The sequence below is a fragment of the Roseinatronobacter domitianus genome, from assembly GCF_023336755.1.
In the GTDB taxonomy this organism is placed as follows: domain Bacteria; phylum Pseudomonadota; class Alphaproteobacteria; order Rhodobacterales; family Rhodobacteraceae; genus Roseinatronobacter; species Roseinatronobacter domitianus.
This window is the reverse complement of the sequence record NZ_JALZWP010000011.1, coordinates 55,777-108,129: the sequence shown is the minus strand read 5'-3', so window position 1 is coordinate 108,129 and position 52,353 is coordinate 55,777. Positions and strand designations below refer to the sequence as shown.

54 protein-coding genes, 3 tRNA genes and 1 pseudogene (1 of these 58 only partly in view) are annotated in these 52,353 nt (G+C 61.2%); 36 read left to right on the top strand and 22 right to left on the bottom strand.

Translation table 11 applies throughout. The features are described 5' to 3' along the window. Nucleotides 1-369 precede the first annotated feature (369 nt). Nucleotides 370-446, bottom strand: a tRNA-Ile gene (locus M3N55_RS12025). 50 nt (nucleotides 447-496) lie between these two features. Further along, nucleotides 497-1,378, bottom strand: coding sequence for an MBL fold metallo-hydrolase (locus M3N55_RS12020; protein WP_249059349.1), 882 nt, complete (start codon nucleotides 1,376-1,378; stop codon nucleotides 497-499). Nucleotides 1,379-1,513: 135 nt separating this feature from the next. On the opposite strand from M3N55_RS12020, the gene purM reads away from it, so the two are divergent. Together purM and purN are read left to right on the top strand one after the other, a co-directional pair. Further along, nucleotides 1,514-2,560, top strand: coding sequence for a phosphoribosylformylglycinamidine cyclo-ligase (gene purM, locus M3N55_RS12015; RefSeq protein WP_249059347.1), 1,047 nt, complete (start codon nucleotides 1,514-1,516; stop codon nucleotides 2,558-2,560). Continuing rightward, nucleotides 2,557-3,144: a phosphoribosylglycinamide formyltransferase gene (gene purN, locus M3N55_RS12010; protein ID WP_249059345.1), complete on the top strand. Its 588-nt coding sequence runs from the start codon at nucleotides 2,557-2,559 to the stop codon at nucleotides 3,142-3,144. The genes purM and purN overlap by 4 nt, the downstream gene beginning before the upstream one ends. Here purN and M3N55_RS12005 read toward each other — a convergent pair. Beyond that, a complete protein-coding gene (locus tag M3N55_RS12005; protein WP_249059342.1) occupies nucleotides 3,131-3,700 on the bottom strand; it encodes a DUF2799 domain-containing protein in 570 nt (189 codons plus the stop codon). The genes purN and M3N55_RS12005 overlap by 14 nt on opposite strands. Then, a complete protein-coding gene (gene rlmB, locus M3N55_RS12000) occupies nucleotides 3,697-4,485 on the bottom strand; it encodes a 23S rRNA (guanosine(2251)-2'-O)-methyltransferase RlmB (RefSeq protein ID WP_249059339.1) in 789 nt (262 codons plus the stop codon). Before rlmB ends, M3N55_RS12005 begins: the two co-directional genes overlap by 4 nt. A gap of 145 nt (nucleotides 4,486-4,630) precedes the next feature. Here rlmB and M3N55_RS11995 point away from each other — a divergent pair. Together M3N55_RS11995 and M3N55_RS11990 are read left to right on the top strand one after the other, a co-directional pair. Then, a tRNA-Tyr gene (locus M3N55_RS11995) sits at nucleotides 4,631-4,714 on the top strand. Nucleotides 4,715-5,101: 387 nt separating this feature from the next. After that, nucleotides 5,102-6,469, top strand: a pseudogene (locus M3N55_RS11990) (IS1182 family transposase). A 278-nt stretch (nucleotides 6,470-6,747) separates the two neighbouring features. On the opposite strand, the gene M3N55_RS11985 reads toward M3N55_RS11990, so the two are convergent. Next, a tRNA-Leu gene (locus tag M3N55_RS11985) sits at nucleotides 6,748-6,832 on the bottom strand. Nucleotides 6,833-7,090: 258 nt separating this feature from the next. After that, entirely contained in the window at nucleotides 7,091-8,389 is a 1,299-nt protein-coding gene (locus M3N55_RS11980; protein ID WP_249059337.1) for a divergent polysaccharide deacetylase family protein, read from the bottom strand. A 149-nt stretch (nucleotides 8,390-8,538) separates the two neighbouring features. Between M3N55_RS11980 and M3N55_RS11975 the strand changes: the two genes are divergently transcribed. The 6 genes from M3N55_RS11975 to lexA are packed head-to-tail and all read left to right on the top strand — an operon-like array spanning nucleotide 8,539 to nucleotide 13,355. Next, nucleotides 8,539-9,120, top strand: a complete 582-nt coding sequence (locus tag M3N55_RS11975; RefSeq protein WP_249059336.1) for an anthranilate synthase component II — start codon at nucleotides 8,539-8,541, stop codon at nucleotides 9,118-9,120. Further along, nucleotides 9,117-10,139, top strand: a complete 1,023-nt coding sequence (gene trpD / locus M3N55_RS11970) for an anthranilate phosphoribosyltransferase (protein WP_249059333.1) — start codon at nucleotides 9,117-9,119, stop codon at nucleotides 10,137-10,139. The genes M3N55_RS11975 and trpD overlap by 4 nt, the downstream gene beginning before the upstream one ends. 15 nt (nucleotides 10,140-10,154) lie before the next feature. After that, the gene (gene trpC, locus M3N55_RS11965) at nucleotides 10,155-10,961 is read left to right on the top strand and encodes an indole-3-glycerol phosphate synthase TrpC (RefSeq protein WP_249059331.1); all 807 of its coding nucleotides are present in this window, start codon (nucleotides 10,155-10,157) and stop codon (nucleotides 10,959-10,961) included. A 1-nt stretch (nucleotide 10,962) separates the two neighbouring features. After that, nucleotides 10,963-11,442 (top strand): cyclic pyranopterin monophosphate synthase MoaC, encoded by a 480-nt coding sequence (moaC, locus tag M3N55_RS11960; RefSeq protein WP_249059329.1) that lies wholly within the window; start codon nucleotides 10,963-10,965, stop codon nucleotides 11,440-11,442. After that, nucleotides 11,439-12,617, top strand: coding sequence for a molybdopterin molybdotransferase MoeA (locus M3N55_RS11955; protein WP_249059326.1), 1,179 nt, complete (start codon nucleotides 11,439-11,441; stop codon nucleotides 12,615-12,617). Before moaC ends, M3N55_RS11955 begins: the two co-directional genes overlap by 4 nt. A gap of 51 nt (nucleotides 12,618-12,668) precedes the next feature. Then, the gene (gene lexA, locus M3N55_RS11950) at nucleotides 12,669-13,355 is read left to right on the top strand and encodes a transcriptional repressor LexA (protein ID WP_249059324.1); all 687 of its coding nucleotides are present in this window, start codon (nucleotides 12,669-12,671) and stop codon (nucleotides 13,353-13,355) included. Nucleotides 13,356-13,546: 191 nt separating this feature from the next. Here the strand turns inward: lexA and M3N55_RS11945 are convergent, their stop codons facing one another. Further along, the gene (locus M3N55_RS11945; RefSeq protein WP_249059322.1) at nucleotides 13,547-15,154 is read right to left on the bottom strand and encodes a peptide chain release factor 3; all 1,608 of its coding nucleotides are present in this window, start codon (nucleotides 15,152-15,154) and stop codon (nucleotides 13,547-13,549) included. Nucleotides 15,155-15,191: 37 nt separating this feature from the next. Beyond that, on the bottom strand, nucleotides 15,192-15,509 hold the full coding sequence (locus M3N55_RS11940; protein WP_249059319.1) for a TraR/DksA family transcriptional regulator: 318 nt from the start codon (nucleotides 15,507-15,509) through the stop codon (nucleotides 15,192-15,194). 108 nt (nucleotides 15,510-15,617) lie between these two features. On the opposite strand from M3N55_RS11940, the gene hisF reads away from it, so the two are divergent. The 3 genes from hisF to M3N55_RS11925 all read left to right on the top strand — a co-directional run bounded on the left by hisF (nucleotide 15,618) and on the right by M3N55_RS11925 (nucleotide 17,662). Next, on the top strand, nucleotides 15,618-16,379 hold the full coding sequence (gene hisF / locus M3N55_RS11935) for an imidazole glycerol phosphate synthase subunit HisF (RefSeq protein ID WP_249059375.1): 762 nt from the start codon (nucleotides 15,618-15,620) through the stop codon (nucleotides 16,377-16,379). Next, on the top strand, nucleotides 16,376-16,690 hold the full coding sequence (locus M3N55_RS11930; protein WP_249059318.1) for a phosphoribosyl-ATP diphosphatase: 315 nt from the start codon (nucleotides 16,376-16,378) through the stop codon (nucleotides 16,688-16,690). Before hisF ends, M3N55_RS11930 begins: the two co-directional genes overlap by 4 nt. 66 nt (nucleotides 16,691-16,756) lie before the next feature. After that, nucleotides 16,757-17,662, top strand: coding sequence for an EamA family transporter (locus tag M3N55_RS11925; protein WP_249059316.1), 906 nt, complete (start codon nucleotides 16,757-16,759; stop codon nucleotides 17,660-17,662). Between the two features lie 4 nt (nucleotides 17,663-17,666). Here the strand turns inward: M3N55_RS11925 and M3N55_RS11920 are convergent, their stop codons facing one another. The 3 genes from M3N55_RS11920 to tldD form a co-directional block, all read right to left on the bottom strand. After that, the gene (locus tag M3N55_RS11920; protein ID WP_249059315.1) at nucleotides 17,667-17,978 is read right to left on the bottom strand and encodes a P-II family nitrogen regulator; all 312 of its coding nucleotides are present in this window, start codon (nucleotides 17,976-17,978) and stop codon (nucleotides 17,667-17,669) included. A gap of 1 nt (nucleotide 17,979) precedes the next feature. Continuing rightward, nucleotides 17,980-18,945, bottom strand: a complete 966-nt coding sequence (locus M3N55_RS11915; RefSeq protein ID WP_249059314.1) for a sodium-dependent bicarbonate transport family permease — start codon at nucleotides 18,943-18,945, stop codon at nucleotides 17,980-17,982. A gap of 116 nt (nucleotides 18,946-19,061) precedes the next feature. Next, nucleotides 19,062-20,483: a metalloprotease TldD gene (gene tldD, locus M3N55_RS11910; RefSeq protein WP_249059313.1), complete on the bottom strand. Its 1,422-nt coding sequence runs from the start codon at nucleotides 20,481-20,483 to the stop codon at nucleotides 19,062-19,064. Between the two features lie 233 nt (nucleotides 20,484-20,716). On the opposite strand from tldD, the gene coxB reads away from it, so the two are divergent. The 10 genes from coxB to M3N55_RS11860 all read left to right on the top strand — a co-directional run bounded on the left by coxB (nucleotide 20,717) and on the right by M3N55_RS11860 (nucleotide 29,771). After that, nucleotides 20,717-21,598, top strand: coding sequence for a cytochrome c oxidase subunit II (coxB, locus tag M3N55_RS11905; protein ID WP_283163955.1), 882 nt, complete (start codon nucleotides 20,717-20,719; stop codon nucleotides 21,596-21,598). Nucleotides 21,599-21,631: 33 nt separating this feature from the next. Then, on the top strand, nucleotides 21,632-22,606 hold the full coding sequence (locus M3N55_RS11900; protein ID WP_249059304.1) for a heme o synthase: 975 nt from the start codon (nucleotides 21,632-21,634) through the stop codon (nucleotides 22,604-22,606). Beyond that, on the top strand, nucleotides 22,606-22,806 hold the full coding sequence (locus M3N55_RS11895; protein ID WP_249059302.1) for a hypothetical protein: 201 nt from the start codon (nucleotides 22,606-22,608) through the stop codon (nucleotides 22,804-22,806). The genes M3N55_RS11900 and M3N55_RS11895 overlap by 1 nt, the downstream gene beginning before the upstream one ends. Then, nucleotides 22,806-23,384 (top strand): cytochrome c oxidase assembly protein, encoded by a 579-nt coding sequence (locus M3N55_RS11890; protein ID WP_249059298.1) that lies wholly within the window; start codon nucleotides 22,806-22,808, stop codon nucleotides 23,382-23,384. Before M3N55_RS11895 ends, M3N55_RS11890 begins: the two co-directional genes overlap by 1 nt. Before the next feature lie 46 nt (nucleotides 23,385-23,430). Beyond that, nucleotides 23,431-24,234, top strand: a complete 804-nt coding sequence (locus M3N55_RS11885; RefSeq protein ID WP_249059297.1) for a cytochrome c oxidase subunit 3 — start codon at nucleotides 23,431-23,433, stop codon at nucleotides 24,232-24,234. A 78-nt stretch (nucleotides 24,235-24,312) separates the two neighbouring features. Further along, the gene (locus M3N55_RS11880; protein WP_249059296.1) at nucleotides 24,313-24,996 is read left to right on the top strand and encodes an SURF1 family protein; all 684 of its coding nucleotides are present in this window, start codon (nucleotides 24,313-24,315) and stop codon (nucleotides 24,994-24,996) included. Nucleotides 24,997-25,010: 14 nt separating this feature from the next. Then, nucleotides 25,011-26,399 carry a threonine synthase gene (thrC, locus tag M3N55_RS11875; protein ID WP_249059293.1) on the top strand — a complete coding sequence of 463 codons (1,389 nt, stop codon included), beginning with the start codon at nucleotides 25,011-25,013 and terminating at the stop codon, nucleotides 26,397-26,399. After that, nucleotides 26,396-27,658 carry a M16 family metallopeptidase gene (locus M3N55_RS11870; protein ID WP_249059290.1) on the top strand — a complete coding sequence of 421 codons (1,263 nt, stop codon included), beginning with the start codon at nucleotides 26,396-26,398 and terminating at the stop codon, nucleotides 27,656-27,658. The genes thrC and M3N55_RS11870 overlap by 4 nt, the downstream gene beginning before the upstream one ends. Next, nucleotides 27,658-28,245: a GNAT family N-acetyltransferase gene (locus tag M3N55_RS11865; protein WP_249059289.1), complete on the top strand. Its 588-nt coding sequence runs from the start codon at nucleotides 27,658-27,660 to the stop codon at nucleotides 28,243-28,245. The genes M3N55_RS11870 and M3N55_RS11865 overlap by 1 nt, the downstream gene beginning before the upstream one ends. Nucleotides 28,246-28,343: 98 nt before the next feature. Further along, entirely contained in the window at nucleotides 28,344-29,771 is a 1,428-nt protein-coding gene (locus M3N55_RS11860) for an FAD-binding oxidoreductase (RefSeq protein ID WP_428982646.1), read from the top strand. A gap of 13 nt (nucleotides 29,772-29,784) precedes the next feature. Here M3N55_RS11860 and M3N55_RS11855 read toward each other — a convergent pair whose 3' ends face one another. The 4 genes from M3N55_RS11855 to greA all read right to left on the bottom strand — a co-directional run bounded on the left by M3N55_RS11855 (nucleotide 29,785) and on the right by greA (nucleotide 32,365). Next, the gene (locus tag M3N55_RS11855; protein ID WP_249059286.1) at nucleotides 29,785-30,117 is read right to left on the bottom strand and encodes an AzlD domain-containing protein; all 333 of its coding nucleotides are present in this window, start codon (nucleotides 30,115-30,117) and stop codon (nucleotides 29,785-29,787) included. After that, a complete protein-coding gene (locus M3N55_RS11850) occupies nucleotides 30,114-30,818 on the bottom strand; it encodes an AzlC family ABC transporter permease (protein WP_249059283.1) in 705 nt (234 codons plus the stop codon). The genes M3N55_RS11855 and M3N55_RS11850 overlap by 4 nt, the downstream gene beginning before the upstream one ends. A gap of 74 nt (nucleotides 30,819-30,892) precedes the next feature. After that, nucleotides 30,893-31,891: a hypothetical protein gene (locus M3N55_RS11845; protein ID WP_249059282.1), complete on the bottom strand. Its 999-nt coding sequence runs from the start codon at nucleotides 31,889-31,891 to the stop codon at nucleotides 30,893-30,895. A 3-nt stretch (nucleotides 31,892-31,894) separates the two neighbouring features. Continuing rightward, nucleotides 31,895-32,365 carry a transcription elongation factor GreA gene (gene greA / locus M3N55_RS11840; protein ID WP_249059278.1) on the bottom strand — a complete coding sequence of 157 codons (471 nt, stop codon included), beginning with the start codon at nucleotides 32,363-32,365 and terminating at the stop codon, nucleotides 31,895-31,897. Between the two features lie 261 nt (nucleotides 32,366-32,626). Between greA and M3N55_RS11835 the strand changes: the two genes are divergently transcribed. The 3 genes from M3N55_RS11835 to M3N55_RS11825 all read left to right on the top strand — a co-directional run bounded on the left by M3N55_RS11835 (nucleotide 32,627) and on the right by M3N55_RS11825 (nucleotide 36,909). Then, complete coding sequence (locus M3N55_RS11835) at nucleotides 32,627-34,276, top strand: electron transfer flavoprotein-ubiquinone oxidoreductase (protein ID WP_249059277.1); 1,650 nt, start codon at nucleotides 32,627-32,629, stop codon at nucleotides 34,274-34,276. Between the two features lie 129 nt (nucleotides 34,277-34,405). After that, nucleotides 34,406-36,076 carry a tetratricopeptide repeat protein gene (locus M3N55_RS11830; protein ID WP_249059275.1) on the top strand — a complete coding sequence of 557 codons (1,671 nt, stop codon included), beginning with the start codon at nucleotides 34,406-34,408 and terminating at the stop codon, nucleotides 36,074-36,076. Further along, complete coding sequence (locus M3N55_RS11825) at nucleotides 36,073-36,909, top strand: 4-(cytidine 5'-diphospho)-2-C-methyl-D-erythritol kinase (protein WP_249059272.1); 837 nt, start codon at nucleotides 36,073-36,075, stop codon at nucleotides 36,907-36,909. The genes M3N55_RS11830 and M3N55_RS11825 overlap by 4 nt, the downstream gene beginning before the upstream one ends. On the opposite strand, the gene ruvB is transcribed toward M3N55_RS11825, so the two are convergent. From ruvB to ruvC, 3 genes are read right to left on the bottom strand one after another with little or no spacing between them, the layout of a single operon-like run. Next, nucleotides 36,906-37,943 carry a Holliday junction branch migration DNA helicase RuvB gene (ruvB, locus tag M3N55_RS11820; protein WP_249059270.1) on the bottom strand — a complete coding sequence of 346 codons (1,038 nt, stop codon included), beginning with the start codon at nucleotides 37,941-37,943 and terminating at the stop codon, nucleotides 36,906-36,908. The genes M3N55_RS11825 and ruvB overlap by 4 nt on opposite strands. Before the next feature lie 4 nt (nucleotides 37,944-37,947). After that, the gene (ruvA, locus tag M3N55_RS11815) at nucleotides 37,948-38,616 is read right to left on the bottom strand and encodes a Holliday junction branch migration protein RuvA (RefSeq protein ID WP_249059269.1); all 669 of its coding nucleotides are present in this window, start codon (nucleotides 38,614-38,616) and stop codon (nucleotides 37,948-37,950) included. Beyond that, nucleotides 38,613-39,110: a crossover junction endodeoxyribonuclease RuvC gene (gene ruvC / locus M3N55_RS11810; protein ID WP_249059370.1), complete on the bottom strand. Its 498-nt coding sequence runs from the start codon at nucleotides 39,108-39,110 to the stop codon at nucleotides 38,613-38,615. The genes ruvA and ruvC overlap by 4 nt, the downstream gene beginning before the upstream one ends. Before the next feature lie 211 nt (nucleotides 39,111-39,321). Between ruvC and M3N55_RS11805 the strand changes: the two genes are divergently transcribed. Beyond that, complete coding sequence (locus tag M3N55_RS11805) at nucleotides 39,322-39,537, top strand: DUF1127 domain-containing protein (RefSeq protein WP_249059266.1); 216 nt, start codon at nucleotides 39,322-39,324, stop codon at nucleotides 39,535-39,537. A gap of 51 nt (nucleotides 39,538-39,588) precedes the next feature. Here M3N55_RS11805 and M3N55_RS11800 read toward each other — a convergent pair whose 3' ends face one another. Beyond that, on the bottom strand, nucleotides 39,589-39,981 hold the full coding sequence (locus M3N55_RS11800; protein WP_249059264.1) for a DUF1178 family protein: 393 nt from the start codon (nucleotides 39,979-39,981) through the stop codon (nucleotides 39,589-39,591). Nucleotides 39,982-40,091: 110 nt separating this feature from the next. Here M3N55_RS11800 and M3N55_RS11795 point away from each other — a divergent pair, with 110 nt between their 5' ends. Genes M3N55_RS11795 through ptsP form a run of 4 tightly spaced genes read left to right on the top strand, consistent with a single transcriptional unit; the run spans nucleotide 40,092 to nucleotide 45,318 of the window. Then, complete coding sequence (locus tag M3N55_RS11795; protein WP_249059262.1) at nucleotides 40,092-40,604, top strand: glutathione peroxidase; 513 nt, start codon at nucleotides 40,092-40,094, stop codon at nucleotides 40,602-40,604. Further along, nucleotides 40,601-41,752, top strand: a complete 1,152-nt coding sequence (locus tag M3N55_RS11790; protein ID WP_249059261.1) for an acetoin utilization protein AcuC — start codon at nucleotides 40,601-40,603, stop codon at nucleotides 41,750-41,752. The genes M3N55_RS11795 and M3N55_RS11790 overlap by 4 nt, the downstream gene beginning before the upstream one ends. A 36-nt stretch (nucleotides 41,753-41,788) precedes the next feature. Then, nucleotides 41,789-43,045: an aspartate kinase gene (locus M3N55_RS11785; RefSeq protein WP_249059258.1), complete on the top strand. Its 1,257-nt coding sequence runs from the start codon at nucleotides 41,789-41,791 to the stop codon at nucleotides 43,043-43,045. A 26-nt stretch (nucleotides 43,046-43,071) separates the two neighbouring features. Further along, entirely contained in the window at nucleotides 43,072-45,318 is a 2,247-nt protein-coding gene (gene ptsP, locus M3N55_RS11780; protein WP_249059257.1) for a phosphoenolpyruvate--protein phosphotransferase, read from the top strand. Here ptsP and M3N55_RS11775 read toward each other — a convergent pair. Further along, nucleotides 45,294-45,800 carry a GNAT family N-acetyltransferase gene (locus M3N55_RS11775; protein ID WP_249059254.1) on the bottom strand — a complete coding sequence of 169 codons (507 nt, stop codon included), beginning with the start codon at nucleotides 45,798-45,800 and terminating at the stop codon, nucleotides 45,294-45,296. The genes ptsP and M3N55_RS11775 overlap by 25 nt on opposite strands. 73 nt (nucleotides 45,801-45,873) lie before the next feature. On the opposite strand from M3N55_RS11775, the gene M3N55_RS11770 reads away from it, so the two are divergent. The 4 genes from M3N55_RS11770 (at nucleotide 45,874) to M3N55_RS11755 (ending at nucleotide 48,702) form a co-directional block, all read left to right on the top strand. Beyond that, nucleotides 45,874-46,479 carry a flavin reductase family protein gene (locus M3N55_RS11770; RefSeq protein WP_249059252.1) on the top strand — a complete coding sequence of 202 codons (606 nt, stop codon included), beginning with the start codon at nucleotides 45,874-45,876 and terminating at the stop codon, nucleotides 46,477-46,479. Nucleotides 46,480-46,534: 55 nt separating this feature from the next. Beyond that, nucleotides 46,535-47,185, top strand: a complete 651-nt coding sequence (msrA, locus tag M3N55_RS11765) for a peptide-methionine (S)-S-oxide reductase MsrA (protein ID WP_249059250.1) — start codon at nucleotides 46,535-46,537, stop codon at nucleotides 47,183-47,185. A gap of 164 nt (nucleotides 47,186-47,349) precedes the next feature. Further along, entirely contained in the window at nucleotides 47,350-48,219 is an 870-nt protein-coding gene (locus M3N55_RS11760; protein WP_249059248.1) for a 50S ribosomal protein L11 methyltransferase, read from the top strand. Nucleotides 48,220-48,306: 87 nt separating this feature from the next. Then, the gene (locus M3N55_RS11755; protein ID WP_249059246.1) at nucleotides 48,307-48,702 is read left to right on the top strand and encodes a hypothetical protein; all 396 of its coding nucleotides are present in this window, start codon (nucleotides 48,307-48,309) and stop codon (nucleotides 48,700-48,702) included. 66 nt (nucleotides 48,703-48,768) lie between these two features. Here M3N55_RS11755 and M3N55_RS11750 read toward each other — a convergent pair whose 3' ends face one another. Together M3N55_RS11750 and clpB are read right to left on the bottom strand one after the other, a co-directional pair. Next, nucleotides 48,769-49,131 carry a SpoIIAA family protein gene (locus M3N55_RS11750; protein ID WP_249059244.1) on the bottom strand — a complete coding sequence of 121 codons (363 nt, stop codon included), beginning with the start codon at nucleotides 49,129-49,131 and terminating at the stop codon, nucleotides 48,769-48,771. A gap of 128 nt (nucleotides 49,132-49,259) precedes the next feature. Beyond that, nucleotides 49,260-51,869, bottom strand: a complete 2,610-nt coding sequence (gene clpB, locus M3N55_RS11745; RefSeq protein WP_249059242.1) for an ATP-dependent chaperone ClpB — start codon at nucleotides 51,867-51,869, stop codon at nucleotides 49,260-49,262. Nucleotides 51,870-52,114: 245 nt separating this feature from the next. Between clpB and M3N55_RS11740 the strand changes: the two genes are divergently transcribed. Next, nucleotides 52,115-52,353, top strand: partial view of a LysR family transcriptional regulator gene (locus M3N55_RS11740; RefSeq protein WP_249059223.1) — the 5' portion only. The gene runs 667 nt beyond the window's last position; the window shows 239 of its 906 coding nt (coding positions 1-239); the start codon lies at nucleotides 52,115-52,117; its stop codon lies off the right edge, out of view.

Below are 52,353 nucleotides of genomic sequence, written 5' to 3'. Positions count from 1 at the left end.
GCAGCCCCAACCTATAATGACCTTTGGCAAGCCGCCGGTCATGTGTGCAACCTCTTCACCGAGGAGGAATGCTACAACTTCTTCAAGGCCGCAGGATACAGAACCGATTAAACGCGACACGCTCTAGACCAACGCTCTACATTATAGAGCCGCCGTGATTGGTACCATACGGGGCAGGAATCAACGTTGCGTGCCTAATCTCATTCCATAGGAAACGCGCTCATGAAGGACCATATGGTCGTGATCCTTGATGGGGCCACACGCTTGCTCTCGCGGCTGGCATTCTGCTTAGCGCGGCCGGGAGGCCAAATTCCCGACTTTTGCCGAAAAGTCGGTGTTTGCGCGCCGAACGACAAAAATCTAGCGGAGTGGTAGGCCCGGAGGGACTCGAACCCCCAACCAAAGCGTTATGAGCGCTCTGCTCTAACCAATTGAGCTACAGGCCCGCCGACGCATCTGCTACGCAGAATGAAACCGCGCGTCAAGAAGCTACCGTTCAGCGCGGCTCGAACCGGCCGATGGGTTTTTTCAGATAGCTACGCCCATCTGCTTCCGGGTCCGGTAGGCGCCCGCCACGAATGTTGACCTGCAACGCTTCCAACATCCGGTCGGGCAGTTTGAGCGTGGCATCACGCGCGGCACGGGTGGCGATAAATTCCGGTTTGCTGATACCGTCTTTCACATGCTTGTTGGTCATGCGATGCTCGGCAACTGTCGCCATGTATTGCGGTGCGGCCCCGGCAGCGGGGTAATCATGCCCGACATACAGCCGCGTGTGGGCCGGCAAATCCAACAATGCGCGGATCGAATTCCACAAATCCTCGGCGCTGCCACCCGGAAAGTCGGCGCGGCTGGTGCCGGACGCGGGCATCATCAGCGTGTCATGCACAAAAGCCGCATCCCCTGCGACATAGGTAATCGACGCCAGCGTATGCCCCGGCGAGAACATGACCTTGACCGGGATATCCCCGACCATGAATTCGTCGCCATCGGCGAACAGTCGGTCCCACTGGCGGGCATCGGTCGGAAGGTCGGGCAGGTGATACATCTCTTGCCATAGTTTTTGAACACCCGTCACTTTCTCACCAATGCCATGCGGGGCGCCCAATTTCTCTTTCAGGTAGGGACCGGCGCTGAAATGGTCGGCATGGGGGTGTGTGTCGAGCACCCAATCCACCGTCAGACCTTCATCGGCAACATAAGCAAGAATTTCATCGGCGCTTTCCGTGCTGACAGCCCCCGCTTCGGGGAAATAATTCCAGACCGGGTCCACGATTGCCGCGCGCTTGCTGGCCGGGTCGTGGAACACATATTGCAGGCTGCCGGTCGGGCGGTCGAAAAAGGCGCGGACGACAGGGGATTTGAGATCAGTTGGCATTGATGGCTCCATTCATATTCTTATGTTAGAATGTGATCTAAGTGCTCTGAGCCATTCGTCAACCTGCACTTGGTTGCCCTGCCCCCAATTTCAGGCTATCGCGCGTGTCAGATCGCCATGCAGGAGTGCGCAGACATGTCGGACGGCAAGAACGGGTTAAGCTACGCAGCGGCCGGCGTCGATATTGACGCGGGCAATGCCTTGGTCGAGGCGATAAAACCCGCCGCAAAAGCGACCACGCGTCCCGGTGTTATGGCCGGGCTTGGCGGCTTTGGCGCGCTGTTCGATCTAAAGGCAGCGGGCTATACCGACCCTATTCTGGTCGCGGCAACCGATGGCGTTGGCACCAAGCTGCGCATTGCCATCGACACCGGACATCTGGACACGATCGGCATCGACCTAGTCGCAATGTGCGTCAACGACCTTGTCTGCCAAGGTGCGGAACCGTTGTTCTTTCTTGACTATTTCGCCACGGGCAAGCTGGATGTCCCCTCTGCGGCGCGGATCATCAACGGCATTGCCGAAGGCTGCACACGGTCCGGCTGCGCGCTGATCGGCGGCGAGACCGCAGAGATGCCGGGCATGTATACGGCAGAGGATTTCGACCTTGCCGGTTTTGCCGTGGGCGCGATGGAACGTGGCGCGGCCTTACCTGAGGGTGTGGCAGCGGGCGACGTTCTGCTGGGGCTGGAATCTGATGGCGTGCATTCAAACGGTTACAGCCTTGTGCGCAAAGTGGTCGCGCAGGCCAAGCTCGGCTGGGACGCGCCAGCGCCTTTTGCCGAAGGTAGTCTTGGCGCAGCCCTGCTGACGCCGACGCGGCTTTATGTCAAACCCGCGCTGGCGGCGATCCGGGCCGGCGGCGTGCGCGCGCTGGCGCATATCACCGGCGGCGGGCTGACAGAAAACCTGCCCCGCGTCCTGCCCGAAGGTTTGGGCGCGGATATCGACCTTGGCGCGTGGTCCCTTCCACCGGTCTTTGCGTGGCTGGCCCATGAAGGCGGCATCACGCAGGCGGAACTGCTAAAAACCTTCAACGCGGGCATCGGTATGGTTCTTGTGGTGGCCCCCGACCAAGCTGCGGCCCTGTCGGCTCTGCTGAACGCTTCGGGCGAACGCGTCCGCACCCTGGGCCATGTGACCGACGGCGCGGGCATCCGCTACACGGGCACGCTGGCATGAAGGTCGCGATCCTGATCTCTGGGTCAGGGTCCAACATGGTCGCGCTGGCGCAATCCATGACTGGGGACCACCCGGCGCGGCCTTGCTTGGTTCTGGCAAATGATCCGGACGCCTCTGGTTTGGCCAAGGCACGGGCGATGGGCATCCCCACAGCCGCCATCGACCACCGCCCGTTCAAAGGCGACCGCGCCGCCTTCGAAACCGCGCTTCTGGAACCGCTTCTGGCCGCCAAACCAGACTTTGTGGCGCTGGCCGGGTTCATGCGCGTGTTGACCGCCGGCTTCGTGCGTCAATTCGAAGGGCGGATGCTGAACATCCACCCGTCTTTGTTGCCGAGATACAAAGGGTTGAACACGCATGCCCGCGCGATTGCGGCAGGCGATGCAGAGGCCGGATGCACCGTCCATGAAGTGACTGCCGCGCTCGATGACGGGCCGATCCTTGGACAGGCTCGCGTCCCAATCCTGCCCAACGACACGCCCGACAGCTTGGCCGCGCGGGTGTTGCCGATGGAGCACCGGCTTTATCCGCTGGTGCTGCGCCGCGTCGCTACGGGCGAACGCGGACCCGTCAGCCTGCCCTGAACTCTGCCACAGCGCGGCGCGTGCGCGCGGCTTCGGCGCGTGCGAAGCCCAGCTCCAGTTGCAGGCGCAAAAGTTCGGACTGATTGCTTTGCAGCTCGGACCGCAAAGCCGCATCATCATCCGTTGCCAGCAGGCTCAATATCTCATTGTTCCGGGCGCGCAGCCGGGCAATCTCGGACTGCACGCGCCGCACATCTTCGCGGGCCTTATGATCGTCCAAGCCAATCTGAAAGCCACGCAAAAACGCCGATTCAGTGGCGGCAGGGCAAACATTGCGATAACGGCGCCCCTCGACCCCCTCGTTCAGACCACTCAACGGTGTGCAGTAATTTTGCAACCCTCGCGCATAGCCCCTTTGCCATGCCGCTCGGTCAGGCGTGATGCCCGCATCGGCGCAGGCTTTCACATGGCGGGCGAATTGCGTATCGGCCACGCGCCCGGCAGCCCCGTCTCGCTGACCGATCCCGCCCCAATCGCCCGTCAGGCACTCCTCTTGGGTAAGCGAGGCGCACCCCGTCAAAACCAAAAACGCGGCAATGGCAGCAAGACATCTCACTCTGCTTTGCTCCCATTTAGACGCGCCGCGTAGAGAGAAACCGCCGCTGCGTTCGACACATTCAACGAGCCAAACGCCCCTGCCGCTGGAATACGGGCTATCATGTCACAGGTCGCGCGGGTCTTGTCACGAAGTCCCGGCCCTTCAGCCCCCAGAACCAAGCCCACAGGGCCGGGTGGCAGGCTGGAAAGCGCCACATCCAGATCATGATCGCCTTCGCCATCCAGTCCGATCAGAATATAGCCCATGGCTTGCAGAGCGACCATTTCCTCGGCCAGATTGCGCACGCGCAAGTAGGGTTGGCGCTCCAGTGCGCCGCTTGCAGTCTTGGCCAAGGCACCGGTTTCGGGTGCTGCATGGCGCTGCGTGGCGATGACCGCGCGCGCGCCGAACACCTCGGCAGAACGCAGGATGGCCCCGACATTGTGCGGGTCGCTGACATGATCGAGCAACACAACAAGATCGCGCCCCTCTGGTTTGCACATCTCTGGAACGCGCCCCCAATCCAGTGGCTGCACTTCCAGCGCGGCTCCCTGATGCACAGCACCGGGGTCCAGTGGCGCGGGGAATTTACGTGGGTCTGCGATCTGCGCTTCGAGTCCGGACTGGGCCACCGCATCTGCCAGCTTGCTTTCCGCATTGCGCGTCAGGACCAGCGTCAGTTTCTTGCGCCGGGGGTTCATCAGCGCATCACGCACCGCATGCAGACCGAACAGCCACACGGTTTCTTGACGCCCCTCGCGACGCGCCTTCTCTTTCTCTATCACCCAGGTCGGTTTTTTCACGCCCACTCCGTCAATATCTTCCTGCCCAGCTTTGCTTAAGCGGACCGCCCGGTGCAAGGGCCAAACGCGCCAAGGCAGAGTTTTCAAATTACACACATTTCCGCCCTTGACGCGTTTGAGCGCCTCGCGTAATCCACCGCGCATAGGGCGACGGGCTGCAAGGTGCGGCAGCGGACTGTAACTCCGCCGGGGAGACCCACGCCTGGTTCGATTCCAGGGTCGCCCACCATTCCCCCCTCTAAGACTCCCATAGCACATAAACTGCGGCACGACGCATCTGAGTATGGGTTTGCGAACCAATAGCCCCCGTTATCGGTATAAGTCTCACCTGAGTTCGGTGCGGACCTGTTCTAATCTGCAACAGGGCGGACATCTCATCCCAAGCACCGTCCAGCACCCCAATGGCTTAGAACCGGATGTCACAATCCCACAGGCTTTCGGAGAATGCGGCAAATATGTTTCAGGGAGCATCGTGGCCTGAACCTTGGCTCCGCAGCACTCCAAAAGCATTCAAAGTCCCAATACGCGCCCCTTGAAACATGAAGCGCCGCCCCTCGGGGCGCCAGACTGCTGACAAAGTCCTCGCCTTTGGCGGGGACTTTTGATTCAATGGGGTATGTTGAGGAAGCTCGCCCCCGTTCAGACCGAGCTTGAGATGGTGACGCTCGAGAGCCTGGTCCCTGCCGATCATCTTTTGCGCAAGGTTGATGCGGCGATTGATTTCCGCTTCATCCGTGACCTGACCGAGGGGCTGTATTGCCCCGACAACGGTCGCCCACCGATCCCGCCCGAGGTGCTCTTCAAGGCGCTGTTCATCGGCTATCTGTTCGGCATCCGCTGCGAGCGTCAGTTGATGCGCGAGATCGAGGTGAACGTCGCCTATCGCTGGTTCCTGGGACTGCGGCTGACGGACCGGGTGTTCGATGCCTTGACCTTCAGCCAGAACCGCCGCCGCCGGTTCGACGCAACCGATGTAGCGCAGCAGATTTTCGACCGGATCGTGGAGGAAGCGCTGGACGCCGGGCTGGGGGGCGGCGAGGTGCTCTATACCGACAGCACGCATCTGAAGGCCTCGGCCAACAAGGGCAAGTATGACACGAGCCTGATTTCCAAATCCCGCGCGGCCTATTGGGACGATCTGGACCGGGCGGTGGAGGCGGATCGCGTGGCCCATGGAAAACCTCCGCTGCCAGCGAAAGAACGCACGCCCGAGATCAAACCCACCAAGGTCAGCCGCACCGACCCCGATGCGGGCTACATGGTGCGCGATGGTAAGCCGAAAGGGTTCTTTTACCTTGATCACCGCACGGTGGACGGGCGTTTCGGGATCATCACCGACACCCATGTCACGCCTGCCAATGTGCATGATTCCAGTCCCTATCTGGCGCGGCTGGACCGCCAGCGCATCCGCTTCGGGCTGGAGGTGTGCGCGGTGGGGCTGGATGCAGGCTATGCTGATGCCCCCATCGCGAAGGGGCTGGAGGATCGCCAAATCCTCGGTGTGACGGGCTACCGTCGTCCCGTGCCGCCGCGCGAAGGCATGATGCCACGCAAGGCCTTCGCCCATGCGTCCGATCAGGACGGCTATCGCTGCCCGCAAGGCCAGTGGCTCTGCTATGTCACCACGGATCGCAAGGGGTATCGGCATTACAAATCCGACCCAGCGATCTGCCGGGACTGCCCGCTGCTGGCGTCCTGCACTTCGCGCGCAAAGCCGCAGAAAACCGTCACCCGCCACATCTGGGCCTAGGCCCGCGAACGCACCGACGCCCACCGCCTGACCGATTGGGGCAAGCGCGTTTACAAACGACGAAAAGAGACGGTCGAGCGATCCTTCGCAGATGCCAAGCAACCCCATGGCCACCGATATGCGCGCTATCGCGGCCTTAAGGGCATCAGATGGCAAGCCCTCCTCGCCGCCGCCGCCCAGAACATCAAGAAAATCGCAATGGCAGCGTGGCAAAAACACCCGATGCCAGCGTGAAGCAAGGGCAAAACCCTCAAATCACCCTCCACCAAAAACAAACCGGGCCAAAATAACCGGGTTTATCAGTAGTCTGAGGCGGCCCCGAGGGGACACCTTTTCATACCTTGGAGCTGGCGTCGGAAAACTCAAGATCGGAATTTTTGCGCTTCAAGTCGGTTTTTGAGCGCCCGAGGCTGGAATTTGAAACGCCGTGAAAGCGTGTAACTATCTGATTGTAAAGGGACTGCATTTCGACCAAGTCGGTGTTTGCGTGCCGAACGACAGCTTTGAATGGATGGTGCGGGCGGCGGGACTTGAACCCGCACGAGTCAAGCTCGAGCGATTTTAAGTCGCTTGCGTCTACCATTCCGCCACGCCCGCACGCGCCCTTTCCTAGGGTATGGATGCACAAACGCAAGCGGTTTTTGGTCTGTTATGTGTGCGGCGGTGATGTTGGCTTTGCGGACGGCGTCGAGCTTGGCCCGCGTTGCAACGGGACGCCAGTGCCACCGCGTCGGCTGCGCTGGCACTGGCGCAGCGGGGTTTGCTTTTGATTCCACGCTGGGTGAGGTGAGCGTCCGCGCGGAACTCAAACCTGCCCAACCAGAACACCCGCCGCTCCTCCGCCCCTGTGCGCGGTCAGCGTGTCAGCAAGATCGCAGACACCGGCACCACCGACACCTGATCCGCGCGCCCGTCGCTGCGCCACAGTTCAAGGGCTTCCATCGTCGCATCATTCGTGGCGTCGCCAAAGACGATCACCTCGCCGATCTGGCTGGCCTGAAACACGGCGCGGTCCAGGTAGCGCCGGATGGTGAACGCGCTCTGGTCCTCGTCATCCAGAACCCGGAACACTTGGGCATGGGGCACACCCTCGCGGGCCGCAGCGCTGTCCACACGCGACAACCCGCCTGCGAAGCTGACCAGTCCATGCCCGTCGCGTGCGATCAAGGGTAAAACTTGGGTTGTCAGGTTCGCATTGCGCGCAAAGCCACCGCGCGGCAGGTCCAGCACGCCGACCGCTTGCGGCAGCGCGTCAAACCAAGCGCTGAAGGTCACGTCAAGGTCGGTGGCCCGCGCCCGATCCGGCAGGCCATTGGCCAGCACCAGAACCTCTTTCCCCGCCGCGCGGTAGATTTCGGCGGCCTGATCGGCGCTCGGGTCCATCGGGTTCAAGGCAATGGTCACGGGCAGTTCCAGCGCGGCCAGCGCGTGGCGCAAGGGCGTGGGCAAGCCCGGATCGTTCAGCACCACCGCCATCAGCGGTGCGCCAGTCAGGGAACCACTGAAACTGCTGTTGCGTTCCAGGGCTGTCAGGCGCTCTTCCCCGGTGTCGGGCGCAGTGTCCGGTTCTGGTGCGGCGCGAGTTTCAGTCTGGCCGGGCATTCCCAGAATAGGATTGCCGGGCAGGCGAGGCGCCTCTGACGCTGTCTCTTCTGGTGCCTCATTGTCACTGGCTTGCGGGGCTTCGGGCGTTTGCGGCAAGGCTTGATCGCGCGGAGGCACCGGCGTTCCCGGCAGTCTGCCCGGTGCTGCACGCAAGTCGGCAGCGGGAAGCGCGGGAGTGTTGGTGTCTGCGATTGCCGCGGGGCCGTCAGCCTGGGGTGTTTCGGTTTCCGGCATGGCTGGGGGTGTCGCCGGGCTTGGCACAGACGGTTCTGCGTCTTGTGGGGCTGTCAGAGGTTCGGGCAATGGCTCCGGCTCTGGTGATGCGCTCTCGACCGGGCCCGCACTTGCTTCGGGCCTGGTTGCGGTGTCGTTCCGTGTCGGCGTTTCCTGACGTGCAGCGGGTAACGGCGGATCGTTCACGGGGGCTGTGATCGGGGCGTCGGACGTTGTCTGCGGGGCGGGCGGGGCCAGAACCACACTTCCGGCAAAGCCAAGCGCAACCACGGCACTGCCCAAAAGCCCCCCTGTCAGACCATTCAGCCGTATCATGCCACTTCTGCCCTTGCCCGCTGCCTTCTCTGATGTTTCCCATAATCACCCGCTCCTTGCAATGGATTGGCGCGCGCATGCTTGACCTTGGCGGTTCAGGACGGGCATGTATGGCGCAGACACGCCCATTCGCCCGGAAAGGCGCCCTTATGCTGCTGCTGATAGATAATTACGACAGCTTTACCTACAATCTGGTCCATTACTTCGGAGAGTTGGGCGCGGATGTCACCGTCCAGCGCAATGATGCGTTGGATGTGCAGGCGGCGATGGCGTTGAACCCTTCTGCCATCGTGCTGTCGCCGGGGCCGTGCGACCCGGATCAGGCGGGCATTTGCTTGCCGCTTACCATGGCCGCTGCCGAGGCGCGCATTCCGCTGCTGGGTGTATGCCTTGGGCATCAGACCATCGGGCAAGCCTTTGGCGGCCGTGTGGTGCGTGCACCGTCGATTGTGCATGGCAAGCTGGGAGAGATGCATCATGCGGGGCAGGGGGTGTTCGCCGGTCTGCCGTCGCCGCTTATGGCCACGCGCTATCATTCATTGGTGGTCGAACGTGACAGCCTGCCCGAGTGTCTGGAAGTGACAAGCTGGCTGGAGGATGGCCTTATCATGGGCCTGCGTCACCGTGACCTGCCCATTGAAGGCGTGCAATTCCACCCCGAAAGCATCCGCTCGCAACATGGCCACGCCATGCTGCGCAACTTTCTGGACCGCGCGCAGGTGGCGGCATGATGAATGATCTGAAACCTTTGATCGCCTTGGCCGCCGAAGGGCCACTGACCCGCGCGCAGGCCGAAGCTGCATTCAACCTGCTGTTCGAGGGGCAGGCCACGCCCGCGCAGATGGGCGGCTTCCTGATGGCGCTGCGCACCCGCGGAGAGGTGGTGGATGAATACGCCGCGGCGGCCAGCGTGATGCGCGCCAAATGCGTGGCGGTTCGCGCACCTGCGGGCGCAATGGATATTGTCGGCACCGGCGGCGACGGCAAGGGCACGCTGAACATCTCGACCGCGACGGCGTTTGTGGTTGCGGGGGCGGGCGTGCCGGTGGCCAAGCATGGCAACCGCAACCTGTCGTCCAAATCGGGCGCGGCGGATGCGTTGGGCGCGCTGGGCATTGACGTTATGGTCGGGCCAGACGTGGTCGAGCGCGGGCTGGCGCAGGCGGGCATCGGCTTCATGATGGCGCCCATGCATCACCCGGCCATGCGCCATGTCGGACCGGTGCGGATGGAGCTGGGCACCCGCACGATTTTCAACATTCTTGGGCCGTTGACCAACCCGGCAGGTGTGAAGCGGCAGTTGACGGGCGCGTTCAGCGCGGCGCTGTTGCGCCCCATGGCGGAAACTCTGCGCGCGCTTGGGTCGGACCGCGCATGGCTGGTGCATGGCGGTGATGGCACCGACGAGCTGTCGATTGCCGCCCTGTCTGATGTGGTTGCACTGGAGAACGGCGCGCTGCGGGAGTTTACCTTGCACCCCGGCGACGCGGGCCTGCCCCTGCACCCGTTCGAAGACCTGATCGGGGGGAGCCCGGAACAGAATGCGCAGGAACTGTCGGCGCTGCTCGATGGTGAAGGCCGGCCCGCCTATCGTGATGCCGTGTTGCTGAATGCTGCCGCAGCGTTGGTGGTCGCTGAAAAGGCCACCACGCTTCCCGAAGGCGTCGAGATGGCGCGCGCCAGCATCGAAGGTGGTGCAGCCATGGCCGCCGTGCAGGCGCTGGCCCATATCAGCCCAGCCAAGACCTGAAACAGAGGGACCAAAATGGCCGATATTCTGGACAAGATCAAAGCCTATAAGCTGGAAGAGATTGCTCATCGCAAGGCTGTGCGCCCCACGTCTCAGCTTGAGGCGGCGGCGAAAACCGCCAGTGCCCCGCGCGGCTTTGCCGCCGCTTTGCGGAGTGCTGAATCAACGGGCTACGGCCTGATTGCAGAGATCAAGAAGGCCAGTCCCTCGAAGGGGCTGATCCGCCCCGATTTCGACCCGCCCGCGTTGGCCCAAGCCTATGCCACCGGCGGCGCGACCTGCCTGAGCGTGCTGACCGACACCCCCAGCTTTCAGGGCGCAGATGACTTTCTTGTGCAAGCGCGCGCGGCCTGCGATCTGCCCGCGCTGCGCAAGGATTTCATGTATGACACGTATCAAGTCGCGGAAGCGCGCGCGCTTGGGGCAGATTGCATCCTGATTATCATGGCGTCTGTCGGTGATACGCAGGCCGCAGAGTTGGAAGATGCCGCCATCCATTGGGGAATGGATGTGCTGATCGAAGTGCATGATGCCGAGGAACTGGATCGCGCGTTGCGTCTTAAATCCCCGCTGCTGGGGATCAATAATCGCAATTTGAAAACCTTCGAAGTCACGCTCGACACCACACGCGCGCTGGCCCCCAGGGTGCCAGATGACCGCCTGCTGGTTTGCGAAAGCGGGCTGTTCACACCGGCTGATCTGGCCGACATGGCGCGCACCGGTGCGCGCAGTTTCCTGATTGGCGAAAGCCTGATGCGGCAAGATGACGTGGCGGCTGCGACTGCTGACCTTTTGGCCAATCCCGTCTTGGCAGAGGCCTGACATGGCAGACCTGACCCATTTCGATGCCCAAGGTCATGCGCATATGGTCGATGTCTCTGACAAGGACGTGACGGCGCGCGTTGCGGTTGCCACAAGTGCGGTGCAAATGTTGCCCGAAACCCTTGCACTTGTCACCGAACAGCGCGCCAAGAAGGGCGACGTTCTGGGCGTGGCGCGGCTCGCCGGGATCATGGGCGCAAAGCGTTGCGCAGACCTGATCCCGCTGTGCCACCCGCTGCCGATTACCAAGGTCGTGGTTGATCTGGAGGTTGACGATACCCTGCCGGGTATTCGTATCCGGGCCGAGGTCCGCACGACAGGCCAGACCGGGGTCGAGATGGAGGCGCTGACAGCGGCTTCTGTCGCTGCCCTCACGGTATATGACATGTTGAAAGCGGCGGAAAAATCCATGCGCATCCTGGAAACCCAAGTGGTGCTGAAGGACGGCGGCAAATCGGGCCGCTACGAGGTGGGCGCATGATTTCGGTTGAAGACGCCCTCGGACAGGTTTTCGCCCTGACGGACCCGGCGCCGACCGAAGTGGTCCCGCTGGTGCAAGCTGCGGGCCGCGTGCTGCGCGCCCCGGTGCGGGCCGGCCGTGACCAGCCGCCCTTCGCGGCCTCTGCCATGGATGGATATGTCGTAGCGGGGCAGGTCGCGCCCGGCCAGACTTTTCGTGTCACTGGCGAGGCCGCAGCGGGCCACATGTTCGCAGGTCGTGTCGGGCCGGGAGAAGCCGTGCGCATCTTCACCGGCGCGCCGGTGCCCGACGGGGGAACCCATGTGGTTATTCAAGAAGATGTCAGCCGGGATGGTGACACGATCACGTTGCTGGACAGCTTGGGCAATGGCCCCAATATTCGCCCCCAAGCGCAGGATTTCCGCGCTGGCGACCAGATCAGCGCGCCGCGCCGCTTACGCGGGGTTGACCTTGGCTTGATCGCATCGATGAATTGCGCCGAGGTGACGGTCACGCGCCGCCCCGATGTGGCAATTATCGCCACGGGGGATGAGTTGGTCATGCCGGGTGAAAACCCGCGCGCAGACCAGATCATTGCATCCAACGCTTTTGCGCTGAAAGCGATGGCAGAGGCCGAAGGCGCGTCTGCCCGAATCCTGCCCATCGCCCGCGATACAGAAGCCAGCTTGCGTGCCGTGTTCGATCTTGCCCAAGGCGCGCATATGATCGTTACCATTGGCGGCGCGTCGGTCGGGGATCATGATTTGGTCGGCCCGGTCGCGGACAGCCTTGGTGCGACGCGGTCGTTCTACAAGGTCGCCCTGCGTCCCGGAAAACCGCTGATGGCTGGTCGGCTTGGCAAGGCTCTGCTGCTGGGGCTACCGGGCAACCCTGTGTCGTCCATCGTGTGTGGGCATCTGTTCATGCGGCCTGCGCTGCGCGCCATGCTGGGACTGGGTCACTACCCGTTGCCCACCGCCAGTGCCGCTTTGGCCTGCGACCTGCCTGCCAACGGCCCGCGCGCGCATTATATGCGGGCAGCGCTTGGCCCAGAGGGCACGATTGACCCGGTCGCCAGCCAGGATAGTGCACTTTTGTCGCTGCTGGCGCAGGCGGGCGCTTTGCTGGTCCGCCCGCCAGATGACGGGCCCCGCAAGGCGGGTGAACAAATGCGGTATATCCCGCTTGACCTATAGAGTGAACAGATATAGAACATAGAGAGGTGGGCCCAGTAGAAAGGCAGCGCAATGCTGACACGTAAGCAGATCGAATTGCTCAAGCTGATCCATACGCGGATGGAAACAGAAGGTGTCGCGCCGTCATTCGATGAAATGAAGGATGCGCTGGATCTGCGCTCCAAATCCGGAATTCACCGTCTGATCACTGCCTTGGAAGAACGCGGGTTTATCCGCCGCCTGCCGCACCGCGCGCGCGCGATCGAGGTTTTGAAGCTGCCCGATGCCCTTGGCAAAACGGGGTTTGAGGCACAGGTGATCGACGGCGGCGCAGTCGCACCACCACCGGCCAGCGCTATGGCGGTCGAGGGGGCGGCGCTTAATCTCCCTGTTATGGGTCGCATTGCTGCGGGCACCCCAATAGAGGCGATTAGCGAACCCATGCGCGATATTGCCGTGCCCGGCACCATGCTGTCAGGCCGGGGTGAGCATTACGCATTGGAAGTGCAGGGCGATTCCATGATCGACCTTGGAATTAACGATGGTGATATTGTTGTGATCCGCGAACAGACCGTCGCCGATAATGGCGATATTGTTGTGGCCCTGGTGGATGATCTGGAAGCGACGCTCAAGCGGTTTCGAAAGGTTGAGGGGATGATCGCGCTTGAGGCGGCGAACCCGGCCTATGAAACACGCATGCTGCCCGCATCGCGGGTCAAGGTGCAGGGGCGTCTTGTCGGGTTGATTCGCAGCTATTGACAGTAAGGGGGCGCTCGCGCCCCCTCTTGGGCTACGCCCAATTCACCCCCTGAGGATATTTTGACAAGGATGAAATCAGGGGTGGATCAAGCATAGGGGACCGGCTGACGGGACGCGCCACGTCTCGTGCAGCGAGAGATGCTATAACGTCTAAGCAGAGTGAACCATCTTAGCGGTTAACGCCCACAAGTTTAAACAAGCATTTCCTTGGTCGCTGTCAGCTTCACATCCGGGTAATCCCGCGCCACACGGTCAATATCCCATTGCAGGCGGGTCATGAACACCGGGTCGCCATCGCTATCGGTCGCCATATGCTGCTTGTTCGCGGCTGCGAATGCGTCCACCGCGGCTTGCGACCCTTGCACCCAACGGGCCGAGGTGAATTGAGTTGGCTCGAACCGCACCGGAAGGCCATATTCCAGTTCAATCCGGCTGGCCAATACTTCAAATTGTAGCTGCCCGACAACGCCAACGACAAAACCGGATCCAAAGGCCGGCCTGAACACTTTTGCAGCACCTTCTTCGGCGAATTGCACAAGAGCCTTATCCAGATGTTTGGCCTTAAGCGGGTCACCGGCGCGACAAGCCTGCAAAAGTTCCGGCGCAAAAGACGGAATGCCGGTGAAACGCAGCGCTTCGCCTTCGGTCAGTGCATCACCAATGCGTAATTGCCCGTGGTTGGGGATGCCGATAATGTCACCCGCCCAAGCCTCTTCCGTAACTTCACGGTCAGCGGCAAGAAACAGAACGGGGTTCGCCACTGCCATTTGTTTCTTTGAGCGAACATGCAGCAACTTCATGCCGCGTTCAAAATGCCCTGATGCCAAGCGCACGAAGGCCACACGGTCGCGGTGTTTCGGGTCCATGTTCGCCTGAACCTTGAACACAAAGCCTGTGACCTTGCTTTCCTCCGGCGCAACGTGGCGGCTTTCGGCCTTCAGTATTTGCGGTTCTGGCGCATAGGCGGCGATGCCCTCCATTAACTCTTTCACCCCGAAAGAATTAATCGCAGAGCCGAACCAAATCGGTGACAGATGCCCCTCCAGCACCGATTTCGGGTCAAGCGGTGGCAACAATTCGCGCGCCATCGCGACCTCTTCGCGCAACTGCTCTAACTGCGCGGCGGGAATATGCTGTTCCATCAACGGGTCATCCAAGCCGTTCAGCACAACACTTTCACCGCGTTTGTTGCGGTCGGCGCGGTCCATCAGTTCCAGCCGGTCGTTTATCAGGTCGTAACAGCCGATAAAATCTGCACCAACGCCAATGGGCCAGCTTGCCGGGGTGACATCAATCGCCAGATTCTGCTGGATCTCGTCAATAATATCGAACGTGTCGCGGCTTTCGCGGTCCATCTTGTTGCAAAAGGTCAGGATGGGAAGGTCGCGCAGGCGGCAGACCTCGAACAGTTTTCGGGTCTGTGACTCGACGCCTTTGGCCCCGTCGATCACCATGATCGCGGCATCTACCGCGGTCAGGGTGCGATAGGTGTCTTCAGAGAAGTCCGAGTGACCGGGTGTGTCGACCAGATTGTAGCGATAAGTCGCAAAATCGAAGGACATGGCAGAGGCCGAGACCGAAATGCCCCGGTCCTTTTCCATCTGCATGAAATCGGACCGTGTGCGCCGGGCCTCACCCTTGGCGCGCACTTGGCCCGCCATCTGGATCGCCCCGCCGAATAGCAGGAATTTCTCGGTCAGTGTGGTCTTGCCCGCATCCGGGTGCGAAATAATCGCAAAGGTGCGGCGCCGCGCGATCTCGGCGGGCAATTCGGGGCGATTGGTGTTCTGATCCAGCATGGGCACGCGCATAGCGCGGGCCGCGGGCCAAGACAAGCTACCGTGCGCAATCGCGGCAAAACGGCGTGGCGGGCAGCAGGTCAAGCCGTTCATTGCTGATTTCTGTTCCGCAGCGCACGCATGCCCCGTATTCGCCTGCGGATATCCGCGCCAACGCGGCGTCAATCATGCGGATTTCGGCTTGGGCAGAGAGGCCTAACGCCTCCATGGCTTCGTCCTGCTCGTGCTCGATGGCATTTTCTTCCCAATCCGGGTCGCCATGGCTGTCTAGTTCAGCATCCAGGCTGTGCATCCGCTCCAGCAACTCGGCGCGGCGTTGCTCTAACTGGGCGGTGCGGTCGGCGAAATCGCGCATGTTCTATCCTCCATCAGATGCCCCATGATCGGTTCGAACGTGACTGCTGTCGTTGATCCGTGTCAAATCGCTCTTTCACGCGACGCGGGTGCGGGCTATGACGGACCCATGTTGAAAACCCGTGTTATTCCCTGTCTGGATGTGGCCGATGGCCGTGTCGTGAAAGGCGTCAATTTCGTGGACCTGCGTGATGCGGGCGATCCGGTCGAAGCCGCGCGCGCCTATGACGCGGCCGGAGCGGATGAGCTGTGCTTTCTGGACATTCACGCCACGCATGAAAACCGGGGCACGATGTTTGATCTGGTGACACGCACGGCAGAGCAGTGTTTCATGCCGTTGACCGTGGGTGGCGGGGTGCGCACGCCAGAAGATGTGCGTGCGCTGCTGCTGGCCGGTGCCGATAAGGTCAGCTTCAATTCGGCCGCCGTCGCCGACCCCGATGTGGTGGCGCGCGCGGCGGATCGCTTCGGCAGTCAGTGCATTGTTGTGGCGATAGATGCCAAGACCGTCAGCCCCGGTAAATGGGAGATTTTCACCCATGGCGGTCGCAAGCCCACCGGGATTGATGCGGTCGAGTTCGCGCGCATAGTGGCCGACAAGGGCGCGGGAGAGATTTTGTTGACCAGCATGGACCGCGATGGGACGCGGGCGGGGTTCAACCTGCCTTTGACCCGCGCGATTGTCGATGCGGTGGGTATCCCTGTGATCGCGTCGGGCGGCGTAGGCAATCTGGACCATTTGGTCGAAGGCGTGACCATCGGCGGCGCAAGTGCGGTGCTGGCCGCGAGCATCTTCCATTTCGGGGAATTCACGATTGGGGAAGCCAAGGAACACATGGCGGCAGCGGGTATTCCGATGAGGGTGTCATGAGCGCGCTGGACCGTTTGGCCACGACCATTGCCGCGCGCAAAGCGGCGGACCCGGATGGGTCTTGGACCGCAAAGCTGCTGGCCAAGGGGCCGGAGAAATGCGCCGAGAAATTCGGGGAAGAGGCAATCGAGGCGGTGATCGAAGCGGTCAAGGGTGACCGCGCGCGTCTGACCTCTGAAGCTGCCGATGTGCTGTATCATCTGTTGGTTATGTGTGCCGCGCGCGATGTGAGTTTGGCCGAGATCGAGGCTGAATTGGCGCGTCGCGAAGGCCAGTCCGGACTGGACGAAAAGGCCGCGCGCAAGGGTTGAGCCTTGCTAACCGCTAAACACGGCCGTAAACCCCTCACATGTTAACGAAACGAGGCGGGCCGGGCCATGACCGACTGGCTGTTATCGCTGGTGGGAACGCCAGAGGGCGCGCGGCTGGCCACGATGCTTGCGCTTGTCTCTGCTGTTTCACACGCCGCGTTCGGGGCGCTGCAAAAGGGCGTGCATGACCCGTGGTTGACGCGCGGCGCGATTGATGGGGCAACCGTAGCGCTGTCGCTGCCACTGGTCGTTTTCTGGGCCGGATTGCCGCCGCCCGACATGTGGCCGGTGTTGCTGGGCGTGGTTCTGGTGCATTTCTTATATAAGCTGACCATAGCGTTGGCCTATGAGCGCGCGGCCTATACGGTGGTTTACCCTGTGGTGCGCGGCACCGGGCCGATTGTCACGGTGTTGGCGGCGATGGTGGTCTTTGACGAGAGCTATGGTGCGGTGCAATGGCTGGGGGTGGCGCTGTTGTCGGGCGGTATTTTGCTGCTGGCCTTGCGCAACCTTTCGGAAGAAACAATCGACCTGCGCGCGCTGAAGCTGGGCTTGCTTTGGGCCATCGCCGGGGGTGCGCTGGTTGCGGCCTATACGACCTATGACGCTTGGGCGATCCGTTTGTCGGGCGACCCGTTGCGTTTTCTTGTCTGGTTCTTCTTGTTCAGCTCAATAGACTTCGCGCTTCTTGGATTGTGGCGCTACCGCTATATGCCCGATGCTCCCGCGCCGTGGCCATTGGCGCTGCGCGGGGCCGTTGGCGCCATGATCGCCTATGTCAGCTTTGGTGGGGTCATGCTGGCCACGTTGGTGGGTCGTGTGGGCGAATCGGCGGTGTTGCGCGAAACCTCGACCGTGTTTGCGGCGCTGATCGGCTGGTTCATTCTGAAAGAGCGTGTTGGTCCGCGAAAACTGGCGCTGATGGTGATGATCGCGATGGGCGCGGTGGTTGTGCAACTGGGCGGGCGCTAGGGGTTCAGAACCGCTCCGCTCGCAGAACCTGAGCATCGGTTACGCAGACCACGCCGATATGCCGTTTGACCACGCTGAAAGCGGCATCCAGAAGCGGGTCCAGCTTTTCGGGGCGCACAAGACAGACGACCTGCAACATGCCTGTTCCGCGGCTGACCTGGCCCTCGCGGCTCCATGTGCCGGACCGGCCAGAGCCGCCCTGCACTGGTAGCACCGACCATCCCGTGACATCGGCTTTCTCCAGCGCATCGGTGAGCCGGTTCAGCATGACCTGCTCGATGGTTATTTCGACCCGTTTGGCGAGATGTGTCTGCATGTCACGATCCTATAAGGTTTTGGGCGACCGTCAGATAGAGCGGTATGCCCAGCACCAGATTGAAAGGGAATGTCACGGCGAGCGCGAGGGTAAGGTAGATCGACGGATTGGCCTGCGGCACCGCCACGCGCATCGCAGCGGGAACCGCAATATAGGATGCTGATGCCGAGAGTGTCATCATCAACATTGTGCCACCCGCCGACAGCCCGACCAAAAGGGCCGCAAGCAGCCCCGCGCTGGCCCCGACCAACGGCATGATAAGCCCGAACGCGATTGCGCCGCGGTCCAGCACGCCAGCCTGTCGCAAGCCACGCCCTGCGATCAGCCCCATATCCAGCAGGAATATGCACAAGACCCCCTGAAACGGCGACACGATGAAGGAGTCGATTCGCGCCAGCCCATCGGTGCCGGTCGCAATGCCAATGGCGAAGGCGCCCAGCAGCAGAACAATAGACCCGTTCAGCAGGATCTCACGCCACAGGTCGGCGCTCATATCGGTTTCTTCCGAGCCTTTCGAGATCAGCCAGAGCGCGGCAAGAATGGCCGGGGCTTCCATGGCGGCTGCGACGGCAACCATGTAGCCTTCGGATGCTATGCCCGCATCCTTCAATACCGTGGTGCCGGCCACGAATGTCACGATGGAAATAGAGCCGTAATGCCCGGCAACTGCCGCCGCATCCGTCCGGGACATGCCCGAGAGGACGCGCAGCATCGCAAACCCCAGAAGCGGTAGGGTAAAGGACAAAACCACCCCGGCCAGCAGGCTTAGCCCCAAAGTCAGATCAATGCCATGTTCTGCCAGGCTCACGCCGCCTTTGAAGCCGATGGCAAATAGCAGATAGATCGAAATGCCCTTCGCCACGGATTCGGGCACCGACAGATCCGAGCGTGCAAGTGCCGCGCCAACGCCCAACACGAAGGACAAAACGATCGGCGACAAAAGATTGGCGAGCGCCAAGTCGATCATGTGACAGACCCCTTCACAACACGTCTGCGTGAAGGGTTACGACATTCGGCCCGTCGTCACAATGTATCAAACGGCCGGGGCAGGCTTTTGGGCCGCTGGGCCGCGTCAAAGCCCTGTCACGCCGCGCTGCCGCCGACAGTCAGCCCGCCAATCATTAGCGTTGGCTGACCCACGCCCACGGGCACCCATTGCCCGGCCTTGCCGCAAGTTCCGATGCCGGGGTCCAGTTGCAGGTCATTGCCCACCGCGCGGATTTTGGTCAGCGCGGTTGCGCCATCGCCAATCAGGGTGGCACCTTTGATCGGTGCGCCCACCTTACCGTTTTGCACACGGTAGGCTTCGGTGCAGGAAAACACGAATTTGCCATTCGTAATGTCCACCTGCCCACCGCCAAAGCCCACGGCGTATATGCCATCTTTCAGCCCTGCCAGAATATCGACCGGGTCGCTGTCGCCCGCTTGCATGTAAGTGTTGGTCATGCGCGGCATGGGGGCGTGTTCGTAGCTCTCGCGCCGCCCGTTGCCAGTGGGGGCCACGCCCACCAGTCGCGCGTTCTGGCGGTCCTGCATATAGCCCACCAATTTGCCATCCTCGATCAGCACGTTGCGGGCGCTGGGCGTGCCCTCGTCGTCTATGGTCAGCGACCCGCGCCGGTCGGGCAGGGTGCCGTCATCCAATACGGTAACTCCGGGGGCCGCGATCTGCTGGCCCATCAGCCCGGCAAAGGCGGAACTGCCCTTGCGGTTGAAATCGCCTTCCAGCCCATGCCCGATGGCTTCGTGCAACAAGATGCCGGGCCAGCCTGGCCCAAGCACCACATCCATTACGCCCGCCGGAGCAGGATCGGCCCGCAAGTTCACCAAGGCGATGCGCAGGGCTTCTTTGGCGACGGGTTGCCAATGCTCGCGCGCGATAAAGGTCGAAAGCTCGGCGCGTCCGCCGCCACCCATGCCGCCTGATTCGCGCCGTCCGTCCTGCTCCACGATGACAGAGATATTCAGCCGCGCCATTGGGCGCGCATCGCGCATACGCAGGCCTTCGGGGCGCAGGATTTCAATCTCTTGCCGCGTGGCGGCCAAGGCCACAGACACTTGTACGACACGCGGATCGGCGGCACGCAGGTAATCGTCGATCTCGCGCAGCAGGTCTATCTTTGTGGCAAAGGCCACTTCCGATACCGGATCAATGTCCCGGTAAAGCCGCTGATTCGTGGCTTGTGGCGCATCGGCCAACGTGCCGCCACCAGCCCCTACAGCCAAACGTGCGGTCTGTGCGGCGCGGCGCAAGGCTTCGATCGTCATATGGGTGGAGTGGGCATACCCCGTTACCTCTCCCCGCACGGCGCGCAGGCCAAACCCTTCGGCGGCGTTGTAGCTGGCGGATTTCACGCGCCCATCGTCCAAACTGACCGACTCGGAGACACGCCGCTCTAGAAACAGCTCGCCATCATCGGCCCCGTCCGTAGCCGCGCGCAATTCGGCAAGTGCTTGCCCTTCATCCATAAAACTGTCGAAAGGGCGAAAATCGGTCTGGGTCATCTAGGCCTCTGGCGTTGAAAGTGGCATTTGTGCTGCGTTGCGGCGTAACCTGTTGTCAATGTCTTTGACATAGATCAACAAATGGCAATGTGTCGCATCGGTTTTGCTTGTTCTGAGATATGTAATATGGTTTTAGGTGAATAAAGCTCAACGGAATTCCATGGCATACAGCGAAATCTGTGACCATGCCGGACAGAACGCGGCGCAAAGCCGCACAATAACGGGAACCGAACATGCGCCTACTCTCTGCCATGACCGCCGCCGCCGTCACAGCCGCAAGCAGCCTGTTTGCCACTGTCGCATTCGCCGATGACCAATTGCCGGAATTGCCGGTGCGCGGCGCGCCGGTGCCGGGCGGCATGGCGTTGCAGACCCCAGCGTCATCTATTGCTGATGGCGTTTTGTTTCTGGACAACCTGCTGCTGTGGATCATCGTCCCCACGACGCTGTTTGTGACTGCGCTGTTGATCTGGGTGATTGTCTTCCACAACCGTCGGACTAACCCGACGCCCGCGAAATTTACCCATAACTCGCCGTTGGAGGTCGCTTGGACCGCCATCCCCGCGCTTATCTTGCTGGTCATCGCATTCTTCAGCTTCCCGGCCCTGCGCTACGAGCAGACGATGCCGGAAGCAGATGTGACCATCAAGACCACCGGTTTTCAGTGGTATTGGGGTTATGAGTATGTCGATCATGGCGTTGAATTTTCCAGTTTCATGCTGCAACGCGAGGAATTGGAAGACTACGGCTACACTCAGGATCAGTTTCTTCTGGCAACCGATACAGCAGTGGTCGTGCCAGTGGGCAAGAACGTCGTCATGCAGGTGACGGCGGCTGACGTGATCCACGCATGGGCCATGCCCGCCTTTGGCGTAAAACAAGACGGCGTTCCGGGCCGCTTGGCTGAATTGTGGTTCAATGTTCAGGAAGAAGGTATCTACTTTGGTCAATGCTCCGAACTGTGCGGCATTAACCACGCCTACATGCCCATCACCGTAAAAGCAGTAAGCGAAGAAGAGTATATCGCGTGGCTGGAGCGTCAGGGCGCGCAATTTGCCGAAGGATCTTGGGAAGCTGAGGTTCGCGATGGCATTCAGCTTGCTGCTGCCGAATAAACCCGCGCTCGCTGTTTCGCACCGGATAAGCTCATGACCGACATTCGCGCAGATTTTACGCAGACTGGCCCCGCAGACGCGGAGTTCGGTGATTATGTCGCGTTGCTGAAACCTCGCGTGATGACACTGGTGGTGTTCACCGCGCTCAGCGGGCTTTTGGTCGCGCCCGGCGGTATTCATCCGATCGAAGCATTGGCGGCGATTATCTTCATCGCGCTGGGCGGCGGTGCCTCTGGCGCGCTGAACATGTGGTGGGATGCTGATATCGACGCGGTTATGAAGCGAACCGCCAAGCGCCCGATTCCGTCGGGCAAGGTGACAGAGGGGGAGGCGCTTGCGATTGGCGTTACCCTATCTGCTATCTCTGTCATCATGCTGTGGTTGGCCACCAATGCGTTGGCTGCCGCGCTGCTGGCGTTCACGATCTTCTTCTATGTCGTGATTTATTCCATGTGGCTGAAACGCGCGACGCCTCAGAATATTGTCATCGGGGGTGCGGCAGGTGCATTCCCCCCGATGATTGGCTGGGCCGCTGTCACAGGTAGCGTCAGCGTAGAGGCGTGCTTGATGTTCCTGCTGGTGTTCATGTGGACCCCGCCCCATTTCTGGGCCTTGGCGCTGTTCATGAAGTCGGATTATCATGAAGCAAAGGTTCCTATGTTGACCGTCACGCACGGTCGCCGCGCAACCCGCACGCATATCCTCGTTTACACCATTGCGCTTTTGCCGGTGGCCTTGGCGACCGGGTTAACCAGCATCGGTGGGCCGGTCTACCTGGCGGCAGCGCTTTGGTTCAGCCTTGGGTTCCTGCATGGCGCGTGGGCAATCTGGAAGCGCGATGAAGTGCAGGCAGAGGCAGATAGCTACGCCACCGAAAAGCGCGTTTTCCGCTTCTCGCTATCCTACCTGTTCGTGCTATTCGGTGCTTTGATCGCCGAGGCAGCCTTGCGGAACCTGCCCGCTTACGCAGAGTTCGTCGCGCAGTTCAACCTGATGGAGATGCTCTGATGGCGATTGCCCGCGAACACCCGCTTCACAAGCGCCGCTCTGGCCGGAATGTCGGGCTGGCGCTGGTGCTGCTTGCCTTCATCGCATTGGTCTTTGGCTTGACGATTGCCAAAGTGTCGGGCGGTGGCTCTATAGAGGCATTCGACCATACATATCGGCCGATGCTTGATCCGGCCACGCTTATCCCGACGGAGGAGTGATGTCTGTCTTTGCGAATATGAGCGGCAAACAAAAGACACTGATGCAAACATTGGCCGTTGTTGTCTTCATGGCCGGCCTTGGCTGGGCTTCGGTTCCGCTTTACGATCTGTTTTGCCGGGTTACCGGCTATGGCGGCACCACCAATACCGCTAGCTCTGCGGGCGATGTGATCCTTGACCAAACCATGCGCGTGCGCTTCGACTCGTCGGTCGAACGCGATTTTCCGTGGGATTTCAAGCCGGTTGAACGCACCATGGAAATCCGCATTGGGGACACCGGGCTGGCGTTCTATGAGGCGCATAACCCGACAGACCAGCCCATCGCAGGCACCGCCAGTTACAATGTCACCCCATACGAGGCCGGGCGCTTCTTCACCAAGATCGACTGCTTTTGCTTTGAATTGCAAGTTTTGCAACCCGGTGAAACCGTATTGATGCCTGTGACCTATTTCGTTGACCCAGAGATCGTTGATGACCGCGATGCCAAGGCGGTCCACACGATCACACTGTCTTATACCTTCCACGCGACCGACATTCCGGAGGATTACACTCCCCCGGCAGAGGTCGTGACCAACTAAGCCAAGCTGACACAAGATCAGACCAACCCCGAGGGAACTGCTGACAATGGCCCACGCAAAAAACCACGATTACCACGTTCTGCCCCCGTCGATCTGGCCATTTGTGGCGGCGCTGTCGGGCTTCATCATGCTGTTTGGCGCGGTCATGTGGATGCATGACAACGGCCCGTGGCTGTTCCTGATGGGGTTGGCAGGTGTCCTTTATGTCATGTTCGAATGGTGGAAAGACGTAATCGTAGAAAGCCATGCGGGCGACCACACGCCCGTCGTGACCATTGGCCTGCGTTACGGGTTCATTCTGTTCATCATGTCCGAAGTGATGTTCTTCGCCGCGTGGTTCTGGAGTTTCTTCAAGCACGCCATGTATCCGATGTATGAATATGTCGGGACCGAATATGTGCAGCCCTATATTTACGCGGTCAACGCATTCGAGCTACCGCTCATCAACACGCTGGTCCTGTTGCTGTCGGGCTGTGCCGTGACTTGGGCGCACCATGAATTGGTGCATGGCGGCACTCGCAAGAATGTGGAAATGGGCCTTTTGTTGGGCGTGCTTCTGGGCATCGCCTTCACCGGTTTGCAGGCTTACGAATATGTCTATCTTGTAAGCCATCGCGATTACTCCTTCGCGGGTGACGTATTCTTCGCCAATTTCTTCATGGCGACGGGCTTCCACGGGTTTCATGTCATCATCGGCACAATCTTTTTGGCGATCTGTTGGTTCCGGGTGCGCGCGGGCCATTTCACCGCCGAACGCCATGTCGGGTTCGAAGCCGCCGCTTGGTATTGGCATTTCGTCGACGTGGTCTGGTTGTTCCTGTTCTTTGCGGTGTATATCTGGGGCATGTAAGCCCGACCAAATGTCAGTTATCGGGAAGCGCGGGCCTGCGGGCGCGCGCTTTTCCGTTGCACCAGACCGGAGAGCCCCGTGACCCGCCGCTTGATCCTACCCGCGCTATTCGGCCTGATCGGAACTGCGATTCTGATTGCGCTTGGAGTCTGGCAGCTGGACCGCGCCGGGCAGAAAGCCACGCTGACCGCGGATATGGAAGCGCGTCTTGTGGGAACGCCCGATGCGCTGCCCGATAGCCCGGACCCAGAGGCCGACAATTATCGTCCGGTGCGGATCACGGGCCGTTTTCAGCCTTCGCAGACCTTTGTGCTGTCAGCCCTGAAAGGGCAGGGGCCGGGATTTCGGGTGATCGGTGCAGTGCAGACAGAGGGTGGACGCATGGTCCTTGTGGATCGCGGGTTTCTGCCAGAAGCGCGACGTATAGATTTGGGCGTGCCAGATGCCGAACCGCAAACGCTTGTAGGCAATCTGCAATGGCCAAATGACGCCGACAGCTTCACTCCGGGGTATGACCGGGCGGATGACCTGTTTTTCGCCCGCGACGTGGCGCCGTTGGCCGAACATCTGGGCACTGAACCGGTCATGCTGGTTCTGCGCGCCAGCAACCCCCCGCATCCGCTGATACAGCCCATGCCAGTGGATGGCGTCTCCATCCCCGACAATCACTTGGGTTACGCCGTGCAATGGTTTCTGATGGCGCTTGCATGGGCGGGGATGACAGTTTTCTTTCTGTGGCGTATCAGAGCGCAACGCGACTGAGGATCGGTTCTTACATGCAGTATATCTCCACCCGCGGCACCGCACCTGTGCTGGACTTTGAGGCAACCATGCTGACCGGGCTGGCACGTGACGGGGGCTTATATCTTCCCGACCATGTGCCACCGATGAAGATGTCGGAGATCGCAAGCCTTGCCGGGCTAAGCTACGAGGAACAGGCGTTCCTTGTCATGCGCCCCTTCATCGGCAGTGCGTTTACCGATGACGAATTCCGCGAGATCATCGCCCGCGCTTATGCGGGGTTTGGCCACCCGGCGCGCGCGCCGATGAAGCAACTTGCGCCCAACCATTTCCTGCTGGAACTGTTTCACGGCCCGACCTTGGCGTTCAAAGATTTTGCCATGCAATTGATCGGACAGTTGTTTCAGGCGGCGCTCAAGCGGTCGGGCGACCGCGTGACCATCGTGGGCGCGACCTCTGGCGACACCGGCTCGGCAGCGATTGAAGCGTTTCGTGGGCTGGATAATGTCGATGTGTTCATCCTCTATCCGCATGGCCGGGTATCCGAGGTGCAGCGCCGCCAGATGACCACGCCGTCTGAGGCGAATGTGCACGCGCTGGCCGTGGATGGCGATTTCGACACCTGTCAGGCGTTGGTCAAGGATATGTTCAACGATTTTGCCTTCCGCGACGAGGTGGGGCTGGCGGGTGTTAACAGCATCAACTGGGCGCGCGTGCTGGCGCAGGTGGTTTATTACTTCTCTGCCGCTGTCACGCTTGGCGCGCCGCACCGGCCTGTCAGTTTTACCGTGCCGACCGGCAATTTCGGTGACATTTTCGCAGGCTATATTGCCCGCGCCATGGGGCTGCCGATTGAAAAACTGGTCATCGCCACCAATCAGAACGATATTTTGCACCGCGCTTTGGCCACGGGCGGGTATCTGACCGATGGGGTCAAACCGTCTATCAGCCCGTCCATGGATATTCAGGTCAGTTCGAATTTTGAACGCGCCTTGTTCGACGCCTACGGGCGTGACGGTGCCGCCGTGGCGCAGCTAATGGAAGAGCTGAAATCGGGCGGCGGCTTTCAGATCAGCCAAGGCGCGCTGGAATTTCTGCGTGAAACCTTTGCGTCGGGCCGCGCCTCGGAAGAGGAAACCACGGCCACGATCACCCGCACCGCGCAGGACACCGCCGAAGTGCTATGCCCGCATTCCGCAGTGGGCGTGCATGTGGCAGAAACGTATTTGTCAGCGACGCCCATGGTCACGCTGGCGACCGCCCATCCGGCCAAGTTCCCCGACGCGGTCGAGGACGCGACCGGCGCGCGGCCGGCATTGCCCGAACGCATGGCCGACCTGTTCGACCGCCCGGAACGGGTTACACGGTTGACCAATGACCTTTCCGCCATTCAGACTCATATCCGCGAGAACCGCACTGCATGACCATCCAGACCACGACCCTGCCAAACGGCTTTCGCATTGTCACTGAACACATGCCCACCCTGGAATCCGCCGCCGTTGGCTTGTGGGTGGATGCGGGCGCCCGCCACGAGCATGCCGAGCAAAACGGCATCGCGCATTTCTTGGAACACATGGCGTTCAAGGGCACGGCCCGGCGCAGCGCGCTGCAAATCGCCGAGGAAATCGAGGATGTGGGCGGGTATATCAACGCCTATACCTCGCGCGAGATGACGGCGTTTTATGCCCGCGTGCTGCGCGCCGATGTGGCGCTGGCGCTGGATGTTCTGGCCGATATTGTCCTGAACCCGGCCTTTGACGCGCGCGAGATAGAGGTCGAGCGCGGTGTGATCCTGCAAGAAATCGGGCAGGCGCTGGACACACCCGACGACATCATCTTCGACTGGCTGCAAGAGGTCGCCTATCCCGGTCAGCCCATCGGTCGGCCCATTCTGGGGCCAAGCGCGGGTGTTCAGGGCTTTGGTGCGGACGATTTGCGCGGCTTTGTTGCCAGCCATTACGGGCCGGGGCAAATGATCCTGTCGGCGGCGGGGGCTATTGACCATGATATGCTGGTGCGTCTGGCCGAGCCGCTTTTCGGGCATTTGGTTGCAAAGCCCGTAGCCGTGGCAGCGCCCGCGAAATTCCACCAAGGCGAGCGGCGCGAGACGCGCAGCCTGGAGCAGGCGCATTTCACCTTCGCGCTTGAAGCGCCTGCCTATCGCCACGCCGATTTCTACACGTCGCAAGTGTTCTCCGGCGCGCTTGGCGGTTCCATGTCGTCACGCCTCTTCCAGCGTCTGCGCGAAGAACGGGGGCTGTGTTACACGGTCTTTGCGCAATCCGGGGCTTATTCTGACACCGGTATGATTACCATTTACGCAGGCACCGGGGCCGATCAGGTCGCCGATCTGGCGCTTTTGACGATGGATGAGTTGAAGCGCGCCGCCGGGGACATGTCAGAGGCCGAGGTCGCGCGCGCGCGGGCACAGATGAAAGCAGGTCTGTTGATGGGGCTGGAAAGCCCTTCAGCCCGCGCGGAACGGCTGGCAAAGCTTTTGTCCATCTGGGGGCGGGTACCGGACCTGTCAGAGGCGATTGCAAAGATCGACGCGGTCAATGTGCAGGGGGTACGCGCCCATGCCGAAAGCCTGCTGGTCGGGGGCAAGGGTGCGATGGCGCTTTACGGTCCCGTGGCGGCTGCGCCGGATCTGTCAGCCTTGCAAGCGCGGCTTGCGGCCTGATGCTGGGGCGGCGGCCCAAGCTGCAACTGGACAGTGACCGTCTGGTTCTGCGTTTGCCGCAACATATCGATTATCGCCCTTGGTCTGATCTGCGCCGCGCCTCTGCCGGGTTCCTGACCCCGTGGGAGCCGACATGGTCGGACGACCATCTGTCGCGGCGGGCATTTTTGAACCGGGTGAATTGGGCGGCGCGCTGTCACCGGCTGGATACGGCTTTGCCATTATTCATATTTCGGCGCGAAGATTCGCAGCTTGTCGGCGCGATCACGCTGGACAATATCCGGCGCGGTCCGGCGCAAGCAGGCACATTGGGATATTGGGTTGGCGCGCCCTATGCCCGCCAAGGCTACATGCGCGAGGCGATCGGGGCTGTTGTCCATTATGCCTTTACGTTGATGGACCTGTCACGCATCGAAGCGGCATGCTTGCCGGAGAATGTCGCCTCGCGCGGGGTGCTGGAGCGGGCCGGCTTCAAATATGAAGGGGTGGCGCAAAGCTATTTGCAGATATCCGGGCGGTGGCGGACACATGTTCTGTATGCCAATTTGCGCAACGACCGACGCGGGCGCACCGATGCCGGGGCGTAGTGCCTGCGCGCGCGGGCCGCGCCCACCCACCCACCCACGGGGCCGCGCATATCGCGCGACCCCTTGCGCACCCCGCGCGCGGGGCTAATGTCTGGGCCATGCAGAAAACTGACCTGACCCCTTGTGACGCGGATTTTGTGTCTCGGCTGTCCGACATGTTGCCAGACGGGTGCGTCCGCGCGCCAGAGACACGTTATTTGTCGGAACCGCGCGGCCGCTGGGACGGCCTGGCCGGAGCGGTGGCGCTGCCACGCAACACCGATGACGTGGCGACGATTCTGCGCGCCTGTCATACGGCGCGCGTTGCTGTGGTGCCTTATGGTGGCGGAACGGGGTTGGTGGGTGGTCAGATCACACCTGACGGCCCCGCACCGTTGCTGCTGTCTTTGGAACGGATGACAGCGATCCGCGCTGTGCACCCGTCCGAAAACGTGTTGGTGGCCGAGGCGGGTGCGATCTTGACGGATGTGCAGTCTGCCGCCGAAGCCAATGGCCGGTTGTTCCCGCTTTCACTGGCCTCCGAAGGGTCGGCGCGGATCGGGGGGCTGTTGGCCACGAATGCGGGTGGCGTGAACGTGTTGCGCTACGGCAATGCGCGCGATCTGGTGCTTGGGCTGGAAGCGGTTATGCCCGATGGTAGCATCTGGCATGGGCTAAAGCGGTTGCGTAAAGACAACACGGGCTATGACCTGCGGCATCTTTTGCTGGGGTCGGAAGGCACGCTTGGGGTTATCACGGCGGCGAGCTTGCGCCTGTTCCCGCGCAACCAGTCCGAGGGCGCGGCAATGTTGGTCGTGACCAGCCCCAAGGCGGCGTTGGACCTGCTGGCACTGGCGCAGGAGCAGCTGTCGGGCATGATCTCTGGCTTCGAGTTAATCGGCGGTATGGGGCTGGCGTTTCTGGCCGAAACCATGCCGCAAGTCCGCCAGCCCTTCGCGCGGGCTCCGGACTGGATGGTGCTGCTGGACCTTGGCGCCCCCGCCGGGGTTGATTTGGCGACATTGATGGAAAGGGTTCTGACCGATGCAATGGAACACGGGCTGGTTACAGACGGGCTAATTGCCCAGAATGCCGCACAGCGCGCCGAGTTCTGGCGCCTGCGCGAATCCATCCCAGAGGCGAACCGACATATCGGGGCCGTGTCGAGCCATGATATCTCGTTGCCCTTGTCGGAACTTCCCGGTTTTATCGACCGGGCCGGGCCGGAACTGGCGAGGATTGGCGATTTCAGGATCAACTGTTTTGGCCATCTGGGCGACGGAAACCTGCATTACAACGTGTTCCCTGTGCCCGGCCGATCACGGGCCGACCACGAGCACCAGCGCAACGCCATCAAGACCTGTGTGCATGATCTGGTGCATCAGATGGGTGGGTCCGTCAGCGCTGAACATGGGATTGGTCGGCTTAAGGTTGCTGATCTGGAACGTTATGGCGACCCTGTCAAACTGGCGGCGATGCGGGCGATCAAAACGGCACTGGACCCGGCAGGCATCATGAATCCCGGCGCAGTTTTGCGCCGGGTCTAAGCCGCCTGTGGTGTTATGCCGCGAGCAGGAAATGCAGTGCGAACAGGACCGCGGCACCGCCGAAAATGGTCAGCGTTGAATTGCGTGTCCAGATGCTGATGGCGATGGTCGCAATCGCCGCGCCCATGCGCACGATGTCGAAGGCGCCACCCGTTGCCGCTGGAAACAGGATCATGGGCGTAATCATTCCGGGCATGACGGCAACGGCAGTATAGCGCAAGTGGCGCAGCAGCCATTCCGGCAGATCGCGGCTTCCGACAATACCAAGGAATGACAGTCGCAGCAGGTAAGACCCCGCGCCAAGCCCAAGGATGACCAGCCAGATTTGGGGATTGGTCAGGGTCATCCGGCGTTCCGCTTCGTGATCCTGCGTTCCACCTCTGCGCCCGCGACCATTGCGAGAAGCGCCGCCAGCAAAAGGCCAAGGTTGAACGGCACGAAGGAAAACACCAAAACCCCGGTAATAGACACCACGGCAGCGACCACATGCGCGGCAGAGCGAAGCATGGGCACGATCAGGGCCAGGAAGGTGATTGGCACCGCAAAGTCTATGGGCAAATCCGCCGGGATGACATCGCCCAGCACCGCGCCGCCATAAGTGGCGACATACCACATGGGGCAGACCGGGGTGATGACGCCCATGTAATAGGCCAGCTTTGCGCGTGGGGGCATCTGTGGGCTGTCTTCGTATTTCAGGATAGACGCCGCATAGGCTTGATCGACCATGAAATAGGCCACAACCGCGCGTTTCCACCATGGCACCGGCCCCAGATGCGGGGCAAGGCTGGCGGAATACATCGCCATGCGCAGGTTCACGGCCAGCGAAGTGGCAAGAATAATCAGGATAGGTGCGTTTTCCACCATAAGCTGGATTGCCACGAACTGCGCCGCGCCCGCAATCACGAAGACGGAAAAGCCCATGGTTTGGCTTAGGTTCAGACCCGCCTCTGTCGCAACCACACCAAAGACAATGCCAAACGGCAGGATGACCAGAAGAAAGGGCAAACCTGCCCGAAAGCCTTGCCAGAAATCTTGCGGAAGTGTCATGGGGCCGCCTCTGCGTCGATACGCGGTCGTGAACATGTGAACCTTGCTTAGCGCCCGCCGGGCGCAAATTCAAGTCACCGCGCGAACACGCCGCTGACCCGGCCCAAAAGCATGAAAGCGCGCGCGGACCGTGTATCGGACAGCGCCGCGATCTGCGCATCATCCGCCGAAGGCTCGAAGGCTGACAAGACCTTGTCGAATTCGCGGAGGAACAAATGGACGGCGGCGCGGAATTCGGGATCGGACCGCATCCGCCCGGCACTCAGCGCCAGGCAAGACCGGTCACGGATACCGCCAAGCGGCGCGACCAAGGCGCCACGGGTGCCCTGCGCGAAGGCCCGCCAAAATTCGGGGCGTGCGCGGTCGGGGCGCAGGTCATCCATGTAGATGCCTTCCTGCGCCAACCGGGTCAGCACATCTTGCGCGGCCTTTATAAGTGGCGCGATGCGGGCATCCCCCAAGGCACGGCGCAACGCGGCGAAGCCTTCGGTGTCTTGCGCGTCCTCGGGGAAATGCAACGCGCGGATCAGGGTTGCCGGGTCCATTGCATCGCCGGGGTCGGCTTCGAACCCGGCAAGTGCCAGCCGCGCTTGGGGTTCCTGGGAAGCGGTCTGCGCCGCGCGGCCTGCTTGTGCGCGCTGCGAAAAGAACATCGTCAGCCGGCTTTCTGTCTGCTCGGCCTGCGCGCTTAGTTTTTCCAGCTTCTGGGCGGCTTCACGCGGCAGGTCTGAATCTGCTCCGGTGCGCTGCAACAGGCCGCGGCGCAATTCGTCAATGCTGCCTTGCAGCTGTTCAGATTCTGCGCGCATCTCGGACATGGCATTGGCCAGCAGCAGCACCAACGAAACCAGAATTGCGGGCAAAAACAGGCCCACCGCCAACATGGCAAGCGTCACATCTTCCATTGTCGCGAAATCTGCCAACAGGAAGAACAGAGCCGCCGCCAACAGCCAGACCGCCAGTGCCAAGGCCCGCAACACGCCGCGATCCATCAGCCGCGACGGCGCGCGGGCCGCCCGGTGTGCAACGCGGTCTGATGCTGGCTCTGCGGCGGAAGGCGGTGTCCGTGACATGCGCTAGATATACTGGATTTCGAGTATCTCGTAACTGCGTTCTCCGCCCGGCGTGCGCACGGTGACGGTATCCCCTTCGTCCTTGCCAATCAGCGCCCGTGCAAGCGGCGATTTCAGATTGAGCAATCCCTTTTCCAGATCGGCCTCGGCCTCGCCCACGATCTGGTAGGTCTTTTCTTCGTCGGTATCCTCATCGACCAGCTTGACCGACGCGCCGAATTTGACGCTGCCCGACAGCTTTGCCGGATCGATGACATCTGCACGCGACAGGACCGATTCCAGCTCTTTGATCCGACCCTCGATGAAGCTCTGCTTTTCACGAGCTGCGTGGTATTCGGCATTTTCCGACAGGTCGCCATGCTCGCGGGCTTCCGCAATGGCGCGGATCACCGCCGGGCGCTCGGTGGACTTCAAACGCTTCAATTCTGCGTCCAGAAGTTGCTGACCGGCGCGGGTCAGGGGCAGTTTTTCCATGTATCGTCCCCACTCTTATATATAAAGACAGCCCGCGGCTTGGGCCGGGGCTATCTGTTACTCCAACTGTATCTGAGCGCAGAGGCACGCCGATTGCAAGCGCAATGCGAATTTCGTGTTGCGGATACATATTGTCGCGTTCTGACGGTTGTTCGTGCTGCAACGCCGCGTAAGCATTGACCCTGCCGCCAGACCTGGGCTAGGGCTGTGCGACAGAATATGTCGCGCAGGTGCCGCCATGCGCAATGATTAGGAGCGAACATGACCGCCATCGACCGTGAAGCCATGGAATATGATGTCGTCATCGTGGGCGCGGGTCCTGCTGGCCTGTCCGCCGCGATCCGGCTGAAGCAGCTTGATCCCGATCTGGGCGTGGTCGTGCTTGAAAAAGGGTCAGAGGTCGGCGCCCATATCTTGTCGGGCGCGGTTCTGGACCCCTGCGGCCTGGATGCGCTTATCCCCGACTGGAAAGACCGCGGCGCGCCGATTTCCGTGCCCGTGCGTAAAGACAATTTCTACATGCTGGGCGAAGCGGGCAGCATCCGTGTGCCGAACTGGCCGATGCCGCCGTTGATGAACAATCACGGCAATTACATCGTGTCGATGGCGAATGTCTGCCGCTGGATGGCCGAACAGGCCGAAGAACTGGGGGTAGAGATTTTCCCCGGCATGTCCTGTTCCGAACTGGTTTATGGCGAGGATGGCGCGGTCAAGGGCGTGGTCGCGGGCGAATTTGGCAAGAACCCCGATGGCACACCGGGCGATGGGTATGAGCCGGGAATGGAGCTTCACGGTAAATATGTGTTCCTGTCCGAAGGCGTGCGCGGCTCATTGTCGAAAGAGGTGATTTCGCGGTTCAACCTGTCGGATGGCATGGAACCGCAGAAATTTGGCCTTGGCATGAAGGAAATCTGGGAAATCGACCCGGAAAAGCACCGGATCGGCACCGTCACGCATACGATGGGTTGGCCCTTGGGCAGCAATGCCGGAGGTGGCAGCTTCATCTACCACATTGACAACAACCAAGTGTATGTCGGCTTCGTGGTGCATTTGAACTACGAGAACCCGTATCTGTCGCCCTATCAGGAATTCCAGCGGTTCAAGCATCACCCAATGGTGGCTGAACTGCTCAAGGGCGGCAAACGTGTCGCCTATGGCGCGCGCGCCATTTCCGAAGGTGGCTACCAGTCCATCCCCAAGGTGGTGTTCCCCGGTGGCGCGCTGCTTGGCTGTTCGGCCGGGTTGGTCAACGTGCCGCGCATCAAGGGCAACCATAACGCCATGCTGTCGGGCAAGGCCGCAGCAGAGGCTGCGTATCAGGCCATCAAGGCGGACCGTTCGGGGGATGAGCTAACAGCCTATGAACATGAACTGCGCAACGGCCCGGTGGGCCAAGACCTGAAAAAGGTGCGCAATGTCAAACCCATGTGGTCGAAATGGGGGCTTTTGCCCTCGCTCACACTGGGTGGGCTGGACATGTGGACCAACACGCTCGGTTTTTCGCTGTTTGGCACAATCGGGCATGGCAAGTCGGACGCTGAGGCGACGGGCGAGGCCGCCAAGCACAAGCCCATCGACTACCCCAAGGCGGATGGCAAGCTGTCCTTCGACAGGCTGACCAACGTGGCTTATTCCTTTACCAACCATGAAGAAAGCCAGCCCGCGCACCTGACGCTGGTCGACCCGACCGTGCCGATCAAGGTCAACCTGCCCAAATACGCCGAACCCGCGCAACGCTATTGCCCGGCGGGCGTGTATGAAGTGGTGGAAGAGGCGGGGAGCGATCCACGCTTTGTCATCAACTTCCAGAACTGCGTCCATTGTAAGACGTGTGATATCAAAGACCCAAGCCAGAACATCAACTGGGTCACGCCGCAAGGTGGGGATGGGCCGAACTATCCAAATATGTAATCGGCCAAGATAAACCGAATTTTGATTGGCAGGCGATTGCCTGTCGGGGGGCATGGCACTAGGGTTATCGCAACCAAACGGAGAAGCCCCGGCGTGCAAAAACCTGTGATCTTTATAGCGAAGCTGGCCATGTGCGCTTCGCTGCTGGCAAGCCTGCCCTTCGACCCCGCCCCGGCGCAACCCCGCCCTGACATTGGTGTGGCGGGTGCGTTCCTGTCGTCACGGGTGGCCGTGACCCACAGTGATTTCGAAGAAATGGCCGCAAGCCATGATCGCTTGTTGCAAACCGACCCCGACAATCCCGGTTTTCGCGAATTGTCCATGCAGGGTCATTTGCTGGCAGGGAATTTCGAACGCGCGGTAGAGCGCGCCGCAGAGATTACGGCAAGCGGCAGCGCAAGCAATGTCGCCAACCTGCTCATGCAAGCTGATGCTTTCAACCGAAGCGTTTATGACGTGGCGATCGCAGCCATTGAGGACGGTGCGCAGACCGGCCCGCTGACCGACCCCATGGCACGCGCCTGGGCCGAATTGGGGCGCGGCAGCATGTCGGATGCGCTGGCAGCCTTCGATGTCGTCATCGCAGAGCGCGAAGAACTGGCGCCTTTCGCGTTGTATTTCAAGGCGCTGGCGCTTGCCTTCGTGGGCGATCTGGAGCGCGCTGAAACCTTGTTGACCGGGGAGGCCGAAGGGCCAATCGGACTTAGCCGTCGTGGTGTCGTCGCGCATATTTCCATCTTGTCGCAGCTTGGGCGGATGGACGATGCGCTACAGCTGACCGATGCGATGTTCGGAGCAGCGCCGGATCAGGATGTTGCGGAGCTGCGCGCCGCGCTGCGCGAGGGACGTGCAATCCCGTTCGAGACGATTACCTCTGCCCGCGATGGCATGGCAGAGACTTATTTCACACTTGCCGCTGCACTTCCCGTAGAGCGTGGCGATTGGCTCCCGCTGATATACGCCCGGCTTGCGCTGGCGCTGCGGCCTGACCATGCAGAGGCTATCTTGTTCACCGGGCAGCTTCTGGAACGGGCCGAACAATATTCCCTTGCAAACGCGGTCTATGACCGGATGCCTGCCGACAATCCGCAATACCTGGCCGCGCAGCTTGGAAAGGCCAATGCGCTTGCCCGCAGCGGCGATGTCGAAAGGGCTATCGAGAGCCTGCGCGCTTTGTCGCGTGACCGGCCGGACTCTGTTCTTGTGCATAGCGCTCTTGGCGATCAGTTGCGCCGCGAGGAAGAATTTGAACAGGCAGAAGCTGCCTATGCCCATGCCCTTGACCTGCTGGAGAGCGTCGAGGAACGGCATTGGGTGTTACTATATACCCGCGCCATCACGCTTGAACGCCTTGGCGAATGGGAGCGTGCCGAACCCGAATTCCGCCGCGTTCTGGAATTTGTCCCGGATGAGCCGCAAGTGCTGAATTACCTCGGCTATTCGCTGATAGATAAAGGGATGAAATTGGATGAAGCCCTTGGCATGATCGAACGCGCGGTCGAAGCGGAACCCGATAGCGGGTATATCGTCGACAGTCTGGGCTGGGCCTATTATCGACTGGGGCGCTATGATGAGGCCGTGCCGGTCATGGAACGCGCGGTGGAGTTGATGCCGACCGATCCGATCCTGAACGATCATCTGGGCGATGTGTATTGGGCTGTGGGCCGGGAACGCGAGGCACGTTTCCAGTGGCGGCGCGCCTTGTCCTTTGCGCCGCACCCGGATTTGGACGTGGATCTTGTGCGCCGCAAGATCGAGCAGGGCAAAACCCCTCCCGACGCGATGACCGACGCGCAATGACGTTATCTGCTGCGGTGACGGAAGCCGCACCTGCCAAAGTCAATCTTGCGCTTCATGTCATCGGGCAGCGCGCTGACGGCTATCACCTGCTGGACTCGCTGGTTGTTTTTACCGACCTTGGCGACGTGTTGCACGGCTCTGTCGGGCAGGGGCTATCCCTAAAGGTGATCGGGCCGGAAGCGGCAGGTTTATCGGGCGAAGGTAATAACCTGGTGCTGCGCGCGGCGCGGCTGATGCAAGCCGATAATATCGCCCTTACGTTAGAGAAACATTTGCCTGTCGCCTCTGGTATTGGCGGCGGCTCTTCCGACGCGGCTGCGGCTTTGCGCCTGATCGCACGGCTTGCGGGGTGCCCCATGCCGGGCGATGTTCTGACATTGGGCGCGGATGTGCCGGTCTGCATGGCCGCGAAGCCTTGCCGGATGCGTGGTATCGGCGAGGATGTCTTGGCGATCCCGCAGCTTGCGCCGATGGCAATGGTCTTGGTCAATCCGCGTGTGGGTGTGTCCACCCCGGCTATGTTCCGGGCGCTTGAGCGCAAGGATAACGCGCCCCTGCCCGATCATTTGCCCGTTGAGGCCAATTTTACCGAGTTTACGCGCTGGTTGGCTGACCAACGCAACGACCTGCAAGCCCCGGCCTGCGCCGCGGTTCCGGCAATTGCTACAGCACTTGCTGCGCTGGATGATGCGGGCGCTGCGCTGTCGCGCATGTCCGGCTCTGGGGCGACCTGTTTCGGGCTGTTTCCCGATCTGACCGCAGCGCAGGGCGCGGCAGGGGCCGTGGCGCGCGCGTATCCCGGCTGGTGGGTGCAAGCAACCACGCTGCTTTAACCTTCGAACAGGCGGCCTTGGTGTTCTGGTGCGGGTGCGGGCAAGCCCAAATGCGCCCATGCTTTGGTTGCCAGCATGCGCCCGCGCGGGGTGCGGGCCAGCAGGCCCTGTTGCAGCAGGTAAGGCTCGATGACTTCCTCGATCGCGTCGCGGCTTTCCGACAGCGCGGCGGCGATGGTTTCCACGCCGACAGGCCCGCCGCCGTAATTATCTGCCAGCAGCGACAGGTAGCGCCGGTCGGCCCCGTCCAGCCCCAGCTTGTCCACGCCCAGCCGGGTCAGAGCATTGTCGGCCAAGGGGCGGGTCAGCCGCCCATCGCCCTCGACCAGTGCAAAATCGACCACCCGGCGCAGCAGGCGGCCGGCAATGCGCGGCGTGCCGCGCGCGCGTTTGGCGATCTCTCGCACGCCGTCTTCTTCGGCCGCAACCCCCAACAGCCGCGCGCCACGTGCCACGATCAGACACAGTTCATCCTCTGTATAGAATTGCAGACGGGTCGGGATGCCGAAACGGTCCCGCAGGGGCGTGGTCAGTAAGCCCAGCCGGGTGGTAGCGCCCACCAGCGTGAAGGGTTGCAATTCGATCCGCACAGTGCGCGCGGCTGGCCCTTCACCTATGACCAGATCCAGCTGGAAATCCTCCATCGCGGGGTAGAGCACTTCTTCCACAACCGGATTAAGGCGATGAATTTCGTCGATGAACAGCACATCGCGCGCTTCCAGGTTGGTCAGGATCGCGGCCAGATCGCCGGCTTTGGCCAGAACCGGGCCGCTGGTCATGCGAAAGCCCACCCCCAATTCGCGCGCCATGATCTGCGCCAGCGTGGTCTTGCCCAAGCCCGGTGGCCCGTAAAACAATGTATGGTCCATCGCCTCTGCCCGCATTTTGGCAGATTGGATGAACACGCGCAGGTTCGACCGCGCTTCTTGCTGACCGACAAATTCGTCAAGCCCTTGGGGCCGCAAAGCCCGATCCAGCTCGGGGCTGTCATTTGGCATGTCCTGCCCGCGCAGCGTGGGGTCGGGTGTGGTCATGGCGCTACCCTTTCGGTGCCAGCAGGCGCAGTGCCGCGCGGATCAATGTGGCCGTGTCGGCCTCTGGCAGGTCGGTTTGCGCTTCGGCCACCGCGCGGGCGGCATCGGACGGGCCATAGCCAAGGTTGGCAAGGGCTGACATGGCTTCGGCCACCGCGTTCGACGGCGCGGGCGCAGGGGGTGCCGAAGCCGCGCGTTTGGGTGCGGGGTCGAGCACATCGGCATCGGGAACGGTGGCTGCGGGCATGGCTGGGCGATCCACCGCCATAAGTGCCGGGGCCTTGTCTTTCAGCTCGTTGGCGATGCGCAAGGCCAGTTTCGGGCCGACGCCGGGCGCTTTGCGCAGGGCCGCGCTGTCATTCAGCGCAATCGCGCGCGACACGCCTTCCGGCCCCAAAGCGCCCAAGATCGCGAGCGACGCTTTCGCCCCCACGCCCTGAACCGAGGTCAGCACGCGGTGCCATTCTTTTTCCAACAGGCTTGGGAAGCCGTAAAGCTGCATCAGGTCTTCACGCACCACCATGTCGGTATAAAGCGCAACCACCTCACCCCGACCTGGCAGGCCCATCATCGTCCGATCCGAGACATAAACGATATACCCCACGCCACGCACATCCAGCAGCACATGATCGGTCCCGCGCATGTCGACCACGCCTGTCAGCTTGCCGATCATCCCACCACCCTTGCTGTGCGTTGTGCGGTCTGGCTGTGGAATGCATGACAAATGGCGATGGCCAAAGCGTCTGCCGCGTCCGGCCCTTCGATTTTCACGCCGGGAAGCTGCATCCGGACCATATGATCCACCTGTTCCTTGGCGGCCTTGCCCACGCCGACCACAGCTTTCTTAACCGCGTTCGGGGCATATTCCCCGACCTGAAGCCCCGCCTGCGCAGGCACAAGCAGCGCAATGCCACGTGCGCTGCCCAGTTTCAGCGTGGCGACCGCGTCCTTGTTGACAAAGGTTTGTTCCACCGCCGCAGTGTGTGGCGCAAAGCGAGCCAGCACATCGGTCAGTTGCTGGTGCAATTCCAGCAAGCGCGTGGCCAGATCGGCCTTTGCGGTAGAATGGCAGATGCCATTTCCGATATGGCGCATGCGCACCCCGTCCACGTCAATCACGCCCCAGCCAAGGTTGCGCAAGCCTGGATCTATGCCGATTACGCGCATCATGTTCTGGCCCTGCCTGATGTTTTTTCATGGTTAGCACGAAAAGCGAACATCTGCCAAGTGGGTCGCAGGCTGATCTGGTGTGCAGCCATGCAGAAACGGCATATGGGGCATGCGTTTTCTCTGAGTTGTGCAAGGCTTTGTCCCAGACTATCTGCCCATCATGCATAAAGATGCAGCAGTTTGAAAACTTTTCTTTCGGAGACCAGACATGACCTTCTACGCAGAAAGCCGCAACACCGCGGCAGAGGTCCTTGCCGGTTTCCATGGCCTATCGCTTGGCGCACTTGTCGCCACCCTGATGACGTGGAATGCGCAACGGACCACCCGCAAGCAACTGGGCGCGCTCAGTGACCGTGAATTGGCTGATATCGGGCTGGAGCGCGCCGATATTGATGCCGTCGCACAAGGCCGGTTCCGCCGCTGATACAGTCGCGCGTTGAACGCCTGCGCCCGCGGCCTGCCAGCCGCGGGCGTTTTAATTTGCCTTGCTTTTTGGGATAAAGGGCAGCGGCATGATTGGCACGCCATCGTCGATCAATGCCTTGGCGTCCTCAAGTTTCGCTTCGCCGTAGATTGCGCGTTCCGGCGCATCGCCCAAGTGCATGGCACGCGCCTGATGCGCAAAATCTTTCCCGACATATTCCGATTTCGCTTCGACCTCTGCGCGCAGGGCTTGCAGCTTTTCCGCAACCTCGACACGTTTGGCGGTTTTGACGGATGGGGCCATGATGGCCTTGGTGACATCGTCGCTGCCACAGTCCGGGCAGGTGACAAGCCCGCGATCACGCAGGTCATCATAGGCCGCGCCAGACTGGAACCAGCTTTCGAACCTGTGACCCTTGGGGCAATCGAGCGTGTATTTTATCATGGCGGTGCCTTGTGATAACGCTTCACGACTTAACGATCCGCAAAGGCAATTCAAGATGAAAGCAGTTTCTGCGCTCTTGTTTGGCAGACGCTGCGGCCTAACTTCCGCACATGATACGCTACATTCTTGCTTTCCTTGTCACGTTTTTGGCCGCGCCGATGGCACATGCGTTCAGCTTTACCGCGTTGGATGGTGAAAAGCTGGATTTGTCCGCTTGGCGCGGGCAGCCGGTCTTGGTCGTCAATACCGCGTCATTTTGCGGGTTCACGCGTCAATATCGCGACATGCAGGCTCTGTATGACGAATATGGTGATGACGGGCTGGTCGTGCTCGCCGTTCCGTCAGAGGATTTTAACCAAGAATACAGCAGCAACGACGATGTTGCGCAATTCTGCCGGGTCGAGACGGGGCTGACCTTTCCGATTACAGAGATTACCCCGGTGCGCGGGCCGGCGGCGCACCCATTCTATCGCTGGTTGGCGCAAGAGCATCGCAAATCGCCGAATTGGAACTTCAACAAGGCCTTGATTGGACCAGATGGAGAGTTGATCGGGTTTTGGGGGTCATCCACGCGCCCCACCGCACGCGCGATCACAAGCGAAATCCGCCGCGCGCTGCCGTGACGCCGGTTTTCATCGGGTCAGAGATTTATCGCGGGTCCAGCTATGGCGCGGCGCACCCGCTGCATATTCCGCGCGTCTCGACTGTGATGGACCTTGTGCGCGCGTTGGATTGGCTGGGGCCGGAGCAATATCGCGCCAGCCCGCGCGCCAAACCTGCGGCCCTGACGGGGTTTCACACGCCCGCCTACATCAACGCGCTAGAAAAGGCCGAAGCCACGCAGGCGGTCGATGAGGGGGCGTTTGCCCGCCATGCCTTGGGCACCACTGCGAACCCGGTTTTTCCTGAAATGTTTCGCCGCCCGGCTACCGGCGCCGGCGGGGTCGTGCTCGCGGCGGAACTGGTCGCGGATGGCGGTGTCGTGCATGTTCCCGGCGGGGGCACGCATCATGCCATGGCCGACCGCGCGAACGGGTTCTGCTATTTGAACGACCCGGTTCTGTGCCTTTTGGCCTTGCGGCGTCTGGGTCTGACCCGGATTGCCTATATCGACATAGATGCCCACCATGCCGATGGGGTCGAAGCGGCTTTGGGCGGCGCGGATGACATGCTGCTGGTGTCGATCCACGAAGAGAACCGCTGGCCTTACACAGGCAAGCTGGACGATACCGGGGGCGGACGCAGTTACAATCTGCCGGTGCCGCGCGGGTTCAACGATACAGAGATGGCGCATGTGCTGCACAGGTTGATCCTACCCCTGCTCGCGCAGTTCGACCCACAGGCGGTGGTGCTGCAATCCGGGTCAGACGCGATATTGGAAGACCCGCTGTCACGGCTGGCCTTGTCGAACAACGCCCATGCCGAAGTCGCGCTGGCGCTGCGCGATGCGTCTCCCCGGCTGATCGCGCTGGGCGGGGGCGGCTATAATCCGTGGTCTGTCGCGCGCTGTTGGACCCGTGTCTGGGGCGTGCTGAACGGCCAGGAGGTGAGTGGCGAATTGCCCACGCCTGCGCAAGCTATCCTGCAAAACCTGACATGGAACCGGCGCGGCCCGGCGTGGCAGGTTCAACCTCACTGGATTGCCACGCTCAACGATCCGCCGCGCCCCGGACCTATGCGGCCAGAGCTTACCGACAGCGTTGACTATTTGCGCAAACGTGCCGGGCTGCCGCGCGCGGTTCATCTTGCGCAGGTTTCCGCCCGCGCGTAGAAGGGCGACGCAATTCTGGGGCGAAGAGGTCTGCGCATGCCGCTTCTGGTGATGAAATTCGGGGGCACCTCTGTCGCCGATCTGGACCGCATCCGCAACGCGGCGGCCAAGGTCAAGGCAGAGGTGGATCGCGGCTACGACGTGATCGTCATCGTCTCGGCCATGTCGGGCAAGACCAACGAACTGGTCGGATGGGTGAATGAAACCTCGCCGCTTTACGACGCGCGCGAATATGATGCCGTGGTCAGTTCGGGCGAGAACGTGACCGCCGGGCTGATGGCGCTGACCTTGCAAGAAATGGACGTTCCTGCGCGATCCTGGCAGGGCTGGCAGGTGCCGATCCAGACCACCAGCGCGCATAGCGCGGCCCGGTTTGTGGATATTCCGCGCGCCAATCTGGACATGAAATTCGCCGAAGGCTTCAAGGTGGCCGTGATCGCGGGGTTTCAGGGTGTTAGCCCCGAAGGCCGTATCACCACCTTGGGGCGCGGTGGGTCCGATACCACCGCCGTGGCCTTTGCCGCCGCCTTCGGGGCGGAGCGGTGCGACATCTATACCGATGTGGACGGGATTTACACGACCGACCCGCGCATCACCAGCAAAGCGCGCAAGCTCGACAAGATCAGCTTCGAGGAAATGCTGGAGCTGGCCAGCCTCGGCGCGAAGGTGCTGCAAACCCGCTCAGTCGAATTGGCGATGCGCTACAAGGTGCGCCTGCGCGTGCTGTCATCGTTCGATGAGACGGATGAGCAATCAGGAACTCTGGTCTGTGATGAGGATGAGATCATGGAATCGAAAGTTGTCTCTGGCGTGGCTTATAGCCGCGAAGAAGCCAAGCTGACCCTTGTCACGGTCGAGGATAGGCCCGGCATCGCTGCCGCCATTTTTGGCCCGCTGGCGGATAGCGGCGTGAATGTGGACATGATCGTGCAGAACATCTCGGAGAAGGCGCAAGGCAGTGACAAGCCTGTGACCGACATGACCTTTTCCTGTCCGGTCGATCAGGTTGCCCGCGCCCGCAAGGCGCTTGAAGCCGCGCGCGATGCTGGCCACATTAACTATGACACGCTGGAAGTGGACGAGGACGCAGCCAAAGTGTCCGTTGTCGGAATTGGGATGCGCAGCCATGCCGGTGTCGCCGCGCGCATGTTCCGGGCGCTTGCGGCGGATGGTGTGAATATCAAGGTCATCGCCACATCAGAGATCAAGATTTCCGTTCTGATCGACAGGAAATATATGGAATTGGCGGTTCAAGCCCTTCATGATGCGTTTGAACTGGACAAGGCGGGATAAAACTCGCCACGGGATCGGGAGGGGCCATGCCCCACAGGACGGAAACCGACAGCCGCCGCATGTTGCGCGAGTTGCGCGATGAAATGGCCAGCGCCCAGCCGGGGCAGGAACGGCTGGACAGGATAACCACGATCATTGCGCGGTCGATGGGGACTGATGTCTGCTCGATCTATCTGTTTCGCAACCCGGACACGCTGGAGCTTTGCGCAACCGAAGGGCTACGACCGACGGCCGTGCATGAAACCCGCCTGCGCTTTGGCGAAGGGTTGGTGGGCAAGGTCGCGCGTCTGGCCCGGCCTTTGAAAAGCGCCAATGCCCCGTCAGAGTCCGGGTTTCGCTACATGCCCGAAACCGGCGAGGAGGTGTTCACGTCATTCCTGGGTGTGCCTGTGCAGCGTCTTGGCGAACGTCTTGGCGTGCTTGTGGTGCAGTCCAAGGAAGCCCGCGACTATTCCGAAGATGAAATTTACGGGCTTGAAGTGGTAGCCATGGTCATTGCCGAGATGACCGAGCTTGGGGCTTTCGTCGGGGAGGGCACAAGTTTTGCGTCTCCGCACAAGAACGCGGTGACCCTGCCGGGCGTGGCCGCACAAGAAGGCGAAGCCGAGGGCCATGTCTGGCTGCATCAACCGCGCGTGGTGGTCACCAACCTTGTAAATGACGATTCAAAGGCAGAGATTGCCCGCCTGCATGATGCCATAGATCGGCTGCGTGGGTCGGTGGATGATATGCTCAATATCGCGCGAGCGGGCGACAAAGAGCATCAGGAAGTTTTGCAAACCTACCGCATGTTCGCCAATTCGCGCGGCTGGATCAAGCGGATGGAGGAAGATATCCGTTTGGGCCTGTCCGCAGAGGCGGCGGTCGAGAAAGAGCAATCCGCCGCGCGCGCCCGGTTGGAAACCGTGCCTGACCAATATTTGCGCGACCGGTTGCACGATCTGGATGACCTGTCGAACCGCCTGCTGCGTATTCTGACTGGGCAGGGTGTGGAAACCGGCGCCGAAATGCCTGAACGCGCCATTCTGGTTGCGCGTAATATCGGCCCCGGCGACCTGCTGGAATACGGTCGGAAATTGCGCGGCGTGGTGCTGGAGGAAGGCGCGGTCGGCAGCCATGCGACCATCGTGGCGCGGGCTTTGGCAATACCGTTGGTCATCAACGTGCCGCGCATTACAACCGATGCGCTAAGCGGGGATCACATTCTTGTCGATGGCACTGAAGGTGTGGTGCATCTGCGCCCGGATGACAGCATTACAAGTGCGTTTCGTGACAAGATGGCGATGCAGGCCAAGGCGCAGGAACGCTATGCCAGCCTGCGCGACAAACCCGCCGTGGGGCGGTGCGGCACGCAGGTAATACTGAAGATGAACGCGGGGCTTATGGCGGACCTGCCATCGCTGCCGACGTCGGGGGCCGAAGCCGTCGGTCTGTTCCGGACAGAATTGCAGTTCCTGATCCGCGAACGCATGCCGCGGCGGTCGGAACTTGTGGCGACTTATGCGCGCGTTCTGGATGCGGCAGCGGGCAAAAGCGTGCATTTCCGCACGCTCGATATCGGGTCCGACAAGGTCGCACCATACATGAAACGCCCAGACGAGCCGAACCCGGCTATGGGGTGGCGTGCGCTGCGCGTTGGCCTCGACAAACCGGGTGTGCTGCGGATGCAGTTGCAGGCGCTTATCCGCGCGGCGGCGGGCCGTCCTCTGAGTGTGATGTTTCCGCTTGTGGCGACAGGGGAAGAATTCACCCGTGCGCGTGACACGCTGATGCGGGAAATAGAGCGCGAGCGCCGTCTTGGCCATTCACTCCCTTCCAAGTTGAAGGTCGGTGCAATGATGGAAACGCCGTCACTGGCCTATGCGCCGGAGAGCTTCTTCCGCGAGGTTGATTTCATCTCTATTGGTGGCAATGACCTGAAGCAGTTCTTCTTTGCCGCCGACCGCGAAAACGAACTGGTGCGCCGCCGCTATGACACGCTGAATGTCAGCTTTCTGACCTTTCTGCAAAAGATCGTGGATCGCTGCCACGAAACCGAAACGGTCCTGTCTTTCTGTGGTGAAGATGCGGGACGCCCGGTCGATGCACTGGCCATGGCCGGGATCGGAATTTCTGCGCTGTCCATGCGCCCTGCGTCTATCGGTCCGGTCAAGTCGTTGATCCGGCGGTCAAACCTGAACGAGGTTTCCGAGCTGATCGCGCGGGTGCAGGTGCGTGGTCTGGAGAGCGCGCGCCCGGCCTTGTTGGACTATGTTGCATCGCTGGTAGAATAGGGCTGGTCTGGCTTTTCCACCTGACCGCAAACCCCGTCCCAGGCACCCGGCACCAGTGCCAGCCCCAACACCCGCGCCGGATTTGTGGGGGGAGGCATTTTTACGTCGTGCATGCGGGCAAAGCCGAACCGGCTGTAATAGGGCGCGTCGCCCACCAACAGCACCCGTGTCCAGCCAAGATCGCGCGCGCGGTCCAGCGATTCGCGGATCAACCAGCCGCCCAGCCCTTCGCTTTGATGAGTAGGGTGCACAGCGATTGGCCCCAGCAACAGCACGCGCGCCGCGCCGACGCGAACAGGCCAATAGCGGATCGCGGCGGCCACGCCACTGTCGTCGCGTAGCAGCAGGCACAGTTCGGCCACCGGGTCGCCGCCGTCGCGCAACCTGTAAGATGACAAGGCTTCACGCCCCGGCGCGAAACACAGGTCGTAGAGGGCCTCGACCTCCCACCAGTCGGTCGGGGTTTCGCGCGCTAACTGCATGGCTTTTCCCGCATGGTCTGGCGGCGCGGTTAGCATGGCGCTAGGTTGGGCGCAAATCAAAGGAAACGCCGCGATGTTCTATGAACCCAAAGCCGGACACGGCCTGCCGCACAACCCGTTCAACGCCGTGATCGCGCCACGCCCGATTGGCTGGATTGCGACGCGGGGTGCCGACGGGCGTGACAATCTTGCGCCCTATTCGTTTTTCAACGCCGTGGCCTATACGCCGCCACAGGTCATGTTCGCCTCGACCAGTGCAAAGCCAGACCGGGACGGCACCAAGGATTCGGTCGCCAATATCCGTGAAACCGGCGTGTTCTGCGTGAACGTGGTGGAATTTGCGGCCCGCGACGTGATGAATGCAAGTTCCGGCGCATGGCCGCGCGAGGTGGATGAGTTCGACCATGCAGGCATTGCGCGCGCAGATTGCCACGTGATCGCCGCGTCGCGCGTGGCAAATGCCCCCGCTGCGCTGGAATGCGAAATGCGCCAGATCATCCAGTTGGATGGCGAAGCGAATTTCATTGTCGTGGGCGAGGTCATGGGCGTCCACCTTCGCGATGATTGCATGGTGGACGGGAAGTTCGACATTACGCGGTTTCAGCCGCTCGCCCGGTGTGGCTATCGGGATTACGCTGTGGTGCGTGATGTGTTCAGCTTGTCACGACCGGGCGAGTGACCTTGCAGTCGCGCTGTTCTGATTTATCTACTGCATAGCAACACAGGAGAGCGCGATGTTTGGCTTCAGCCCCAAGAAAATCCAGATGACGGATGCCGCCCAAGCCTTGCCGGGGCGCGCTGACCCGATCGCAACGGCAGAGCGCTATGCGATCTGGGATCGTCCGCTTAAGGCGGCTGTGCCAGAGGGCATGGATCAGGCGATGTTCGGCATGGGCTGCTTCTGGGGTGTGGAGCGCATCTTTTGGCAGTCAAAGGGCATCTGGCTGACGATGGTGGGCTATGCGGGTGGTTTTACGCCCAACCCGACATACCAAGAGGTCTGCACAGGTCAGACTGGCCACAATGAGGTGGTGCGCGTGATCTTCGATCCCGCCCAGATCAGCTACGAAGCTTTGCTTGCGAAATTCTGGGAAGGGCATGATCCGACCCAAGGCATGCGGCAGGGAAATGACCGGGGCACGCAATACCGCTCCGGGGTGTATGCTTATGGCGATACGCAACTGGCTGCGGCGATGGCCAGCCGCGACGCTTTTGCGCCGCGCTTGCTGCAAGCCGGTTACGGCGCGATCACGACGGAAATTCTGCCCGCGCCGGAATTTTATTATGCCGAGGATTATCACCAGCAATATTTGCACAAGAACCCGAATGGCTATTGCGGGATTGGTGGAACAGGCGTGAGTTGCCCCGTGGGTTTGACGGCCTGACCGCGCCCGCGCGTGGCTCGGTCGTCGCGCCCACCCCCCCCACCCTTGCGCGCCGCCCGACCCACGCGCGGGCGCACTTTCGTCTTGGGGCCGGTGCGGCGCTTGACCGTGGCCGGGGGCGGCTGTATCGCGGCGGAAGTATCCTTGCCGCGAAAGCATGCCCCATGACCACCTTCACCGCGATCACGACGCTGAATTCTGAAGCCGCTGCCTATGCGCTGTCCGAGGCCATGGAGAACATGGACCCCGAACCCACCGGCGTTGGCGTGTTCGAGATGGAGGACGGGTCGGGCCTTTGGGAAGTCGGTGGTTATTTCATCGACATGCCGGATGATGTCGAACTGACGCTTCTGGCGCAGGCTTTTGGTGCCAAGACTTTCGTTGTATCGGAACTGCCTGAAATTGACTGGGTTGCGAAGGTCAAGCGTGACTTGTCGCCGGTCGAGGCGGGTCGGTTCTTCGTTTATGGCAGCCATGACGCCGAGAAGTTGCCAGAGGGGCGCGTCGGCCTGTTGATCGAAGCGGCAATGGCGTTTGGAACTGGCCACCACGGCACGACGCTGGGCTGCCTGCGCGCTTTGGACCGGCTGGATACGGACGGTTTTCGGGGCAAGCGCGTGGCCGATATTGGCTGCGGCACCGCTGTTCTGGCTATGGGGGCAGCCAAGATCTGGCCCGACCCGGTTCTGGCAAGTGATATTGACGCCATTGCGGTCGAGGTCGCGCAGGCCAATGTGACTGCCAACGCGCTGGACGGTCGGGTGATCTGCTTGGAGGCCACGGGCTTTGACCATCCAGACCTGATCGCCGCAGCGCCCTTCGACCTTGTCTTTGCCAATATTCTGATGGGACCATTGATCGCGCTGGCACCAGAGATGGGGCGGATGATCGGGCAGGGGGGATATGCCATTCTGTCGGGTCTGTTGGTGGAGCAGGCCGAGACCGTTCTGGCCGCCTATCTCGATGCGGGCTTCTCGTTGCATCACCGCGAAGACATCGGTGATTGGGCGACGTTAACTTTGTCGCGAAACTAACGCGCCTGTGCCCGCCCTGCGCCAAGTTTGTGCCCGATTTCCATGGTGTTCTAAGGCCCAGAAACGGCAATTGCGGGGTTTGAGGGTATGACACCGAAACAGATGATAGACTTTGATGCGCGGCGCGAATCGGTCCTGCGCGCGCATTTGAAGCAAAATCCGAAATATCGCGCAACGGTGCGAGATCGGCGTGTCGCCTTCGCCGCTGGCGTCGTTCGGTATTTTGTGGGGCTGGGAGTGGTCTTGTTCCTGCTCAAGACGTTCCTGATTTCGCAAAACGGGCAGGACGCCTATCTAGCCATGGTCGCGCCGTTGCTGGAGCATGTTTCGGTCGATGGGGTGTTGGCGCAGGCCGTTGCCCCGGACCGCTACAGCACTTTCCTTGCATCTGCCATCGCGGATATGACGGCACCCAAACCGCAAACGGCAGCAAGCGTGCCCGAGGCGCTTGACCGCGTTATACCGGGCGTGTCCGGGTCATAACTTTGGGACGGGAGAGCTGCGCGATGGGGGATACGCCTTTCCTGACGCGCGGCGCTGTCGCACGGGTCAGGCCTGTTTAACCCATGCCCGCGCGGCTTCCAGATCATCCATTTCGAAGAATCTCACATCTGACGAGATGAGCGCCCCCGCGGCCTTTGACATCGGCCCGACCCAACCAAGGTCCGAGACCACCGCCACATGACTGATTTTGCTGATGTTCTTCCAGTCGAACTTGATGCCCGGCCAAAGTATCAAGGAGTCTACGCCCGAAAAGCTCTCGATGATTTCGATGAACTTGACGGTCCCATGGCGGTCGATGAAAGCCTGCATTGGTTCCACCGCCGCAATGTAGTCTTCGACTGTGATCTTGCCGCTGACAAGGATTTCGGCTGTGCGGGTTGCGTCATCTTCGCGGTATTCGATTGTCATTGCGTCGCCTTTCTGCATCTACAGTGCCAAGCTGTAGCAGAGAAGGTATCCTGCTGCCTTGATGCGCATCATGGCACGATAGGACGACCCGTCCTGCCTGTTCCAGCAGGACGGGATGGTTGGTTGCGTCAGTGCAGCGCGGCTTTGGGCATTTCGGGATCATCAGCGACATGATCCCCGATCACCAGCCCATCTGGCCCTGACGTGATCGGCACGGTTTGGCCGTCCATAAGCTGTCCGCCCAGCAGCAACTGTGCCAATGGGTCTTGCAGGTGGCGCTGGATCACCCGTTTCAGGGGCCGGGCACCGTAGACCGGATCATAGCCTTTATCGGCCAGCCAAGCGCGCGCGCTCTCATCCAAGTCTAGCGTGATCTTGCGCGCAAGAAGCCGCTTAAGCAACCGCCCGATCTGGATATCGACAATCGCATCCATATCCGTCCGGGCCAGTCGGTCGAAAATAACGGTTTCATCCAGCCGGTTCAGGAACTCGGGACGGAAATGGGCGCGCACGGCTTCCATCACTTCGGCGCGAGCCGCATCGGCGTCGGCCCCCTCGGGCAGGCGCGACAAGGCCTGACTGCCGAGGTTAGAGGTCAGCACGATCAGCGTTTGCTTGAAATCGACCGTGCGCCCCTGACCATCGGTCAACACCCCGTCATCGAGCACCTGCAACAGCACGTTGAACACGTCCGGATGGGCCTTTTCGACCTCGTCGAACAAGATGACCTGATAGGGACGCCGCCGCACCGCTTCGGTCAGAACACCGCCTTCATCATACCCGACATATCCCGGAGGAGCACCGATCAGCCGCGACACCGAATGCTTTTCCATGAATTCGGACATGTCGATCCGCACCATCGCCTGATCGTCATCGAACAGGTAAGCGGCGACGGCCTTGGTCAGTTCGGTCTTGCCTACGCCGGTCGGCCCAAGGAACAGGAAACTGCCCAGCGGGCGGTTTTCATCATTCAGCCCCGCGCGTGCGCGGCGCACCGCATTTGCCACGGCCCGCAATGCGCTGTCCTGCCCGACGACGCGCTTGCGCAGCTCGTCTTCCATGCGCAGCAGCTTCTCGCGCTCGCCTTCCAGCATTTTGGACGTGGGAATCCCCGTCCAGCGTTCGACCACTTCGGCAATCTGTTCAGGGCGCACGGCGTCAGAGACCATCTTCTCGGCCTCACGCGCTTCTGCCTCTGCCAGTTTGCGCTCTAGCTCTGGGATGTCACCGTATTGCAGCCGCCCAGCGGTGGCGAAATCGCCCGTCCGCTTGGCCGTTTCCAGCTCGATCCGCGCGCGATCAAGGCTTTCCTTGATCTGGCGGGCTTCTTCCAGCTTGTCGCGCTCGGACTGCCACGTGGCTGTCATCTCGGCGCTGCGCTGTTGCAGCTCTGCCAATTCGCGCTCCAGCCCTTCCAGCCGGTCCTTGGAGGCCGCGTCATCCTCTTTCTTCAGCGCCTCGGCTTCGATCTGCTTTTGTAGGATGTCGCGGTCCAGCGCATCCAGTTCCTCTGGCTTGCTGTCCACTTCCATGCGCAGCCGGCTGGCGGCTTCGTCCATCAGGTCGATGGCCTTGTCGGGCAGGAAACGGTCGGTGATGTAGCGGTGCGACAGGGTCGCCGCCGTGACCAACGCCGAATCCGAAATGCGCACACCGTGATGCAGTTCGTATTTTTCCTTAATCCCGCGCAGAATGGAAATGGTGTCTTCGACCGTCGGTTCCTCGACAATCACGGGTTGGAAACGACGGGCCAAGGCGGCGTCCTTTTCCACATGCTTGCGGTATTCGTCCAGCGTGGTCGCACCGATGCAGTGCAACTCGCCGCGCGCCAAGGCTGGCTTGATGAGGTTCGCAGCATCCATTGCGCCTTCGGATTTGCCCGCGCCGACCAGCGTATGCATCTCATCAATGAACAGGATGATTTCGCCCTCGGCAGCGGTCACTTCCGACAGGATCGCTTTTAGCCGTTCTTCAAACTCGCCGCGATATTTCGCACCGGCAATCAGCGCGCCCATATCGAGGGCCATAAGGCGCTTGTCGCGTAGGGATTCGGGAACATCGCCATTGACGATGCGCAGGGCCAACCCTTCGGCAATCGCGGTTTTCCCCACGCCCGGTTCACCGATCAGAACCGGATTATTCTTGGTGCGGCGCGACAAAACCTGCATGGCGCGGCGGATCTCGTCATCGCGGCCAATGATGGGATCAATCTTGCCGGCGCGTGCGGCGTCCGTCAGGTCGTGCGCGTATTTCTTGAGTGCCTCATAACTGTCTTCGGCAGACGCCGAGTCCGCCGTGCGCCCTTTACGCAGGTCTTCAATCGCGGTGTTCAGATTCTGCGCGGTCACAGCCCCGGCATCCAGCGCGTCTTTGGCGCCAGACTTCACCAGCGCCAGTGCGGTTAGCAATCGCTCTACCGTGACGTAACTGTCGCCTGCCTTCTGCGCCACCTGCTGCGCTTGGTCCAAGACCTTTGCCATCTGCGGGTCCATGTAAACCTGGCCGTCGCCGCCTTGCACTTTGGGCAGCTTGGCAAGCGCAAGATCGTTCGATTGCGCCACCTGATCCGGCGCGCCACCGGCGCGGGTTATCAGCTTTGCCGCCATCCCCTCGCTGTCATCCAGCAACGCTTTCAGCAGATGCGCGGGCACCAGCCGCTGATGGTCTTCCCGTATTGCGATGGTTTGCGCCGCCTGGATGAAACCGCGGGCACGTTCGGTAAATTTGTCCATATTCATAGTATTGTCCTTTCGTTCAGCACCCGGTTCGCGGCTTTGCCTGACATGCAGCGCAAAGGTCATGGCGGGCCTTGACCCATATGTGGGCAGCGCCCGGCACTGTTGCAAGATTGGCACAGCCAGTTCCGCGCACTTTTTGATGCCACCCGGCAACGTGTCGCGCGAAAGCCGCGCCTGTTCCGCATTCTTGCCTGAATTGGCGACAAAGATGCCTGTCTATTGAATTGGTTTCTTGAGGCGTGACGATGGACAGACTGACCGAGATGGAAGCATTTGCCACGGTGGTAGACCAAGGCGGCTTTACCGATGCGGCGCGAAAGATGGGGATTTCAAAATCCGCGGTGTCCAAGCATGTGTCCTCGCTGGAAACCCGTCTGGGAGCGCGGCTTTTGAACCGCACCACCCGTCGCGTCAGCCCCACAGATATTGGCCTTGCCTATTATGACCGCGCCCGGCGCGTGCTGAACGATGCAGGCGAAGCCGA

What these genes read in the sequence shown, in the direction of transcription:
- M3N55_RS11775 (WP_249059254.1), bottom strand. Translation starts at nt 45,800, where the DNA reads ATGCAGTTAGCGCGCGAAACCCCGACCGACTGGTGGGAGGTCGAGGCC.
- M3N55_RS11845 (WP_249059282.1), bottom strand. Translation starts at nt 31,891, where the DNA reads ATGTCACGGACACCGCCTTCCGCCGCAGAGCCAGCATCAGACCGCGTT.
- M3N55_RS11860 (WP_428982646.1), top strand. Translation starts at nt 28,344, where the DNA reads ATGCAGAAAACTGACCTGACCCCTTGTGACGCGGATTTTGTGTCTCGG.
- M3N55_RS11945 (WP_249059322.1), bottom strand. Translation starts at nt 15,154, where the DNA reads ATGCTGGATCAGAACACCAATCGCCCCGAATTGCCCGCCGAGATCGCG.
- hisF (WP_249059375.1), top strand. Translation starts at nt 15,618, where the DNA reads ATGTTGAAAACCCGTGTTATTCCCTGTCTGGATGTGGCCGATGGCCGT.
- M3N55_RS11825 (WP_249059272.1), top strand. Translation starts at nt 36,073, where the DNA reads ATGACGTTATCTGCTGCGGTGACGGAAGCCGCACCTGCCAAAGTCAAT.
- purM (WP_249059347.1), top strand. Translation starts at nt 1,514, where the DNA reads ATGTCGGACGGCAAGAACGGGTTAAGCTACGCAGCGGCCGGCGTCGAT.
- M3N55_RS11955 (WP_249059326.1), top strand. Translation starts at nt 11,439, where the DNA reads ATGATTTCGGTTGAAGACGCCCTCGGACAGGTTTTCGCCCTGACGGAC.
- M3N55_RS11830 (WP_249059275.1), top strand. Translation starts at nt 34,406, where the DNA reads ATGTGCGCTTCGCTGCTGGCAAGCCTGCCCTTCGACCCCGCCCCGGCG.
- M3N55_RS11920 (WP_249059315.1), bottom strand. Translation starts at nt 17,978, where the DNA reads ATGCAGACACATCTCGCCAAACGGGTCGAAATAACCATCGAGCAGGTC.
- M3N55_RS11760 (WP_249059248.1), top strand. Translation starts at nt 47,350, where the DNA reads ATGACCACCTTCACCGCGATCACGACGCTGAATTCTGAAGCCGCTGCC.
- clpB (WP_249059242.1), bottom strand. Translation starts at nt 51,869, where the DNA reads ATGAATATGGACAAATTTACCGAACGTGCCCGCGGTTTCATCCAGGCG.
- thrC (WP_249059293.1), top strand. Translation starts at nt 25,011, where the DNA reads ATGCAGTATATCTCCACCCGCGGCACCGCACCTGTGCTGGACTTTGAG.
- M3N55_RS11870 (WP_249059290.1), top strand. Translation starts at nt 26,396, where the DNA reads ATGACCATCCAGACCACGACCCTGCCAAACGGCTTTCGCATTGTCACT.
- coxB (WP_283163955.1), top strand. Translation starts at nt 20,717, where the DNA reads ATGCGCCTACTCTCTGCCATGACCGCCGCCGCCGTCACAGCCGCAAGC.
- M3N55_RS11770 (WP_249059252.1), top strand. Translation starts at nt 45,874, where the DNA reads ATGTTCTATGAACCCAAAGCCGGACACGGCCTGCCGCACAACCCGTTC.
- purN (WP_249059345.1), top strand. Translation starts at nt 2,557, where the DNA reads ATGAAGGTCGCGATCCTGATCTCTGGGTCAGGGTCCAACATGGTCGCG.
- moaC (WP_249059329.1), top strand. Translation starts at nt 10,963, where the DNA reads ATGGCAGACCTGACCCATTTCGATGCCCAAGGTCATGCGCATATGGTC.
- M3N55_RS11980 (WP_249059337.1), bottom strand. Translation starts at nt 8,389, where the DNA reads ATGATACGGCTGAATGGTCTGACAGGGGGGCTTTTGGGCAGTGCCGTG.
- ruvB (WP_249059270.1), bottom strand. Translation starts at nt 37,943, where the DNA reads ATGACCACACCCGACCCCACGCTGCGCGGGCAGGACATGCCAAATGAC.
- msrA (WP_249059250.1), top strand. Translation starts at nt 46,535, where the DNA reads ATGTTTGGCTTCAGCCCCAAGAAAATCCAGATGACGGATGCCGCCCAA.
- tldD (WP_249059313.1), bottom strand. Translation starts at nt 20,483, where the DNA reads ATGACCCAGACCGATTTTCGCCCTTTCGACAGTTTTATGGATGAAGGG.
- ruvC (WP_249059370.1), bottom strand. Translation starts at nt 39,110, where the DNA reads ATGCGCGTAATCGGCATAGATCCAGGCTTGCGCAACCTTGGCTGGGGC.
- M3N55_RS12020 (WP_249059349.1), bottom strand. Translation starts at nt 1,378, where the DNA reads ATGCCAACTGATCTCAAATCCCCTGTCGTCCGCGCCTTTTTCGACCGC.
- M3N55_RS11850 (WP_249059283.1), bottom strand. Translation starts at nt 30,818, where the DNA reads ATGACACTTCCGCAAGATTTCTGGCAAGGCTTTCGGGCAGGTTTGCCC.
- M3N55_RS11835 (WP_249059277.1), top strand. Translation starts at nt 32,627, where the DNA reads ATGACCGCCATCGACCGTGAAGCCATGGAATATGATGTCGTCATCGTG.
- M3N55_RS11925 (WP_249059316.1), top strand. Translation starts at nt 16,757, where the DNA reads ATGACCGACTGGCTGTTATCGCTGGTGGGAACGCCAGAGGGCGCGCGG.
- M3N55_RS11930 (WP_249059318.1), top strand. Translation starts at nt 16,376, where the DNA reads ATGAGCGCGCTGGACCGTTTGGCCACGACCATTGCCGCGCGCAAAGCG.
- M3N55_RS11975 (WP_249059336.1), top strand. Translation starts at nt 8,539, where the DNA reads ATGCTGCTGCTGATAGATAATTACGACAGCTTTACCTACAATCTGGTC.
- M3N55_RS11890 (WP_249059298.1), top strand. Translation starts at nt 22,806, where the DNA reads ATGTCTGTCTTTGCGAATATGAGCGGCAAACAAAAGACACTGATGCAA.
- M3N55_RS11750 (WP_249059244.1), bottom strand. Translation starts at nt 49,131, where the DNA reads ATGACAATCGAATACCGCGAAGATGACGCAACCCGCACAGCCGAAATC.
- lexA (WP_249059324.1), top strand. Translation starts at nt 12,669, where the DNA reads ATGCTGACACGTAAGCAGATCGAATTGCTCAAGCTGATCCATACGCGG.
- M3N55_RS11785 (WP_249059258.1), top strand. Translation starts at nt 41,789, where the DNA reads ATGCCGCTTCTGGTGATGAAATTCGGGGGCACCTCTGTCGCCGATCTG.
- M3N55_RS11895 (WP_249059302.1), top strand. Translation starts at nt 22,606, where the DNA reads ATGGCGATTGCCCGCGAACACCCGCTTCACAAGCGCCGCTCTGGCCGG.
- trpC (WP_249059331.1), top strand. Translation starts at nt 10,155, where the DNA reads ATGGCCGATATTCTGGACAAGATCAAAGCCTATAAGCTGGAAGAGATT.
- M3N55_RS11755 (WP_249059246.1), top strand. Translation starts at nt 48,307, where the DNA reads ATGACACCGAAACAGATGATAGACTTTGATGCGCGGCGCGAATCGGTC.
- M3N55_RS11940 (WP_249059319.1), bottom strand. Translation starts at nt 15,509, where the DNA reads ATGCGCGATTTCGCCGACCGCACCGCCCAGTTAGAGCAACGCCGCGCC.
- M3N55_RS11855 (WP_249059286.1), bottom strand. Translation starts at nt 30,117, where the DNA reads ATGACCCTGACCAATCCCCAAATCTGGCTGGTCATCCTTGGGCTTGGC.
- M3N55_RS11800 (WP_249059264.1), bottom strand. Translation starts at nt 39,981, where the DNA reads ATGATAAAATACACGCTCGATTGCCCCAAGGGTCACAGGTTCGAAAGC.
- M3N55_RS11805 (WP_249059266.1), top strand. Translation starts at nt 39,322, where the DNA reads ATGACCTTCTACGCAGAAAGCCGCAACACCGCGGCAGAGGTCCTTGCC.
- M3N55_RS11885 (WP_249059297.1), top strand. Translation starts at nt 23,431, where the DNA reads ATGGCCCACGCAAAAAACCACGATTACCACGTTCTGCCCCCGTCGATC.
- trpD (WP_249059333.1), top strand. Translation starts at nt 9,117, where the DNA reads ATGATGAATGATCTGAAACCTTTGATCGCCTTGGCCGCCGAAGGGCCA.
- ptsP (WP_249059257.1), top strand. Translation starts at nt 43,072, where the DNA reads ATGCCCCACAGGACGGAAACCGACAGCCGCCGCATGTTGCGCGAGTTG.
- M3N55_RS11900 (WP_249059304.1), top strand. Translation starts at nt 21,632, where the DNA reads ATGACCGACATTCGCGCAGATTTTACGCAGACTGGCCCCGCAGACGCG.
- ruvA (WP_249059269.1), bottom strand. Translation starts at nt 38,616, where the DNA reads ATGATCGGCAAGCTGACAGGCGTGGTCGACATGCGCGGGACCGATCAT.
- M3N55_RS11865 (WP_249059289.1), top strand. Translation starts at nt 27,658, where the DNA reads ATGCTGGGGCGGCGGCCCAAGCTGCAACTGGACAGTGACCGTCTGGTT.
- M3N55_RS11795 (WP_249059262.1), top strand. Translation starts at nt 40,092, where the DNA reads ATGATACGCTACATTCTTGCTTTCCTTGTCACGTTTTTGGCCGCGCCG.
- M3N55_RS11915 (WP_249059314.1), bottom strand. Translation starts at nt 18,945, where the DNA reads ATGATCGACTTGGCGCTCGCCAATCTTTTGTCGCCGATCGTTTTGTCC.
- greA (WP_249059278.1), bottom strand. Translation starts at nt 32,365, where the DNA reads ATGGAAAAACTGCCCCTGACCCGCGCCGGTCAGCAACTTCTGGACGCA.